The organism is Pseudoxanthomonas sp. (assembly GCF_051953815.1).
Taxonomy (GTDB): domain Bacteria; phylum Pseudomonadota; class Gammaproteobacteria; order Xanthomonadales; family Xanthomonadaceae; genus Pseudoxanthomonas_A.
In genome coordinates this window covers 1-54625 of the sequence record NZ_JBQCIJ010000002.1, presented here as the reverse complement: position 1 = coordinate 54625, position 54625 = coordinate 1, and the positions used below count along the sequence as shown (strand labels likewise).

At 67.7% G+C, this 54625-nt stretch carries 56 protein-coding genes, 10 tRNA genes, 2 other RNA genes and 1 pseudogene (1 of these 69 cut by a window edge); 46 read left to right on the top strand and 23 right to left on the bottom strand.

The genetic code is table 11. The annotated features are described in order from the left end of the window. The 3 genes from phoR to ACTHN1_RS00600 form a co-directional block, all read right to left on the bottom strand. Positions 1–1202, bottom strand: partial view of a phosphate regulon sensor histidine kinase PhoR gene (gene phoR, locus ACTHN1_RS00610; protein ID WP_440469033.1) — the 5' portion only. It extends 139 nt beyond the left edge of the window; 1202 of the gene's 1341 nt are visible here — the first part of the coding sequence; its start codon is at positions 1200–1202; its stop codon lies beyond the left edge, outside the window. Positions 1203–1291: 89 nt separating this feature from the next. Then, a complete protein-coding gene (gene phoB / locus ACTHN1_RS00605; RefSeq protein WP_141456251.1) occupies positions 1292–1981 on the bottom strand; it encodes a phosphate regulon transcriptional regulator PhoB in 690 nt (229 codons plus the stop codon). A gap of 115 nt (positions 1982–2096) precedes the next feature. Beyond that, positions 2097–3743 (bottom strand): M48 family metalloprotease, encoded by a 1647-nt coding sequence (locus ACTHN1_RS00600; protein WP_440469032.1) that lies wholly within the window; start codon positions 3741–3743, stop codon positions 2097–2099. 213 nt (positions 3744–3956) lie between these two features. Between ACTHN1_RS00600 and grxC the strand changes: the two genes are divergently transcribed. From grxC to ACTHN1_RS00580, 4 genes are all read left to right on the top strand, one after another. Next, on the top strand, positions 3957–4241 hold the full coding sequence (gene grxC / locus ACTHN1_RS00595) for a glutaredoxin 3 (RefSeq protein WP_440469031.1): 285 nt from the start codon (positions 3957–3959) through the stop codon (positions 4239–4241). Next, positions 4238–4633 (top strand): carboxymuconolactone decarboxylase family protein, encoded by a 396-nt coding sequence (locus tag ACTHN1_RS00590; RefSeq protein ID WP_440469030.1) that lies wholly within the window; start codon positions 4238–4240, stop codon positions 4631–4633. The genes grxC and ACTHN1_RS00590 overlap by 4 nt, the downstream gene beginning before the upstream one ends. Positions 4634–4829: 196 nt before the next feature. Beyond that, positions 4830–5837 (top strand): isocitrate dehydrogenase, encoded by a 1008-nt coding sequence (locus ACTHN1_RS00585; RefSeq protein ID WP_440469029.1) that lies wholly within the window; start codon positions 4830–4832, stop codon positions 5835–5837. Between the two features lie 154 nt (positions 5838–5991). After that, a complete protein-coding gene (locus ACTHN1_RS00580) occupies positions 5992–7317 on the top strand; it encodes a Na+/H+ antiporter NhaC family protein (protein WP_440469028.1) in 1326 nt (441 codons plus the stop codon). A gap of 45 nt (positions 7318–7362) precedes the next feature. On the opposite strand, the gene ACTHN1_RS00575 is transcribed toward ACTHN1_RS00580, so the two are convergent. After that, complete coding sequence (locus tag ACTHN1_RS00575) at positions 7363–8127, bottom strand: Bax inhibitor-1/YccA family protein (RefSeq protein WP_440469027.1); 765 nt, start codon at positions 8125–8127, stop codon at positions 7363–7365. Positions 8128–8276: 149 nt separating this feature from the next. Here ACTHN1_RS00575 and ACTHN1_RS00570 point away from each other — a divergent pair. From ACTHN1_RS00570 to ACTHN1_RS00510, 13 genes are all read left to right on the top strand, one after another. Further along, positions 8277–8353, top strand: a tRNA-Pro gene (locus tag ACTHN1_RS00570). Between the two features lie 43 nt (positions 8354–8396). Beyond that, positions 8397–8473: transfer RNA gene (locus tag ACTHN1_RS00565), tRNA-Arg, on the top strand. Between the two features lie 43 nt (positions 8474–8516). After that, a tRNA-His gene (locus ACTHN1_RS00560) sits at positions 8517–8593 on the top strand. Between the two features lie 74 nt (positions 8594–8667). After that, positions 8668–8743 (top strand) — tRNA-Lys (locus ACTHN1_RS00555). Positions 8744–8944: 201 nt separating this feature from the next. Continuing rightward, positions 8945–9319, top strand: a complete 375-nt coding sequence (locus ACTHN1_RS00550) for a hypothetical protein (RefSeq protein ID WP_440469026.1) — start codon at positions 8945–8947, stop codon at positions 9317–9319. 98 nt (positions 9320–9417) lie between these two features. Then, positions 9418–9503 (top strand) — tRNA-Leu (locus ACTHN1_RS00545). Positions 9504–9732: 229 nt separating this feature from the next. After that, a complete protein-coding gene (tig, locus tag ACTHN1_RS00540) occupies positions 9733–11025 on the top strand; it encodes a trigger factor (protein ID WP_440469025.1) in 1293 nt (430 codons plus the stop codon). A 95-nt stretch (positions 11026–11120) separates the two neighbouring features. Further along, positions 11121–11747, top strand: coding sequence for an ATP-dependent Clp endopeptidase proteolytic subunit ClpP (clpP, locus tag ACTHN1_RS00535; protein ID WP_440469024.1), 627 nt, complete (start codon positions 11121–11123; stop codon positions 11745–11747). A gap of 126 nt (positions 11748–11873) precedes the next feature. Then, positions 11874–13157, top strand: coding sequence for an ATP-dependent Clp protease ATP-binding subunit ClpX (clpX, locus tag ACTHN1_RS00530; protein WP_295374589.1), 1284 nt, complete (start codon positions 11874–11876; stop codon positions 13155–13157). A 138-nt stretch (positions 13158–13295) separates the two neighbouring features. Next, the gene (gene lon, locus ACTHN1_RS00525; protein WP_440469023.1) at positions 13296–15740 is read left to right on the top strand and encodes an endopeptidase La; all 2445 of its coding nucleotides are present in this window, start codon (positions 13296–13298) and stop codon (positions 15738–15740) included. 219 nt (positions 15741–15959) lie between these two features. After that, positions 15960–16232, top strand: a complete 273-nt coding sequence (locus tag ACTHN1_RS00520) for an HU family DNA-binding protein (protein ID WP_141456262.1) — start codon at positions 15960–15962, stop codon at positions 16230–16232. Positions 16233–16270: 38 nt separating this feature from the next. Further along, a tRNA-Val gene (locus ACTHN1_RS00515) sits at positions 16271–16345 on the top strand. 27 nt (positions 16346–16372) lie between these two features. Further along, positions 16373–16449: transfer RNA gene (locus ACTHN1_RS00510), tRNA-Asp, on the top strand. Positions 16450–16620: 171 nt separating this feature from the next. Here the strand turns inward: ACTHN1_RS00510 and ACTHN1_RS00505 are convergent. Continuing rightward, entirely contained in the window at positions 16621–17670 is a 1050-nt protein-coding gene (locus ACTHN1_RS00505; protein WP_440469022.1) for a WG repeat-containing protein, read from the bottom strand. 400 nt (positions 17671–18070) lie between these two features. Here ACTHN1_RS00505 and ACTHN1_RS00500 point away from each other — a divergent pair. Next, positions 18071–18147: transfer RNA gene (locus tag ACTHN1_RS00500), tRNA-Asp, on the top strand. Positions 18148–18301: 154 nt separating this feature from the next. Further along, complete coding sequence (locus ACTHN1_RS00495; RefSeq protein ID WP_440469021.1) at positions 18302–20278, top strand: peptidyl-prolyl cis-trans isomerase; 1977 nt, start codon at positions 18302–18304, stop codon at positions 20276–20278. A gap of 53 nt (positions 20279–20331) precedes the next feature. Here ACTHN1_RS00495 and ACTHN1_RS00490 read toward each other — a convergent pair whose 3' ends face one another. Genes ACTHN1_RS00490 through gloB form a run of 3 tightly spaced genes read right to left on the bottom strand, consistent with a single transcriptional unit; the run spans position 20332 to position 22894 of the window. Beyond that, positions 20332–20862 carry a GNAT family N-acetyltransferase gene (locus ACTHN1_RS00490; RefSeq protein ID WP_440469020.1) on the bottom strand — a complete coding sequence of 177 codons (531 nt, stop codon included), beginning with the start codon at positions 20860–20862 and terminating at the stop codon, positions 20332–20334. A gap of 11 nt (positions 20863–20873) precedes the next feature. Then, positions 20874–22121 carry a transglycosylase SLT domain-containing protein gene (locus ACTHN1_RS00485; RefSeq protein ID WP_440469019.1) on the bottom strand — a complete coding sequence of 416 codons (1248 nt, stop codon included), beginning with the start codon at positions 22119–22121 and terminating at the stop codon, positions 20874–20876. After that, on the bottom strand, positions 22118–22894 hold the full coding sequence (gene gloB, locus ACTHN1_RS00480) for a hydroxyacylglutathione hydrolase (protein WP_440469018.1): 777 nt from the start codon (positions 22892–22894) through the stop codon (positions 22118–22120). The genes ACTHN1_RS00485 and gloB overlap by 4 nt, the downstream gene beginning before the upstream one ends. 54 nt (positions 22895–22948) lie before the next feature. Here gloB and ACTHN1_RS00475 point away from each other — a divergent pair, with 54 nt between their 5' ends. The 4 genes from ACTHN1_RS00475 to dnaQ are packed head-to-tail and all read left to right on the top strand — an operon-like array spanning position 22949 to position 25372. After that, entirely contained in the window at positions 22949–23611 is a 663-nt protein-coding gene (locus ACTHN1_RS00475; RefSeq protein WP_440469017.1) for a hypothetical protein, read from the top strand. 17 nt (positions 23612–23628) lie between these two features. After that, positions 23629–24081 carry a ribonuclease HI gene (rnhA, locus tag ACTHN1_RS00470; RefSeq protein WP_440469016.1) on the top strand — a complete coding sequence of 151 codons (453 nt, stop codon included), beginning with the start codon at positions 23629–23631 and terminating at the stop codon, positions 24079–24081. Between the two features lie 4 nt (positions 24082–24085). After that, on the top strand, positions 24086–24619 hold the full coding sequence (locus ACTHN1_RS00465; RefSeq protein ID WP_440469015.1) for a GNAT family N-acetyltransferase: 534 nt from the start codon (positions 24086–24088) through the stop codon (positions 24617–24619). Positions 24620–24631: 12 nt separating this feature from the next. Beyond that, complete coding sequence (gene dnaQ, locus ACTHN1_RS00460; protein WP_440469014.1) at positions 24632–25372, top strand: DNA polymerase III subunit epsilon; 741 nt, start codon at positions 24632–24634, stop codon at positions 25370–25372. A gap of 112 nt (positions 25373–25484) precedes the next feature. Here dnaQ and ACTHN1_RS00455 read toward each other — a convergent pair whose 3' ends face one another. Beyond that, positions 25485–26189, bottom strand: coding sequence for a PP2C family protein-serine/threonine phosphatase (locus ACTHN1_RS00455; RefSeq protein WP_440469013.1), 705 nt, complete (start codon positions 26187–26189; stop codon positions 25485–25487). Between the two features lie 210 nt (positions 26190–26399). Between ACTHN1_RS00455 and ACTHN1_RS00450 the strand changes: the two genes are divergently transcribed. Beyond that, positions 26400–26490 (top strand) — tRNA-Ser (locus tag ACTHN1_RS00450). Between the two features lie 218 nt (positions 26491–26708). Here ACTHN1_RS00450 and ACTHN1_RS00445 read toward each other — a convergent pair. Next, positions 26709–27398, bottom strand: coding sequence for an SDR family NAD(P)-dependent oxidoreductase (locus ACTHN1_RS00445; protein ID WP_440469012.1), 690 nt, complete (start codon positions 27396–27398; stop codon positions 26709–26711). A gap of 102 nt (positions 27399–27500) precedes the next feature. On the opposite strand from ACTHN1_RS00445, the gene ACTHN1_RS00440 reads away from it, so the two are divergent. Further along, entirely contained in the window at positions 27501–27908 is a 408-nt protein-coding gene (locus tag ACTHN1_RS00440) for a DUF6165 family protein (protein ID WP_440469011.1), read from the top strand. Between the two features lie 49 nt (positions 27909–27957). Here ACTHN1_RS00440 and ACTHN1_RS00435 read toward each other — a convergent pair whose 3' ends face one another. The 3 genes from ACTHN1_RS00435 to ACTHN1_RS00425 all read right to left on the bottom strand — a co-directional run bounded on the left by ACTHN1_RS00435 (position 27958) and on the right by ACTHN1_RS00425 (position 30571). Then, entirely contained in the window at positions 27958–28233 is a 276-nt protein-coding gene (locus ACTHN1_RS00435) for a DUF2798 domain-containing protein (RefSeq protein WP_440469010.1), read from the bottom strand. Between the two features lie 184 nt (positions 28234–28417). Then, positions 28418–29482 carry an NAD(P)H-dependent flavin oxidoreductase gene (locus ACTHN1_RS00430; protein WP_440469009.1) on the bottom strand — a complete coding sequence of 355 codons (1065 nt, stop codon included), beginning with the start codon at positions 29480–29482 and terminating at the stop codon, positions 28418–28420. Between the two features lie 51 nt (positions 29483–29533). Beyond that, entirely contained in the window at positions 29534–30571 is a 1038-nt protein-coding gene (locus ACTHN1_RS00425; RefSeq protein ID WP_440469090.1) for a glycosyltransferase family 9 protein, read from the bottom strand. A gap of 28 nt (positions 30572–30599) precedes the next feature. Here ACTHN1_RS00425 and ACTHN1_RS00420 point away from each other — a divergent pair, with 28 nt between their 5' ends. The 7 genes from ACTHN1_RS00420 to ACTHN1_RS00390 all read left to right on the top strand — a co-directional run bounded on the left by ACTHN1_RS00420 (position 30600) and on the right by ACTHN1_RS00390 (position 35372). Beyond that, positions 30600–31343, top strand: coding sequence for a 3-deoxy-D-manno-octulosonic acid kinase (locus tag ACTHN1_RS00420; RefSeq protein WP_440469008.1), 744 nt, complete (start codon positions 30600–30602; stop codon positions 31341–31343). A 1-nt stretch (position 31344) separates the two neighbouring features. Next, entirely contained in the window at positions 31345–32103 is a 759-nt protein-coding gene (locus tag ACTHN1_RS00415) for an MBL fold metallo-hydrolase (protein WP_440469007.1), read from the top strand. Next, positions 32100–33125 carry a GTP 3',8-cyclase MoaA gene (gene moaA / locus ACTHN1_RS00410; RefSeq protein ID WP_440469006.1) on the top strand — a complete coding sequence of 342 codons (1026 nt, stop codon included), beginning with the start codon at positions 32100–32102 and terminating at the stop codon, positions 33123–33125. The genes ACTHN1_RS00415 and moaA overlap by 4 nt, the downstream gene beginning before the upstream one ends. Before the next feature lie 63 nt (positions 33126–33188). After that, positions 33189–33680 carry a cyclic pyranopterin monophosphate synthase MoaC gene (moaC, locus tag ACTHN1_RS00405; RefSeq protein ID WP_440469005.1) on the top strand — a complete coding sequence of 164 codons (492 nt, stop codon included), beginning with the start codon at positions 33189–33191 and terminating at the stop codon, positions 33678–33680. Beyond that, positions 33677–33919 (top strand): MoaD/ThiS family protein, encoded by a 243-nt coding sequence (locus tag ACTHN1_RS00400; RefSeq protein ID WP_440469004.1) that lies wholly within the window; start codon positions 33677–33679, stop codon positions 33917–33919. The genes moaC and ACTHN1_RS00400 overlap by 4 nt, the downstream gene beginning before the upstream one ends. 3 nt (positions 33920–33922) lie before the next feature. Beyond that, positions 33923–34351: a molybdenum cofactor biosynthesis protein MoaE gene (locus ACTHN1_RS00395; RefSeq protein WP_440469003.1), complete on the top strand. Its 429-nt coding sequence runs from the start codon at positions 33923–33925 to the stop codon at positions 34349–34351. A 22-nt stretch (positions 34352–34373) separates the two neighbouring features. Then, entirely contained in the window at positions 34374–35372 is a 999-nt protein-coding gene (locus ACTHN1_RS00390; RefSeq protein ID WP_440469002.1) for a YncE family protein, read from the top strand. A gap of 119 nt (positions 35373–35491) precedes the next feature. Here ACTHN1_RS00390 and ffs read toward each other — a convergent pair. The 4 genes from ffs to ACTHN1_RS00370 all read right to left on the bottom strand — a co-directional run bounded on the left by ffs (position 35492) and on the right by ACTHN1_RS00370 (position 36717). Further along, positions 35492–35588: signal recognition particle sRNA small type (gene ffs, locus ACTHN1_RS00385), an RNA gene on the bottom strand. 53 nt (positions 35589–35641) lie between these two features. Continuing rightward, a non-coding RNA gene (locus ACTHN1_RS00380) (RtT sRNA) lies at positions 35642–35762 on the bottom strand. 40 nt (positions 35763–35802) lie between these two features. Further along, positions 35803–35895: transfer RNA gene (locus ACTHN1_RS00375), tRNA-Ser, on the bottom strand. Between the two features lie 81 nt (positions 35896–35976). Further along, complete coding sequence (locus tag ACTHN1_RS00370; RefSeq protein WP_440469001.1) at positions 35977–36717, bottom strand: hypothetical protein; 741 nt, start codon at positions 36715–36717, stop codon at positions 35977–35979. Positions 36718–36924: 207 nt separating this feature from the next. Between ACTHN1_RS00370 and dnaX the strand changes: the two genes are divergently transcribed. The 5 genes from dnaX (at position 36925) to ACTHN1_RS00345 (ending at position 40755) form a co-directional block, all read left to right on the top strand. Next, entirely contained in the window at positions 36925–38721 is a 1797-nt protein-coding gene (gene dnaX / locus ACTHN1_RS00365) for a DNA polymerase III subunit gamma/tau (RefSeq protein WP_440469000.1), read from the top strand. A gap of 6 nt (positions 38722–38727) precedes the next feature. After that, positions 38728–39048, top strand: coding sequence for a YbaB/EbfC family nucleoid-associated protein (locus ACTHN1_RS00360; protein WP_440468999.1), 321 nt, complete (start codon positions 38728–38730; stop codon positions 39046–39048). Positions 39049–39073: 25 nt separating this feature from the next. Beyond that, the gene (locus tag ACTHN1_RS00355; RefSeq protein WP_440468998.1) at positions 39074–39646 is read left to right on the top strand and encodes a hypothetical protein; all 573 of its coding nucleotides are present in this window, start codon (positions 39074–39076) and stop codon (positions 39644–39646) included. Continuing rightward, entirely contained in the window at positions 39643–40239 is a 597-nt protein-coding gene (gene recR, locus ACTHN1_RS00350; RefSeq protein WP_440468997.1) for a recombination mediator RecR, read from the top strand. The genes ACTHN1_RS00355 and recR overlap by 4 nt, the downstream gene beginning before the upstream one ends. A 153-nt stretch (positions 40240–40392) precedes the next feature. After that, positions 40393–40755 (top strand): histidine triad nucleotide-binding protein, encoded by a 363-nt coding sequence (locus ACTHN1_RS00345; protein ID WP_440468996.1) that lies wholly within the window; start codon positions 40393–40395, stop codon positions 40753–40755. Positions 40756–41027: 272 nt separating this feature from the next. Here the strand turns inward: ACTHN1_RS00345 and ACTHN1_RS00340 are convergent, their stop codons facing one another. The 4 genes from ACTHN1_RS00340 to ACTHN1_RS00325 are packed head-to-tail and all read right to left on the bottom strand — an operon-like array spanning position 41028 to position 45402. After that, a complete protein-coding gene (locus tag ACTHN1_RS00340; protein WP_440468995.1) occupies positions 41028–41549 on the bottom strand; it encodes a Slp family lipoprotein in 522 nt (173 codons plus the stop codon). A gap of 11 nt (positions 41550–41560) precedes the next feature. Beyond that, positions 41561–43507 (bottom strand): transglutaminase TgpA family protein, encoded by a 1947-nt coding sequence (locus tag ACTHN1_RS00335; RefSeq protein WP_440469089.1) that lies wholly within the window; start codon positions 43505–43507, stop codon positions 41561–41563. A gap of 4 nt (positions 43508–43511) precedes the next feature. Beyond that, positions 43512–44471 carry a DUF58 domain-containing protein gene (locus ACTHN1_RS00330; protein WP_440468994.1) on the bottom strand — a complete coding sequence of 320 codons (960 nt, stop codon included), beginning with the start codon at positions 44469–44471 and terminating at the stop codon, positions 43512–43514. 4 nt (positions 44472–44475) lie between these two features. Then, positions 44476–45402, bottom strand: a complete 927-nt coding sequence (locus ACTHN1_RS00325; RefSeq protein WP_440468993.1) for an AAA family ATPase — start codon at positions 45400–45402, stop codon at positions 44476–44478. A 71-nt stretch (positions 45403–45473) separates the two neighbouring features. Between ACTHN1_RS00325 and ACTHN1_RS00320 the strand changes: the two genes are divergently transcribed. Continuing rightward, positions 45474–47315 carry an ArnT family glycosyltransferase gene (locus tag ACTHN1_RS00320; RefSeq protein ID WP_440468992.1) on the top strand — a complete coding sequence of 614 codons (1842 nt, stop codon included), beginning with the start codon at positions 45474–45476 and terminating at the stop codon, positions 47313–47315. Positions 47316–47348: 33 nt separating this feature from the next. Here ACTHN1_RS00320 and ACTHN1_RS00315 read toward each other — a convergent pair whose 3' ends face one another. Beyond that, positions 47349–47948 (bottom strand): Maf family protein, encoded by a 600-nt coding sequence (locus ACTHN1_RS00315; protein WP_440468991.1) that lies wholly within the window; start codon positions 47946–47948, stop codon positions 47349–47351. Positions 47949–48072: 124 nt separating this feature from the next. On the opposite strand from ACTHN1_RS00315, the gene ACTHN1_RS00310 reads away from it, so the two are divergent. From ACTHN1_RS00310 to ACTHN1_RS00300, 3 genes are all read left to right on the top strand, one after another. Then, positions 48073–48579: a YceD family protein gene (locus tag ACTHN1_RS00310; RefSeq protein ID WP_440468990.1), complete on the top strand. Its 507-nt coding sequence runs from the start codon at positions 48073–48075 to the stop codon at positions 48577–48579. Positions 48580–48644: 65 nt separating this feature from the next. Further along, positions 48645–48839, top strand: a complete 195-nt coding sequence (gene rpmF / locus ACTHN1_RS00305; RefSeq protein WP_141456298.1) for a 50S ribosomal protein L32 — start codon at positions 48645–48647, stop codon at positions 48837–48839. Between the two features lie 93 nt (positions 48840–48932). Further along, positions 48933–49925 carry a beta-ketoacyl-ACP synthase III gene (locus tag ACTHN1_RS00300; RefSeq protein ID WP_440468989.1) on the top strand — a complete coding sequence of 331 codons (993 nt, stop codon included), beginning with the start codon at positions 48933–48935 and terminating at the stop codon, positions 49923–49925. On the opposite strand, the gene ACTHN1_RS00295 is transcribed toward ACTHN1_RS00300, so the two are convergent. Further along, a complete protein-coding gene (locus ACTHN1_RS00295; RefSeq protein ID WP_440468988.1) occupies positions 49919–50107 on the bottom strand; it encodes a hypothetical protein in 189 nt (62 codons plus the stop codon). The genes ACTHN1_RS00300 and ACTHN1_RS00295 overlap by 7 nt on opposite strands. Before the next feature lie 186 nt (positions 50108–50293). Between ACTHN1_RS00295 and fabD the strand changes: the two genes are divergently transcribed. The 5 genes and pseudogenes from fabD to ACTHN1_RS00270 all read left to right on the top strand — a co-directional run. Then, positions 50294–51235, top strand: a complete 942-nt coding sequence (fabD, locus tag ACTHN1_RS00290; RefSeq protein ID WP_440468987.1) for an ACP S-malonyltransferase — start codon at positions 50294–50296, stop codon at positions 51233–51235. A 69-nt stretch (positions 51236–51304) separates the two neighbouring features. Next, the gene (gene fabG / locus ACTHN1_RS00285) at positions 51305–52048 is read left to right on the top strand and encodes a 3-oxoacyl-ACP reductase FabG (RefSeq protein ID WP_440468986.1); all 744 of its coding nucleotides are present in this window, start codon (positions 51305–51307) and stop codon (positions 52046–52048) included. 147 nt (positions 52049–52195) lie between these two features. Next, entirely contained in the window at positions 52196–52435 is a 240-nt protein-coding gene (gene acpP, locus ACTHN1_RS00280) for an acyl carrier protein (RefSeq protein WP_093297108.1), read from the top strand. A gap of 119 nt (positions 52436–52554) precedes the next feature. Next, positions 52555–53793: a beta-ketoacyl-ACP synthase II gene (gene fabF / locus ACTHN1_RS00275; RefSeq protein ID WP_440468985.1), complete on the top strand. Its 1239-nt coding sequence runs from the start codon at positions 52555–52557 to the stop codon at positions 53791–53793. 266 nt (positions 53794–54059) lie between these two features. After that, positions 54060–54625, top strand: a pseudogene (locus ACTHN1_RS00270) (aminodeoxychorismate synthase component I); the annotation flags it as partial.

Sequence of the window (54625 nt, the reverse complement as noted above, 5' to 3'; positions counted from 1 at the left end):
AGCACGTGTTTGACGATCGACAGGCCCAGGCCGGTGCCGCCGCTTTCGCGCGAACGGCTGGTGGACACGCGATAGAAACGCTCGGTGATGCGCGGCAGGTGCGCCGCGGGAATGCCGTAGCCGGTATCGCGCACGCTCAGCACCGCGCCGTCGCCTTCGCGGGCGAAGCGCACGGTGATCGTGCCGCCGGCCGGGGTATAGCGGACCGCGTTGCTGACCAGGTTGGAGAACGCGCTGTGCAGTTCCTTGTTGGAACCCCACAGATCCACGCCGGCGTCGTCTTCCACCACCACGATGTGGCGCTTCTGGCTCAGCGCCTCGGCTTCCCGGCGCAGGGTGGCCAGCATCGGCGCCATCGCCACGCTTTCATCCGGCAGGCTGTCCTGCGCCTCCAGCCGCGACAGGGTCAGCAGATCCTCGACCAGCTGGGTCATGCGCTGGGACTGCTTCTGCATCTCCGCCAGCATCGGCGTCCATTCCGGAAAGTCCTGCGGATCCAGCATGTCCAGGTAGCCGTGCACCACGGTCAGCGGCGTGCGCAGTTCGTGCGAGACGTTGGCGACGAAATCGCGACGCATCTGTTCCAGCCGCAGCATCTTGCTGACGTCGCGCGCGACCAGCAGCCAGTACTGATCGGAGTAGGGAATCAGGCGCAGGTTCAGGCGCAGCTGCGGGTCGACCGGCGAGGCGGCGTCCAGCATCGGCTCGGCGTTGCGACCGGCGGCGAGCCAGTGCGACATCGGCAGCGGTTGCAGGCGATCGCCGACCGCCGCGCCGATGTCGGTGGGATACTGCAGGCCGAGCAGGCTGGTCGCGGCCTTGTTGAACCACTGCACGCGCTGGCTGTTGCGTTCGACCACCACCACCGCGTCCGGCAGCGCGGCGGCGGCGGCGCGGTAGGCGCGGAGCATGTCCAGCAGGCGACGCTTGCGCGCACGCATCTCGGCGTGGCCGCGGAACAACAGCCGGTCCAGTTCATTCCATACGCCGTTGCCGCGTGCCGGCTCCAGGCGCTGGCGCGCGGTCAGGCGCACCAGCACCTTGCGCAGCCGCCAGTAGTGCCAGGCCACCACGCCGAGCGCGGCCAGGGTGACCACCGGCCAGACCTGGCCGATCAGCAGGCCGATCACCACCGCGATGGCCAGCACGCCGGCCAGTTCGCCGAGCGTCTTGAACCAGGCGGAGCGTATGTATTGGGGCATGGACCGATTGTAGGCAGTTATTTGTGACAGTCAGCAGGACCGGCGGGACGGGATCCCGAATGCCGGATCCCCGCTGCCGGATGCCGAGCTCAGACCGATGCCGAGAACCGGTAACCCGAGCCGCGCACGGTCTGCACCATGTTCTCCAGGCCGTGCGGTTCCAGGGTCTTGCGCAGGCGGCGGATGTGCACGTCCACCGTGCGTTCCTCCACGTAGACGCTGCCGCCCCAGACATGATCGAGCAGCTGCGTGCGCGAATAGACCCGTTCGGGGTGGGTCATAAAGAAATGCAGCAGGCGATACTCGGTCGGGCCGATCGGCACCGGCGTGTCGCCGGCGAACACCCGGTGGGCGGCGCCGTCGATGCGCAGCGGGCCGATGCCGACGCTGCCGTCCTCGTCGTCCTCGCGCGAGCGGCGCATGACCGCGCGGATCCGCGCCAGCAGCTCGCGGGCCGAGAACGGCTTGACCACGTAGTCGTCGACGCCGGCTTCCAGCCCGCCGACCCGATCGTTCTCCTCGCCGCGGGCGGTGAGCATGATGATCGGGACGTCCCGGGTCATGGCGTCCTTGCGCCAGCGGCGCGCCAGTTCCAGTCCGCTGGTGCCCGGCAGCATCCAGTCCAGCAGGATGAGGTCCGGAACCCGATCGGCGATGGCGTTCTGGGCCTCGCGGGCGTCGCCGGCGTGCACCGGCTCGTAATCACCCTTGCGCAGGGCGAAGGCGACCATGTCGCGGATGGCCGGCTCGTCGTCAACGATCAGGATGTGCTTCTGCACGCGGTTACCGTCGTCTGTGGGGTACGGCTCCAGTAGACGACAATTTTATGACGGAAACGTGACATGCCGCGCTCCCGTCATATGACAGCCGGGGCCGCTGTCGGCGCGGCGCCGGTCAGCGCCGCTCGATATCCGGGTCGCGCACGCCCTGGCGGCGCAGTTCCAGCACCTGCGGGGTGATGGCGGCGATGCGGGCGTCGATGCGCGCGCGGGCGTAATAATCCAGGTCGCCGCGCTTCTTGAGATTCTGCAGTTGGATCAGGGCCTGTTCCGGCCGCCCGTTCAGGAAGGCGGCTTCGGCGAACGCCTCGCCGGCGCGCGCCGGGTCGCCCGCCAGTTCGTTGGCCCGGCCGAACTCCTGCTGGAACACCGGGTCGTTGCCGGCCCGCGCCAGCAGCGGCCGCAGGACGGCCTGGGCGTGCCGGCCAGCCTCCGCGCCGCCCTGCTCGTTGAGAACCCGGGCAAAGGTCAGGGCGATGGGGCGATTGTTCGGCATCTGCTGGAGCAGGCGCGCCAGCCGCTGGTTGGCGGCGGCGGTCCGGCCACCGCGCGACTCGGCTTCGGCGGTTGCCAGTTCCAGCCACAGGTTGCCGGGATTGTCGGCCAGCAGCGGGGCCAGCTCCGACAGGGCCACGTCCGGGCGTCCGGCGCCCAGGTGGGCCAGCGCCAGGCCGTAGCGCTGGGCGTCGGTCAGCGGCTTGCCGGATTCGCGGCGGATGGTCTCGTAGTCGCGGGCGGCGCTGTCGGCGGTGGTCGCGCTGAGTACCCGCAGGCGTTCGCGGGCCCAGTCGAAATCGCCGGTCGGTCCCCGGCTGAACAGATCGCCGGGCAGGCGCACCGACAACGGCAGCAACGGGTTGTCGCTGTCCTTTTCCCCCGGCATCACCCGCTTGGGATCCATGTGCTCGACCCGTTCGCCGCCTCCCGGCACCCGGGTGATCAGGGTCAGGTTGTCCTTGCGCATCTGCTCGGCCCGCTGCTTGGCCTCGCTGATGCGGGTGGTGGTGACCGGGTGGGTCATCAGGTAGTCCGGATAGGCCTCGCGGCCGCTGCCGCGGTTGGCCCGGGTGGCCTGGGCCATGCGGGCGAAAAACCCGGCCATGGCGTCCACGTCGTAGCCGGCGCGGGACAGGGTGCGGATGCCCAGGCGGTCGGCTTCGGATTCGTTGGAGCGGGTGTAGTCGATCTGGCGCTGCTGCATCAGGCCCATGCCGCTGGCGACCGCGGCCATCGAGGCGTCGCCGCTGGAATTGCCGCCGGCGCTCTGCGCCAGCACGATCGCGCCGAGCATGCCCAGCAGGATCGGAATCTGGTCGCGCTGGGCCCGTTCCACGCCGCGCAGCACGTGCTGCTGGGTGACGTGGGCGATTTCGTGCGACAGCACCGCCGCCACTTCATCCTCGCGCTCGGCGGTGAGGATCAGGCCCGCGTTGGTGCCGATATAGCCGCCCAGGGTCGCGAACGCATTGATCTGCCGATCCTTCATCAGGAAGAAGGTGTAGCTCTGGCGCGGCGAATCGCTTTCCGCGCCCAGCCGGGTGCCGACTTTCTGCAGCCAGTCGTCGAGCAGCGGGTCCTCCAGCAGATAGCCGTAGTTGCGCAGCTCGCGCAACATCATCCCGCCGTACTCCGCCTGGCGTGCCGGGCTGAGCACTTCGCCGGCGGAGGATCCGATATCCGGCAGGCGCACGTCCTGTCCCTGCGCGTGAGGGACGGCCAGGAGCAGGGTCAACACGGCGGTTGAGAGCAGCGAAAGGCGCAAACGGAACTCCGTTGTCGGACAATGGCGGGAGGCTTGCGAGCGGCAGGATGACGCTTTGCCGGCGGCAGCGAGTGAACATGCGGTTAACCGGACCACGGGCCGCACTGTTCCATGCGTCCGGCTGGAAAGCATCCGGACCGCGACCCATATTGCCCCCGGCACCCGCCTTGAATGACCTGATTTCGACAACTTGGTTCCATCCCGGAGGATTCCTTGAGCGACACTGCGACCGGTGGCCCGGCCATCACTCTCTACACCACCGCGATCTGCCCGTACTGCGTGGCCGCGAAGAACTTCCTGAAGAGCAAGGGGCAGAGCTGGAGCGAAGTCCGCATCGATCTGGATCCCGAGGAACGGGATCGGATGATCGCGCGGGCGCGCCGGACCAGCGTGCCGCAGATCTTCATCGGCGATGTCCACGTCGGCGGCTACGACGACATGATGGCGCTGCACCGCGCCGGCAAGCTGGAGCCGCTGCTGGCCGGAGAAGGCGCGTGAGCGGCGGCACCGACGGCAAGGACCGGGTGCGCGAATTCACCGAGTTCCGCCAGCGGATGAACGAGCGCATCCTGGCCGAACCCAACCAGGTCGTGCGCCGCTTCTTCGCCCTGGATACCCAGACCTACCAGCCGGGCGCGCTGGATCTGAAGACCAAGGAACTGCTGGGGCTGGTGGCGTCGATGGTGCTGCGCTGCGACGACTGCATCAGCTATCACGTGGCCCAATGCAAGGACGCCGGCGTCACCCGCGACGAGTTCTTCGAGGCGTTCTCGGTGGGCCTGGTGGTCGGCGGTTCCATCGTGATCCCGCACCTGCGCCGGGCGGTCGATTTCCTTGATCAGCTGGAGAGTGGCGGGACCGGCGTTCCGCAGGCGCACGACCACGGCTGAGACAGCCGCTTCGGGGCCGAAGGGGCCCCGGCATGCCTTGCGCGGCAGGCCGGCCCGGCTCCTTGCAGGGCCCTCCGACCGTGGTCGATTTGGGACCATACGGGGGGTTCAGGCATAATTGGCGGACTTGAACCCCCCTCGCGCCTGCATCCCGGTTCCCGGCCCGCACGGCGCCCCTGTTCGGAATCCCAAGCAAATGACCCAGACGATTACGGTCATCCGCGGCGACGGTATCGGCCCGGAGATCATGGATGCGACCCTGCACGTGCTCGAAGCCCTCAAGGTGGGGCTGAGCTACGAGGAAGCCGACGCCGGCATGGTCGCGTTGGAAAAGCACGGCGACCTGCTGCCGCAGGCGACCCTGGACTCGATCCGCAGGAACGGCGTGGCCCTGAAGAGCCCGCTGACCACGCCGGTGGGCGAGGGCTTCAGCTCGATCAACGTGGCCCTGCGCCGTCACTTCGATCTGTACGCGAACGTCCGTCCGGCCAAGTCGTTCCCCAACACCAAGTCGCGCTTTCCCTCCGGCGTGGATCTGATCACCGTCCGCGAGAACACCGAAGGCGCCTACATCGGTGAAGGCCAGTCCATTTCCGAGGACGGCGAAACCGCGCTGCTGACCCAGAAGATCACCCGCAAGGGGTCCGAGCGCATCGTCCGCTACGCCTTCGAACTGGCCCGCAAGACCGGGCGCAAGAAGGTCACGGTGGTGCACAAGGCCAACATCCTGAAGACCACCTCGGGCCTGTTCCTGAAGGTCGCCCGCGAAGTGGCCGCGCAGTACCCGGACATCCAGTGCAACGAGATGATCGTGGACAACACCTGCATGCAGCTGGTGATGCGTCCGGAACAGTTCGACATCATCGTCACCACCAACCTGTTCGGCGACATCATCTCCGACCTGTGCGCCGGCCTGGTCGGCGGCCTGGGCCTGGCCCCGGGCGCCAACATCGGCGCCGACGCGGCCATCTTCGAAGCGGTCCACGGATCGGCGCCGGACATCGCCGGCAAGGGCATCGCCAACCCGTGCGCGCTGCTGCTTGGCGCGGCGCAGATGCTCGACCACCTGGGCCAGCCGGACAAGGCCGAGCGCCTGCGCGCGGCGATCATCGCGACCCTGGAAGCCAAGGATTCGCTGACCCCGGATCTGGGCGGCGAGGGCACCACGATGTCGTTCGCCAAGGCGATCGCCAGCCGGGTCTGATTCCGCCCACCGACGGAATTCCCGCGGCCGGAAACACGAAAACGGGACGCTCAGCGTCCCGTTTTTGTTTGCGTTCGTCCCACCCGCGGGGCTTGGACCGGGGCGGGGCAGGCCGGACAATCGCCGGTTTCCGCACGACGGCTCCCCACCCACGATGACCGCCCGCCCCAGCGCGCTCGCGCTGACCCCGCTGCTGCTGTTCCTGGCCCTGTTCTTCGGCGCCGGCCTCTATTACACCTCCCAGGGCGACGCCATGGGGTTCTACCAGTTGCATGCGCCGGTCGCGATCCTGCCGGCCATCGCGCTGGGATTGTGGATCGCCCATCGCGCCGGCGTCCCGGCGATGGACACGCTGCTGCGCGGCATCGGCGATTCCAACATCATCCTGATGTGCCTGATCTTTCTGCTGGCCGGCGCTTTCGCCATGGTGACCAAGCAGATCGGCGCGGTCGACGCGGTGGTGGCGCTGGGCGTGGGAGCTTTGCCGGCGGCGCTGATCCTGCCGGGCCTGTTCCTGGTGGCCGGGTTCCTGTCGCTGGCGGTGGGCACGTCGATGGGCACCATCGCCGCGGTCACCCCGATCGCGCTCGGCGTCTCCGACGCGGCGGGCATCGACCGCGCGCTGGTCATCGGCGCGGTGATTGGCGGCGCCACCTTCGGTGACAACCTGTCGGTGATTTCCGATACCGCGATCGCCGCAGCCCGCACCCAGGGTTGCAGCGTGCGCGACAAGTTCCGCGAGAACGCCCGGATCGCGCTGCCGGCCGCGGTGCTGACCCTGGGCGTGCTGGCGTTCGTCGGCGATGCCTCGCCGGTCGCCGCCAGCGAAGGCGCCTCGCCCTGGCTGGTGTTGCCCTACGTGCTGGTGCTGGCACTGGCGGTGATCGGGCTCGACGTGCTGGTGGTGCTGAGCATCGGCCTCATCGTCGCGGGCCTGTTCGGCTTCTTCCTGGGCGATCAGGACTACACCCTGGCGGCTTTCACCGGAGACATCTACGCCGGCTTTGAAAGCGTGGTCGAAATCACCCTGCTGGCCTTGTTCATCGGCGGCCTGGGCGCCTTGATCAAGGCCTGCGGAGGACTGGACTGGCTGGCTGCGCGGATTGCCCGCATCGCCCGCGGCAACACCGGGCGGCGGACCGGCGAATGGAGCATCGCGGCGCTGGCGACGGTGACCGACATCTTCACCGCCAACAACACCGTGGCGATCCTGATCAGCGGCGGCGTGGCCCGTGACATCGCCGAGCGCCATGACGTGCCCGCCGCACGCGCGGCGAGCCTGCTGGACATCTTCGTGTGCAGCGTGCAGAGCCTGTTGCCCTACGGCGCGCAGATCCTGCTGGCCGCGTCGTTGGCGAGCCTGTCGCCGCTGGCGCTGATCGGCAAGGCGCACTACTGCTGGATGCTGGTCGGCATGACCATTCTCTTCATGATCTGGCCCTCGCGGCGGCATCGCGAGGAGCCGGTCCGGCAGGCATGAAAAAAGGGCGCCGGGGCGCCCTTTTTTCTGTCCGGCAACGGTGAATCAGTTGCGCGACTGCAGCTTGGACAGCAGTCGCAGGAACTCGATGTACAGCCAGACCAGGGTGACCATCAGGCCGAAGGCCGCGTACCACTCCATGTACTTCGGTGCGTTCTGCTCGACGCCGGTCTCGATGAAATCGAAATCCAGCACCAGATTCAGTGCCGCCACCACCACCACGAACAGGCTGAACGCGATGCCGATCAGGCCTGACTCATGGATGTACGGAATGTTGATGTTGAAGAAGCCCAGCACGATGGTCGCCAGATAGATCAGGGCGATGCCGCCGGTGGCCGCGACCACGCCCAGCTTGAAATTCTCGGTGGCCTTGATCCAGCCGGAGCGATAGGCCATCAGCAGGGCGAACAGGGTGCCGAAGGTCAGCAGCACGGCCTGCAGCACGATGCCGTTGAACTTGACCTCGTACATCGCCGAGATGGCGCCCAGGAACAGGCCCTCGGCCAGCGCGTACAGCGGCGCCGTGACCGGTGCCCAGGTCTTCTTGAAGATGGTGACCATCGCCAGGATGAAGCCGCCGATGGCGCCACCCAGGATGTACAGCAGGGCGCCCGGGGCCAACTCGCCGGTCGGGGTGAGCGCGGTGTTCCAGGTGTAGGTCGCGGTCAGCACGCAGAGCAACAGCAGGATGCCGGTCCGGTTGACCGTCCCGTTCAGCGTCATCGCGCCGGCATTGCGCGAAACGACCGCGCCGGTGCCGAGATCGAGGAAGGTGGACTCCTTTAGAGCCGGATTGCCGCTGCGTATCATGGTTCCCTCATGGTTGATTCGGACTTCTGTCCCCAGCCCCGGAGCATAGCCGATGCCGATGGCGCTACGCGGCGTTTGACAGAAAGCCGGCGGATTCCGACAATAGACGGCCTTGTCGACGCTGCCTGGCGCCGACGCCGGGCCCTCGTCGGGGTATAGCGCAGTCTGGTAGCGCATCTGCTTTGGGAGCAGAGGGTCGGGGGTTCGAATCCCTCTACCCCGACCAGTCTGGTTCGTCCCGACGTCAGGGATGCGACAATCCGGTCCGGGCGCCCGTAGCTCAACCGGATAGAGCACCGGCCTTCTAAGCCGGCGGTTACAGGTTCGAGTCCTGTCGGGCGCGCCATCCGGCGCAAGCGACGGACGCAGCGGTAGAAGAAGTTTCAGTGGTGGCTGTAGCTCAGTTGGTTAGAGTACTGGATTGTGATTCCAGATGTCGGGGGTTCGAGTCCCCTCAGCCACCCCACCAAGCAGGACCTTCGTGCAAACGGGGGTTTGTAAGAAAATAAGGATGCGGTTACACTACGCGTCCAGTTTTTGGGGCCGTTAGCTCAGTTGGTAGAGCAGTTGACTCTTAATCAATAGGTCCAAGGTTCGAATCCTTGACGGCCCACCAAACAAGAAGGGGCTACGCCGGAAAGCGTAGCCCCTTTTTCTTTGCCGCTTGCCGGCGTCCGCCGCCGAATCCCGCGCCAACGGCCGCGTTTTCTTAAGCAATCCCCAAGTTTCACGCCCTAGCATCGAGCTGCTTCTGCGGCGACCGGCATTTCGCTGGTCGGCGGGGCGCCGCCCGTGATGGCGAGTCAATGGAGGACCTATGAGGAAATGGTGGCTGTGCGGCGTGCTGCTGATGGCGGGATGCGCCACCCAGGTGATGCAGGGTTACGTGGGCAGGGACATCCGCGATGTGATGGTCCGATACGGGCCTCCGGACAATGCCTTCGACATGGCGGACGGCCGCAAGGCGTACCAGTGGCGCATGGAGAGCAGTTCGGTCACGCCGACCTATTCGACCACCGAGGGCAGGACCCGTGAACGGCACGACGGCGATCGCTACCAGAGCACCACCATCACCACGGGGGGCGACGTCAGCACCACGACCTGCTTCTACACCTTGTATGCGACCTGGAACGAAGCCGCACGCGGATGGACCGTGGTGGCGTACGAAAAACCCGGTTTCGAATGCCTGTAGGGGCGAGGGCGGGCCCATCTCTCTGAACAACAAGCCGCGGAATCGCGCCGAGGCCGGTGCCGCCGGCAGCCGGTGAGCGGTTAGAATGCCGCCCACCTGCGAAAGTGGCGGAATTGGTAGACGCACTGGATTTAGGTTCCAGCGGGTAACCCCCGTGAGGGTTCGAGTCCCTCCTTTCGCACCAGCCCTTCCAGACCCGGGAAGGGCTTCCCGGGCTCCCGGCGGCCAGGCAGGCGCCCGCGCCGCCCGAAACCCGTTTCCCGCTCCCATCCCGCTCCGCGCGGTTGGCAGGCGTGCCCCGAATAGGCGAAACTATCCCGTTCCGCCGGTCGGCACGCCGCGTGTCCGCGGGCGACCCGAATTCATCAACGTCATGCCCGGGCATGGGACCCGGGCAGCAGGAGTCAGTGAGTATGCAAGTTTCGGTCGAATCGGTCGGCAACCTCGAACGCCGCATGACCTTCAGCCTGCCGGCTGAGCGTCTGGATACCCATATCGGTGGTCGCCTGCGCGAGATTGCGCGCACCGCCCGCATCAAGGGTTTCCGTCCCGGCAAGGTGCCCACCAAGGTGATCGAGCAGCGTTTCGGCCAGCAGGTCCGCGCCGAGGCCCTGGACGGCCTGCTGCGCGAAACCTTCAACAACGCCGTGCGTGAAAACGAGCTGCAGCTGGCCGGCAATCCCCGCATCGAGAAGAACGGCGAGGGTGAACTGGACTTCGTCGCCACCTTCGAAGTGGTGCCGGACTTCGGCGACATCGACGTCGCCAAGCTCAACGTCATCCGCCACACCGCCGAAGTGACCGACGCCGACATCGATCAGATGGTCGAGAACCTGCGCCTGCAGCGCCGCACCTTCGAAATCGTGCAGCGCGGCGCGAAGGAAGGCGATCGCGTCGAACTGGAAACGTGGTCGCAGGCCGGCGACGAGCGCCTGCCCGCCGAGGGCGCCGAGAAGGGCGCGACCCTGATTGGCTCCGGGGTGATGTTCGCCGATATCGAAAAGGGCCTGATCGGCCTGGCCGCGGGCGAGGAAAAGACCATCCAGGTGCAGTTCCCGGCCGACTGGCGCGTGCCGCAGCTGGCGGGCCGCCAGGTGGATGTGTACGTGAAGGTCACCGAAGTGGCCGAGTCCGTGATGCCGGCGGTGGACAAGGACTTCATCCGCAGCTTCGGCGTGAAGGGCGGTGACGTCGAGCAGTTCCGCCGCGACATCCGCAGCAACCTGGAGCGCGAGCTCAAGGGCGCCCTGATGGCCCGCCTGCGCCGGGAAGTCGGCGAGCAGCTGATTGCCGCCTGGGCGCACGTCGAGATGCCGCCGCGCCTGGTCGAGAACGAGGCCCACGCCATGGTCCAGCAGACCGCCGAGCAGGCGGCCCGCAATGGCCAGCAGCTGCAGATTCCGCCGAATGCCCATGAGGGTTTCATGGATGCGGCCCGCAAGCGCGTCCTGGTCGGGCTGCTGGTGGGCGAGGTCGCCCGCCGCAACCAGCTCCGCTTGGACCCCAAGCGCCTGAACGAGACCCTGCGCCTGATCGCCTCGACCTACGAAGAGCCGGAGCAGGTCATTGAGTTGTACCGCAACGATCCCCAATTGATGGGGGGACTGCAGTCCCGGGTGATGGAAGAGCAGGTGATCGACTGGATCGCCGAGCGCGCCCAGCACACGGAGCAGTCGCTGAGCTTCCAGGAAGCCATCCGGAACTAACGGCGGTTCGCCGGGGTCGATGAGGCCCCAGCCCGTCCCGGTCCGGCTATCCTTAGGCCGGACCCCTCCACGACAAATAGGGCGCGAAGCAGCCGATGAGCATTGAAACCAAAGCCTTGAACCTGGTGCCGATGGTGGTCGAACAGACCAGCCGCGGCGAGCGCGCCTACGACATCTATTCGCGCCTGCTCAAGGAACGCATGATCTTCCTGGTCGGCGGCGTGGACGACCAGGTGGCGAACGTGATCGTGGCGCAGATGCTGTTCCTCGAGGCCGAGAACCCCGAGAAGGACATCAGCCTGTACATCAACTCGCCCGGCGGCGTGGTCACCGCCGGCATGGCGATCTACGACACCATGCAGTACATCAAGCCCGACGTCAGCACCGTCTGCATCGGCCAGGCCGCCAGCATGGGCGCGCTGCTGCTGGCCGCCGGCGCCAAGGGCAAGCGTTACGCCCTGCCCAACTCGCGGGTCATGATCCACCAGCCCCTGGGTGGCTTCCAGGGCCAGGCCACGGACATCGACATCCATGCCCGTGAAATCCTGACCCTGCGTTCGCGCCTCAACCAGATCCTGGCCAAGCACACCGGCCAGGCGCTGGAGACCATCGAGCGCGATACCGAGCGCGACAACTTCAAGAGCGCCACCGACGCGCAGGCCTATGGCCTGGTCGACCAGGTGCTGGAACGCCGTCCTGAAGAGACCATCCAGCCGGCGTGAACCCCGGGCGCGGGGCCTGTTTCCCGCGTCCCAAACCCCCTCCGCGGACCCGGCTGCAAGGCCGGGGCCGTGTGCTATTCTCCGACCGAGTCCGCCTAGCGGGCAGGGTGACCGAGTAATCGAAGCATGAGCGAAGACCGTCAGGGCCGTACCGGCGACAGCAGCAAGATCCTGTATTGCTCGTTCTGCGGCAAAAGCCAGCATGAAGTCCGCAAGTTGATCGCGGGTCCCAGCGTATTCATCTGCGATGAATGCGTGGAGCTGTGCAACGACATCATCCGCGAGGAACTCGAGGAAAAGGCGCAGTCCGCCCGCAGCCATCTGCCCAAGCCGCGCGAGATCCTGGAAGTCCTGGATCAGTACGTGATCGGCCAGCAGCGCGCCAAGCGCACCCTGGCGGTGGCGGTGTACAACCACTACAAGCGCATCGAGAGCCGGCAGAAGAACGACGAGGTCGAACTGGCCAAGTCGAACATCCTGCTGGCCGGTCCGACCGGTTCCGGCAAGACCCTGCTGGCCGAAACCCTGGCGCGCCTGCTCAATGTGCCGTTCACCATCGCCGACGCCACCACGCTGACCGAAGCCGGTTACGTGGGCGAGGACGTGGAGAACATCATTCAGAAGCTGCTGCAGAAGTGCGACTACGATGTCGAGAAGGCGCAGCAGGGCATCGTCTACATCGATGAAATCGACAAGATCTCGCGCAAGAGCGAGAACCCGTCGATCACGCGCGACGTGTCCGGCGAAGGCGTGCAGCAGGCCCTGCTGAAGCTGATCGAGGGCACCGTTGCCAGCGTGCCGCCGCAAGGCGGGCGCAAGCATCCGCAGCAGGAATTCCTGCAGGTCGACACCAAGAACATCCTGTTCATCTGCGGCGGTGCGTTCGCCGGCCTGGACAAGATCATCCAGCAGCGCTCCACCGAAGCCAGCGGCATCGGCTTCGGCGCCAAGGTCCGCAGCGCCGAGCGCAAGACCGAGACCGGCAAGCTGCTGTCGGAAGTCGAACCCGAGGATCTGATCAAGTTCGGTCTGATTCCCGAGTTCGTCGGCCGTCTGCCGGTGGTCGCGACCCTGGAAGAGCTGGACGAAGTCGCCCTGGTCAAGATCCTGACCGAGCCCAAGAACGCTATCACCAAGCAGTTCAAGAAACTGTTCGACATGGAAGGGGTGGAACTGGAATTCCGCCCGGATGCGCTGTCGGCGATTGCGCGCAAGGCGCTCAAGCGCAAGACCGGCGCCCGTGGCCTGCGCACCATCGTCGAATCGGTCCTGCTGGACACCATGTACGACCTCCCGTCGCTGGAGAACGTCAGCAAGGTGGTGGTGGACGAATCGGTCATCGAGCACAAATCCGAGCCGTATCTCATCTACCAGAATCCGCCTGCCCAGAAGGTCGCCGCCGCGGAGTGAAGCGGGGGCGGCCATTCGGTCCAAGTGACTGATTCAAATCACATTTAAAGGCTGCACTTGCATCCTCCTGCCAATGGCCCCATAACGGGGCCATTGGCTTTTTTAGCCCCCGTAATTCCGCATTCCGCTGGAGCCCCCATGCCCCGCCGTACCCCCACCGAAGTCCTCGACCTGCCGGTCCTGCCGCTGCGCGACGTAGTGGTGTTCCCGCATATGGTCATCCCCCTGTTCGTCGGCCGCGACAAGTCCATGCGCGCGCTGGAACAGGCCATGGAAGCGGACAAGCGCATCCTCCTGCTCGCCCAGAAGTCGGCCGAAACCGACGACCCGGTCGCCGCCGATCTCTACAGCATCGGCACCCTGGCCCAGGTCCTGCAGCTCCTGAAGCTCCCTGACGGCACCATCAAGGTGCTGGTCGAGGGCGTCTCGCGCGTGAAGGTTTCCAACGTCGTCGAGCGCGACGGATCGCTGTATGGCGAGGGCGAGGAGATCGAGCCCACCGAAGGCCGCGAACCGCGTGAGATCGAGGCCGTGGCGCGTTCGTTGATGGGCCTGTTCGAACAGTACGTCAAGACCAATCGCAAGCTGCCGCCGGAACTGCTGCAGACCCTGGCGGGCATCGACGAGCCCGGTCGCCTGGCCGACACCATCGCCGCCCACCTGGGCGTGCGCCTGAGCGACAAGCAGCGCCTGCTGGAAACCATCGGCATCGGCGAGCGGCTGGAACTGCTGGTCGGTTTCGTCGATGGCGAGATCGACGTGCAGCAGCTGGAAAAGCGCATCCGCGGCCGGGTCAAGTCGCAGATGGAGAAGAGCCAGCGCGAGTACTACCTCAACGAGCAGATGAAGGCCATCCAGAAGGAACTGGGTGACCTGGACGACGCGCCGAACGAGCAGGAAGAGCTGGCCCGCAAGATTGCCGAGGCCGGCATGCCCAAGGCCGTCGAGACCAAGGCCAAGAACGAACTCAACAAGCTCAAGCAGATGTCGCCGATGTCGGCCGAAGCGGCAGTCGTGCGCAACTATCTGGACTGGCTGCTGGGCGTGCCCTGGAAGAAGCGCAGCAAGGTCCGCAAGGATCTGAAGGTCGCGCAGGAAACCCTGGACGCCGATCACTACGGGCTGGAGAAGGTGAAGGAACGCATCCTCGAATACCTCGCCGTGCAGTCGCGCGTGCAGAAGATGCGTGGACCGATCCTGTGCCTGGTCGGACCGCCGGGCGTGGGCAAGACCTCGCTGGGCCAGTCGATTGCCAAGGCGACCAACCGCAAGTTCGTGCGCATGTCGCTGGGCGGCGTGCGCGACGAGGCGGAGATCCGTGGCCATCGTCGTACCTATGTCGGTTCCATGCCCGGCCGCATCGTGCAGAACCTCAACAAGACCGGCAGCAAGAACCCGCTGTTCGTGCTGGATGAAATCGACAAGATGTCGATGGACTTCCGTGGCGATCCCTCGTCAGCGCTGCTGGAAGTGCTGGATCCGGAACAGAACAGCGCGTTCAACGATCACTACCTGGAAGTGGATCTGGACCTGTCCGAAGTGATGTTCGTGGCGACCTCCAATTCGCTCAACATCCCCGGTCCGCTGCTGGATCGCATGGAAGTCATCCGTATCCCGGGCTACACCGAGGACGAGAAACTCAACATCGCCCTGCGCTACCTGCTGCCCAAGCAGATCAAGGCCAATGGCCTGAAGCCGGAGGAGCTGACGATCGCCGAGGATGCCATCCGCGACCTGGTGCGCTACTACACGCGCGAATCCGGCGTGCGTAACCTGGAGCGCGAGATCGCCAAGATCTGCCGCAAGGTGGTCAAGGAGATCGCGCTGGCCGGTCCCCAGCCGGCCAAGAAGAAGAAGAAGGGCGCGCTGGTGCAGGTCAGCTCGAAGAACCTGGACAAGTACTCCGGCGTGCGCCGGTTCGACTTCGGTCGTGCCGAGGAGCAGAACGAGATCGGTCTGGTCACCGGACTGGCCTGGACCGAGGTCGGCGGCGATCTGCTGCAGATCGAAGTCGCGCTGGTGCCGGGCAAGGGCCTGCTGACCCTGACCGGCCAGCTGGGCGACGTGATGAAGGAATCCGCCGCGGCGGCGATGTCGGTGGTGCGTGCGCGTGCCGTTGCATTGGGCATCGATGCCGAGTATCTGCAGAAGCATGATGTCCATCTGCACGTGCCGGACGGCGCGACGCCGAAGGATGGCCCGAGCGCGGGTGCGGCGATGGTGACGGCGCTGGTGTCCACGTTGACCCGCACGCCGGTGCGTGCCGATGTCGCGATGACCGGCGAGATCACTTTGCGTGGACGCGTGTCGGCCATCGGTGGCCTGAAGGAAAAACTGCTGGCGGCGCTGCGTGGCGGCATCACCACGGTGATCATTCCGGAAGAGAACCGCAAGGATCTCGCCGATATTCCCGCCAACGTCACCCAGGGCATGAAGATCGTACCGGTGCGCTGGATCGACGAGGTGCTGGATCTGGCGCTGGAACGGCCACTGGCGCCTGCCGCCGCACCGACGGAGGGGGGCAAGGCGCGACGGGTGCCGGCTCGCCGGAAGACGCCTGCACAGCCCGACGTCAAGCACTGAAACGCAGCTGACGCGCAAGTTAAAAAAGCCGCAAAACCCGCGTCATTATTGGGTTTTCGGCTTGCGTGCCTGTATACCCACTGGTATAACGGCGTCACCCGTGAGCGTGGCGGGCAACGGGCTCCCACGTTCGTGGAAGACGACCGGAAGCATCGAGACGACAGATCCGGTGCATTCTGGTTACACATTCCGCGGTTGTTCCGCAAAAGGAGTTTTTACATGAACAAAACCGAATTGGTTGATGCCGTCGCCGACGAAGCCGAAATGTCCAAGGCTGAAGCTGGACGCGCCGTCGACGCCGTGATTTCCAGCATCACCAAGGCCCTGAAGAAGGGCGACAGCGTGACCCTCGTGGGCTTCGGCACCTTCCAGGTGCGCAAGCGTGCCGCCCGTACCGGCCGCAACCCGAAGACCGGCGACACCATCAAGATCAAGGCTTCCAAGAACCCGGCCTTCAAGGCTGGCAAAGCCCTGAAGGATGCCGTAAACTAATCGACTCGCTGCTGCCGAGTGAGTCCCACCGGTCTAACGGGTGCTTAGCTCAGCGGTAGAGCGTCGCCCTTACAAGGCGAGGGTCGGGGGTTCGAAACCCTCAGCACCCACCAAACCGGATCAATGGTTTCAGTTTCCGCGGAGTGGTAGTTCAGTCGGTTAGAATGCTGGCCTGTCACGCCGGAGGTCGCGGGTTCGAGTCCCGTCCACTCCGCCACGAACATGAAAAACCCCTGAGAAATCAGGGGTTTTTTGTTGTCCGGTGATCGCGGGGAAGCGGGGCGATGCGCCTGTTTCCAGCCATTGTATCAATGCGGCGATGCGGAGCGAGTGCAGCGGTCGAACGCCGTTTCATCTGCGCGGATATCGCATCTTTTCAGAGCTCCCGTCAGTCCGGCGTGGATGACGCGCGGTACTCGCGCCCCTGCGCGTCGATGTAGAACTCGCTGCCTGCGCTACGCACACGCGCGAGCCCGTCGCGAAACCTGAACTCGCCCTCGTACCGGAACGGGATGATCAGTTGTCCATGCATATCGAGGGCTCCCCATCGCTTTTGCCCATTGCTGGCCGCGATCAGGGTCTCTCCCCAAGGCGAAACCTCGCTCAGGCCGCAATGGAGCTCAAGCCCCGCGTGATCGAGGATGCAGCAGGTGTCGTCGTCCCGTCGCACGACCAGCAGGCGGAGCGGCAAGTCGGGAGAGGTATATTTCAGGTACTCGAAGCTTGGCCGATCCGCGGTCACGACTTCCACGTTGCGCGCCGCATCCAGGATGCCCCAGCCGCCGACGCGGTGAACCACGAAAAAATTGTCGTATTGATATCGGAGATCGTCATAGATGCCGAACGGGACGATTTGCCGGCCATCGGTACCGAGCACACCGACGCTCTTGCGGTCCGGAGCGCGTACCACGCGAAGCTCCCGCGAATCCGACGACGTTTCCCGGATGCGGCGGGATGCCACGTCATGGCGGTCCGGATAGTCGCCGCCACAGGATCGTGTATGGCCATCGGGAGAGATGAGATAGCACTTCCGGCTCCCCGCGGAATGAAACGGATTCAGATCGACGAATCCGCTTCGGGTCGATGGTTTGACGATGGCGGCCCGGGCTTCGCCGTCGCGGAATGGCGTGGCTTCGGTGAACCGCGGGCGCACGATCCACCGGCCCTGGAGATCGATATAGCCCCACTTTCCACCCAATTGCACCGCCGCCCGGCCTTCGGAAAATGGCTGCGCGTCCTCGAAGGTTTTCGCGAACGGCGCCTGCCCGTCAGGACCGACAAAGCCGAACCGGCCATCGGCGTGGAGATAGGGGATGAAGGAAGTCGCGCCCACCGCATGCCCGATTCCTGCGGTGCCTTCGGCGGCGTGACCGAAGACCGCCATGGAGATGGGCAGAAACAGCCAGGCGAGGAGCCGAAGTGCGTGGGAAGGTCGCATGGTACGGACGAATTTTCAGTGCGCTCGGGGGATTCTATCGAGATGATTCCCGGAGGCTTTTGCGTTGCTCGCGCTGAGGAGGACGGATGAGCGTTGGCTCGATCCCGGACCAGGCGAGGGATGCAGACGGCGGCCCGCAGGACAGTCAAGCGAGGCAATCTGTCGCAATGGCCGAATCCGCGGGACACAGGCGACAACCGAAATCCCGGGAGGGAAAGAATGTTGGATGGGCCGTCAATGAGGCGACGGGACCTGCCACGCTCTCATGCATGCTGGGAGCCGCCCCCGAACGGGGCGGCGTTTCGCCGGCCAGGCCCGTCATGGTCCGCCCAGCCTGAAAAATCTGTTCAGCCGATCTAGCGCAATGCCGACAAGCCCCGTACAATGGCTGTCTCAGCGCGGAGTGGTAGTTCAGTCGGTTAGAATGCTGGCCTGTCACGCCGGAGGTCGCGGGTTCGAGTCCCGTCCACTCCGCCATTTATCCCGGAAGCCCGCGAAAGCGGGCTTTCTGCTTTTCCGGGCCCGGTCCGCGCGGGCCGATGAACGGGCCGGACGGGATCCGGGCGGTTTGAGGCGAACCTCCCCGAAGCACGGTAAACTGCTTGGCTAACCGAAATCGAGCCACGCATCGATGCTGCAAAAACTCCGCGATAAGACGTCCGGGTGGATTGCCACCCTCATCCTGGGCCTGCTGATCATCCCGTTCGCCTTCGTCGGCGTGAACGAGTACATGACCGGCGGCACGGCCAATGATGTCGCGACCGTCGAGGCCCCGCCGACCTGGTGGCAGTCCGCGCCGCACTGGTGGCCGGTGTCCAAGCTGTGGCAGCGCAAGGAAATCACCATCGACGAGTTCCGCACCACCTTCGAGACGGCGCGGCAGCAGCAGCGCCAGATGCTGGGTGAGAACTTCGATGCGCGCGAGTTCGAGACCAAGGAGAACAAGCTCAAGATCCTTGAGCAGCTGATCAACCAGCGCGTGCTGGCGCTGGCCTCCGAGCGCGCCGGCGTGGTGATCGGCGATGCGGCGGTCAACCAGGCGATCGCCGCCGAGCCGGCGTTCCAGGTGGATGGCAAGTTCAACGCCGAGCGCTACCAGCTGGTGCTGGCCTCGCAGGTGCCCGCCATCCAGCCGCTGAAGTTCCAGGAACAGGAACGCGAGCGCCTGAAGATGATGGTGATGCCCGAAGGCATCGGCACTTCCGATTTCGTCACTCCGGGTGAGCTGGACCGCCTGTTCAAGCTGCTCGCCCAGACCCGCGACGTGGGCCTGGCGCTGGTGCCGCCGGCGGCGCCGGACACCGCACCGGTGTCCGATGCCGACATCCAGAAGTGGTATGACGGCCACAAGGCCAGCTACCGCCAGCCCGAGACGGTGTCGCTGGAGTATGTCGAGGTCAACGGCGCCAACCTGCCGGGCGCCACGGCGCCGGACGAGGCGACCCTGCGCAAGCGCTATGAAGCCGAGAAGAACCGGTTCGTGTCGCCGGAGCAGCGCGTGGTATCCCACATCCTGGTTTCCGCGCCGGCCGGCGCCGATGCCGCCACCCTGAAGAAGGCCGAGGACAAGGCGACCGCCCTGGCCGCGCAGGCGAAGCAGGGCGCGGACTTCGGCGCGCTGGCCAAGGCCAATTCCGAGGACCCGGGTTCCAAGGACGCCGGCGGCTTGCTGCCGGCGTTCGCGCGTGACGGCTCGATGGTCAAGCCGTTCGAGGATGCCGCGTTCGCCATGCAGGCCGGCGAGATCCGCGGTCCGGTAAAGACCGACTTCGGCTATCACGTGCTCAAGCTGGACGAGATCAAGCCGGGCCATGGCAAGGCATTCGAGGAAGTGCGCGATGAGCTGGCCCGTGAACAGGCGTCCGCCGACTCCGAGCGCGCCTACAACGAACTGGCCGGCAAGCTGGTCAACGAAGTGCTGAAGAACCCGACCGCGCTGGAACCGGCCGCGAAGGCGGTTGGCCTGACGGTGCAGAAGGTCGGACCTTTCTCCCGCGCGACCGCCAGCGGTGTCGTCGCGAATCCGGCGGTTCTGCGCAGCGCGTTCTCCGACACGCTGGTGCAGGACGGCACGGTCAGCGATCCCATCGAGATCGCCCCCGGCCACAGCGTGCTGATTCGCGTCGTCGGGCACACGCCCGAGCAGCCGCAGCCGCTGGCGCAGGTGCGCGACGCGGTGATCGCGGCGATCCGCGCCGACCGTCAGGAGAAGGCGACCGCGGCGACCGCGGACGCGATCCTGGCGCGCATCGGCAAGGGCGAGACGCTGCAGGCCATCGCCACCGCCGACAAGCTGCAGTTCAACGAAATGCCGGGCATGCCGCGCGGCATGCCGGTCCCCACCGCCGAAGGCAATGAAGCGATCTTCGCGGTTCCGCGCCCGGCTGCCGGCAAGGCGTCCGCGGGTAAGGTGGCGCTGGGCGGCGGTGCGTTTGCCGTGTTCGCGGTGACCAAGGTCACCGACGGTGAAGCCAGCAAGATGCCGGCCGAACAGCGCGACGGCATGAAGCAGCAGTTGATGCAACTGGGCGGCGGCGTCGCTACCCAGGCGTTCATCGAGTCCATGCGCAAGCAGTACAAGGTCACGGTGATGGAAGATCGCCTGTAAGGCCTTCGATCCGCATCGTTCCGAAAGAGCCCGGCTTTGGCCGGGCTTTTTTCTTATGGAGGCAGCGCACGCCGCATCGTGTTGGCGCGCGCCGGCATGCCGGCCAGCGCCAGAATCTGCGCGGGAAGCAGGTGTTCAAAGCCCATCTGCCGGTAGACCGGCACCAGCGCGTCGGCGCATTCCAGGTACAGGTGGCCGGACAGGCCCGGGACCACGGGCAGGGCGGGCAGCGCGGCGAGCGTGGCGTTTATCAGGCGATATCCGATTCCCTGGCGCTGGTGGCTGGGTTTGACTGCCAGGCAGCCGACATAGGGCCGGGGAAGCCGCTGCCACAGCGCACGCCCGCGTGGGTCCGGCGGGGACACCAGGACCGTGATGTATCCGACGAGCCGACCCTCAGACAGGGCCACATGGTTCAGGACGAAGCTTTCGTCCCAAGCCAGATTGTCCGCGTAGCGGTACGGCTCGTTGGGCAGGGCCTCGTCGAGCAGCCGGGCAACGTCGGGGTGATCCTGCAGCCCCGCGCGACGCACGATGAGCGGGTTGGGCGGTGCGTTCGCTACGTCGGGTGCGTGCGCATCCATGCGGTGCGCGCTCAGGGACGGTTCTCGTCCACGGCGAGGACCATGCCCGGTCGCAGAACCGCGTCGGGCTTCAGGCCGTTGCGCGACAGCAACTGCTGTGGCTTCACGCCATAACGGCGGGCGATGGTCCAGGCGGATTCACCGCTGCGGACGGTATGCGAACGGCGCGCGGCCGCGACCGTCTTCGATGCGGAGTCCGGGCGAGGCGGAGGCGTGGTGGCCGCCGTCGCGCCGATGCCGCTGTCCGCGGCGCCTTGCGCGCCGTCGTCGGCGGGAACCGCGGCCGACACTACCTGCAGGGACATCGCGGGCGTGGCGAGCGCGTCCATCGGCTTGGGAGCGAGTATCCGGACGGGCTTGTCCAGGCGCGGAATGCCCTGGCCGAGGGCGGGATTCAGACGCTTGAGCAGCATGCTGTCGTGTCCGTTGGCAGTCGCCCAGCGCTCCAGGCTGGCGGCGTCGCGCGGAAGGGCGTGCACGGTCAGGCGCGGCACCGGGCGGTCCAGTCGCTTCAGCCAATCGCCCCGGTCATCGGCCTGTTCGAAGATGCAGGCCAGCGCATGCAGTTTTTCCACGTAGGCGTAGGTGATGCTGGACAGGCCAGGCAGCTCGGCGGGCCGGGCATTCTGCGCGTTCATGCCGGCGCGGCGCATGGACTGCAGCACGCGGTACTCGCCGGCGTTGTAGGCCATCACCGCCAGGCGCCAGTCGCCGCCGAACATGCCGTGCAGGGTCTTGAGATAGCGCACCGCCGCCTGGGTCGAATCCACCGGCGAAAGACGGCCGTCATAGCCTTCGCGCACGGGCACGCCATGATTGCGCGCGGTCACTCCGATGAACTGCCACAGGCCGGCCGGGCCACTGGCGTTGCGGGCGCCGGGCTTGTAGCCGCTTTCGACGAAGGGAATGAGCGCGAATTCGGTGGGCAGGTGCGCCTCGCGCAACGCGTCCACGACATAGCCGAACAGCGGCAGCAGGTCGTCGGACTTGACCAGTTGGCCGGGGGCATGCGCGAACTGTTTCTTCCAGCGCGGACCGGTGGCGGCGGCATCGCATTGCGGCTCGGCGAGTCCGGCGCGGAAGCGCTGGTAAATCTCCAGTCCGCTTTCGTGTTCGCTGGGCGGCACGGTGACCAACTCGATGGGCGGCTGCGCCGGTGGACGCGCGTCGGCGGGGGCCAACACCCGTCCCAGCGCCAGGCAGCAGGCCAGCGCCAGCAGCCCGGTACGCCGGCCGCGATGCGGGCCTCGCCGGTTCATGCGCGGAACTGGTCCTTCCAGCGCCGGAGTTCGGCGAAGGTCTCGACCCGATCGGTGGGCGCGCGGCCTAGGCGGTGCGCCACGGCGGCGCGCACGGCATCACTGTCCACCCGCAGGAACGGATTGGTCGCGATTTCCTGGGCCAGGGTCGACGGCAGGGTCGGGCGGCCGGCTTGGCGCATGGCGCGGGCATCCTCGGTACGGCGACGCAGGGCGTCGTTGGCGGGGTCCACTGTACCGGCGAAGACGGCATTGGCCAGCGTGTACTCGTGGCCGCAGCAGACCGCGGTGGGACCGGGCAGGGCGGCCAGGCGGTCCAGCGAGGCCAGCATCTGGGACGGCGTACCTTCGAACATCCGCCCACAGCCCAGGCTGAACAAGGTGTCGCCGCAGAACAGGTGGGCCTGATCCTGGCCGCCGCCCAGATAGGCGATATGGCTGCGGGTATGGCCGGGAACCGCCAGCACCTCCAGGTTCCAGTTCTTCAGCGCCAGCCGGGCGCCGTCGCCCACGCGCTCGCAGGCGAAGGGGATGCGTTCGTCCTCCGGCGCGTACACCGGCAGGGTGGGCCAGCGGGCGCGCAGGGCGGCCACGCCGCCGATGTGGTCGTTGTGGTGGTGGGTCAGCAGTACCGCGGCCGGCCACAGCCCTTGCCCGGCGGCCGCCAGGACGGGAGCGGCGTCGCCCGGATCCACGATGAGTGCATCGCCGTCGTCGTCGGCCAGCGCCCAGATGTAGTTGTCGTCGAAGGCGGTCAGGGCGGTCAGGCGCATGGGCGATGGCGGGTTGGGAGGGACGCTGGCGGGGTCGTCCACTACAATTTGAACATGCCTGCCTTCGCATTCCGCCGTCAACCCGACGCCCTGGCGTGGTTCGGCGCCGGCCGTGGCCAGGCGCTGCTGGCCGCCGAGCTGGCCACGGCCGGATTGTGGCTGGCCCGCAGGCCCACCCAGCCGGCGCTCTGGTTGACCCCGGCGTCCGCGCCCCAGCCACCGGTCGTGCTGCATGGCTTCAGCCGCCAACTGTGGCTCTGGCGGCATCCGCGCGGCTTCAGCGGCGATCTGCGCTGCGAGTTGCCGCTGCCGTTGCCGAGCGAAGTCTTCGGCAGCATCGTCATCCAGCATGCCGTCGAGGGCCCGGCCGCCCCGGACCTGCTGGGCGAATGCGCCCGCACGCTCGCCCCCGGCGGACGCCTGCGCCTGTACGTGTTGAACCCGGTGAGTCCGTACCGGCTGCGCTGGCGGGGTACCGCCGTGCAGGTGCGCGACATCGCGGGATGGCAGGCCGCGCTCCGTCGGGCCGGCCTGCATCCGATTGCCGCGGAGGCGACCTATCTGGGCCCGGTCCTCCGGGGGACCGCTTCCGCATCCCCACCTTCTTCCAACCGGCTCCGCGCGGTCTGCGTGCTGGAAGCCGAAAAACGCGTCGCCGCCCTGATTCCGCCCGCGCCCGCCCGGCGCCACTGGAACACCGGCGCGGCCCCCGCCTGAACAACCAACAGGATTCAATGAAAGAGATCACCATACATACCGACGGCTCCTGCCTGGGCAATCCCGGCCCGGGCGGCTGGGCCGCGCTGCTGCGCTACCAGGACAAGGAGCGCGCGCTGTCCGGCGGCGAAGCGCAGACCACCAACAACCGCATGGAGCTGATGGCGGCCATCGTGGCGCTGGAGACGCTGACCGAGAGCTGCCAGGTCGCGCTGTACATCGATTCCCAGTACGTGCGCCAGGGCATCACCGAATGGATGCCCAACTGGGTGCGGCGCAACTGGAAGACCGCCGCGGGCGATCCGGTCAAGAACCGCGATCTGTGGGAACGCCTGCACGAGGCGACCCGCAGCCACCGCATCGCGTGGCACTGGGTGAAGGGCCATAACGGCGATCCCGACAACGAGCGCGTGGACCAGCTGGCGCGCGCGCAGGCGCTCAGGTTCCGAGATCCGGCCACGGTAAGGTAGCGGCATGAACCTGTCTCCCGTGCTCGAAACCGCGCGCCTGCGGCTGTACGAACTGTCCGAGCACGCGCCCGGCGACACCGCCTTCGTGCTGGAACTGCTCAACGATCCGGATTTCCTGCGCTACATCGGCGATCGCGGCGTGCATGACCTGGTGCAGGCGGCCGACTACCTGCGTGACGGCCCGGTCGCGAGCTACCAGCTCAACGGCTTCGGACTGTATCGCGTGGAGCGGCGCGAGGACGGCGTGGCGGTGGGGCTGTGCGGTCTGATCAAGCGACCGCCATTGGCCCATGCCGATCTGGGCTACGCCCTGCTGCCGGGGTTCCGCGGCCGGGGCTACATCGCCGAAGCGGCGCAGGCGGTGCTCGCCTCGGCGCGTGCGCGGGACATGACCACCGTGCTGGCGGTGGTGGATCCGGACAACGCGGCCTCGATCCGGACCCTGCGGGGGCTGGGTTTCGAGTACCGTGACATGGTCCGGCTGGCGGCGGACGACATCGACCTGAAGTTGTTCGCCTGGCAATCCGACAAGCAATAGGCAAGAAATCGAATGCGACAAATCATCCTCGACACCGAAACCACCGGCCTGGAATGGAAGAAGGGCAACCGCATCGTGGAAATCGGCTGTGTCGAACTGCTCGAACGCCGGCCCACCGGCCGCACCTACCACCAGTACATCCATCCGCAGCGCGAGTTCGAGCAGGGCGCGGCGGAAGTCACCGGCCTGAGCCTGGATTTCCTGTCCGACAAGCCGCTGTTCGCGCAGATCGCCGATGAATTCCTCGCCTTCATCGACGGCGCGGAACTGATCATCCACAACGCCGCGTTCGACGTCGGCTTCCTGGACTACGAACTGTCGCTGCTGGGCGAAGGCTATGGCCGCCTCCTGGACCGGGTTACGGTCGAGGATTCGCTGTTGTTGGCGCGCCAGCGCTTCCCTGGCCAGCGCAATTCGCTGGACGCCCTCTGCAAGCGCCTGGGCGTGGACAACACCCATCGCCAGTTGCACGGCGCGCTGCTCGACGCCCAACTGCTATGCGATGTCTATCTCGCGCTGACCGCCGGCCAGCGCGAAATCGGATTCGCCGGACTGGATGAACCGGCCTCCGGCGCGGTGGTCGTGGCCGCCGATTTCAGCAACCTGGCCAGCGGACCGCGCCCGCGCGTGCGGATCGGCGAAACCGAGCAGGCCGCGCACGAAGCGCGCCTGGAAAAACTGCGCAAGAAGGCCGGCAAGGCGTTGTGGGATGAACTGGAAACGCCGGCGATCGCCGAATCCGCCATCGCCTGAGCGATTGCGGCAACGGGCCTGTGTCCGGCCTCTGGATGCCAGCGTTCAGGCCGGTGATGCGGGTTTCGCTGGTTGAAAACGGAGCCGGGCACGGCCGGCTCCGCGCATCCGCTCAGTGGCAGCGGACGAGGATGGCGGTGACGTTGTCCGAACCACCGCCATCCAGGGCGGCGGCGATCAGGCAGTCCACGCATTCCTGCGCGCTGCATTCGGTCAGGCGAAGGGTTTCGGCGATGCTGCGGTCGTCCACTTCCTCGGTCAGGCCGTCGCTGCACAGCAGCAACTGCATGCCCGGACGCAGTTCGCCGGTCAGGGTTTCCACGTTGAGGTGGGTCGGATCGGTCACGCCCAGCGCCTGGGTCACCACATTGCGGTGTGGATGGATGCGCGCCTGTTCGCTGGTGAGCGAACCCTGGGCAATCAACTCCTGCACATAGCTGTGGTCCTGGCTGAGCTGGGCCAGTTGGCCGTCGCGCCACAGGTAGGCGCGGCTGTCGCCGACCCACGCCACCTCGAACCGGTTGCCCTGAACCCGCGCGGCGACCACGGTGGTGCCCATCGGCAGGGTGTCGTTGCGGCGCCGGGAGGTGCGGATGATCTCCTCGTCGGCGATGCGGATGGCCTGGTGCAGCGGCGTGCCGTCGCGGATTTCGCGCACGATGGTCTCGCGCGCGAGCGCGCTGGCCACCTCGCCGCAGGCGTGCCCCCCCATGCCATCGGCCACCAGCCACAGTCCCAGCTCGCTGTCGCCGTAGTAGGTGTCCTCGTTCAGCTCCCTTCTGAGGCCTACGTGGGTGATGTGCCCGAATTCGATCATTGATGTCCTGATGGTGGGAGCGAGGGAGTTTCCCTGCTGGTTGATACGGAATGATCCGGACGAAACGGACAGCGGGCAAGCAAAAGCGAGCCCGGGAGAGTTTTCGTTCAGTGGAAGGGCACGAATCCTGCCGGAATCTTCAGCTTCGGCTTGTCGGCGGAGGGCCCGACCCGTATCATTCACGCCCCCGGCCAAGCGCCGGGGACCACCGGAGAGGTGGCAGAGTGGTTGAATGTACCTGACTCGAAATCAGGCATACGTTAATAGCGTATCGGGGGTTCGAATCCCCCCCTCTCCGCCAGATACGCATGGGCCCCCGCAAGGGGGCTTTTGCGTATCTGACGGAGTGTGGGGATCTGGAGAGAACCCCAACGGGTTCGACAGAACGGCGCAGCCGTTCTGCACGGCGTAGCCGCCCGCAGGGCGAGGCACGCAGTGCCGAGTGAATCCCCCCTCTCCGCCAGATACGCAAGGGCCCCCGCAAGGGGGCTTTTGCGTTGAAGGGTTCCGGGCGTCCTCTCAGACCCGACCGGTCACCGGAATCAGGGCGCCGGTGATGGCGGCGGCCGGTTCGGACAGCAGGAACCGGACCACCCCGGCCAACTGTTCCGGCGTCACCCAGCGCGAGGCGTCCGCGTCCGGCATGTCGGCGCGGTTGGCGGGCGTGTCGATGATGCTGGGCAGCAGCGCGTTGACCGTGATGCCGCGATCCTTGAATTCCTCGGCCAGGGCTTCGGTCAGGCGCGCCACGCCGGCCTTGGACGCCGCGTAGGCGCCCATCCCGATGCCGGCCTTGGCCGCGCCGGCCGCGCCGATGTTGACGATGCGGCCGCCGCCACCGGCCAGCAGGAACGGCAGCGCCGCCTGGCTGGCGGCCACGGCGGTACGCAGGTTCAGCCGGTAGAGCTGGTCCCAGGTCTCCAAGTGACCGTCCGCCAGGGTTTCCCAGCGGAAACCGCCGGCGATGTTCACCAGTGCGTCGATGCCGCCCAGCGCCTGGCTGGCCCGATCCACGGCGTCCCGCGCCGCGGCGCCATCGGCCAGATCGATGCCGCCGAAGGCATGCACGCCGGCGGGCAGGTCGGTCGGGGCCGGCGCGTGGTCCAGCGCCGCGATCGCGGCGCCCGAGGCGGCCAGCGATCGCACCACCACGCGTCCGAGCGCGCCGAAGGCGCCGGTGACGACAATCCGTTGGGCCGATGAATTCATGGAAAACGTCCTGCTGCGGAAAACCGCCATGTTAGCGCCGCGCGACAGGGCGTGTATCCGCCATCCGGTACACTGGCGGCCCCGTTTCCGCGGTATCGCACCATGTCCGAAATCCTCGTCCCCGTCTCCTTTGGCGAACTGCTCGACAAGATCGCCATCCTGCAGATCAAGTCCGAGCGGATGAGCGATCCGGCCAAGCTGGCCAATGTGCGCAACGAACTGAGCGCCCTGGAAAAGACCTGGATGGCGCATCCGGCCGCAGGGAACAACATCAGCGAGCTGCGCGCCCAGCTCAAGGCCGTCAACGAGCGCCTGTGGGTGATCGAGGACGACATCCGCATCAAGGAAAAGGCGCAGGCGTTCGACGACGAATTCGTCCGCCTGGCGCGCAGTGTCTACTTCGAGAACGACGAACGCGCGCGCATCAAGAAAGACATCAACCTGGCGCTGGGTTCCAGCTACGTGGAAGAGAAGTCCTACCAGGACTACCGGACCGGCGCGGCGCCGTAAGCCCGACGGCGCACCGGGACGCGGTGGCGTCCCGGTGGCCTTGCTCACCTCACGGACGTGGGCTTTCGACCATCCACGCGGTCAGGCGCCGCACCAGCGGCAGCATCACCAGCAGCGTCGGGAAGGCGATCAGCCAGGACAGGCCCCAGGCACTGAGCCACAGCCATCCCAGATGGGGATGCAGGCCGGCGCTGCGCAGGGTGCTGATCATCGAGACCACGCAGGTCATCAGCACGGACAGCAGCAACGGCATCAGCCATTGCGCGCAGCGGGCGGGGAGTTTGCGCGGGAGGCCGCGCCTGAAGGGGGGTGCGTCGGGTTTCATGACATCTCCGTAAGCCGGTCGATCAAAGGCGCCACCCGGCATGCACCGGGAAACAGCCCCGGACGCATCCGGCGGCTATGGCGCGTTGATTGACGTGAACGCTTACGGCGGGGCCCGACATGGACAACGCGGGCGGAATGATAGCGATCTCCTCGCGGCCTGTCGCCTGCCGGCAAGGCGTCGCTCAGACCAGGCAGGGTGGTTCCTGCGGTTCGAATCCGCGCGCCAGATCCCAGACCCGTTCCGCCGCCGGCACCGGACGCGTGCCCGAGACGTTCTGGCCCGCCCACAGCGGCGAGTAGTCATCGCTCCCACGCGCTTCGGCGGCCTGCCGCAGGGGCGCCATCGCGGCGGAAGCCAGTGGAAACGCCGGCGCGTCGTCGGCCATGGGGCCCAGTGCGCGCATCGCATGGTTGACGATGCCGCGCGCGGGGCGGCCGGTGAAAACGTTGGTCAATGCGGTGTGCGCCGCCTGCGGGCGCTGCAGGGCCGCGCGATGAAGAAGGCTCGTATCGGCTTCCGGGCACAGCAGGAAAGCGGTGCCGATCTGCACGCCCGCCGCGCCCAGCGCCATCGCCGCCGCGACCCCGGCCGCATCGGCGATGCCGCCGGCGGCGATCACCGGGCGGCGCACCGCCGCGACCACCTGCGGCAGCAACGCGAAGGTACCGGCCTGGGTGCTGAGATCGTCGGTCAGGAACAGGCCGCGGTGCCCGCCGGCTTCCAGGCCCTGCGCGATGATCGCATCGACGCCGCGCGCTTCCAGCCAGCGGGCCTCGTCCACCGTGGTCGCCGAAGACAGGATCCTGCAGCCCCATTCGCGCAGGGGCGCCAGCAGGGCGTCGTCCGGGAGGCCGAAGTGGAAACTGACCACGGCGGGCCGCAATTCGCGGACCAGCGCCAGCATGTCCGCATCGAACGGGCGACGTCCGGCACCGGCCGGAATGCTCGTGGGGTCCAGGCCGAAACGGGCGTAGTCGCCGGCCAGTTTCCGCCGCCACGCTTCCTCGCGCGCCGGATCCGGCGATGGCGGTTGGTGGCAGAAGAAATTGAGATTGAACGGGTGGGCGCCGTGCGCGCGGATGGCCGCGACTTCCGCGCGTATCGCATCCGGCGCCAGCATCGCGCAGGGCAGGGCGCCAAGGCCGCCGGCCAGGTTCACCGCGATGGCCAGGCGACTGCCCTGCACGCCGGCCATCGGCGCCTGCAACAGCGGCAGTTCGGTTCCGAGCAGGGTGGCCAGGGACATGGGCGCGGCGATGGCAGACACGATGACCGGAATTATGCGCCCGCGATTCCGTCAGCGAGCGGTATCGGCCCGGTAGCGCTCGAACGCCGCAATCGCGTCCTCGACGGTGACCAGATCCATCACCCCGTCGAACTCGATCTTGCTGCCCCACTTCAACGCGTCGGCGGGCTTGCCCAGGTACTTGCGCGCGGCATCGTCGTAGCGGTCCACGCAGTAGCGGATGTCGGAATAGGGGCCGCTGCGGCGTGGATTGCTGGCCGCGTGCAGGCCAAGCACCCTGGTGCCGACCGCGTTGGCGATGTGCATCGGACCGGAATCCGGCGTCACCAGCAGGTCCGCGCGTTCCAGCAGGGCGGGCAATTGCTTCAGGGTGTCCTTGCCGACCAGATCCAGGGCGGGGGCGCGCATCGCCGCGAGGATCGCATCGGTGGTGCTGCGCTCCAGATCGCTGCGGCCGCCGCACAGCACGATGCGCCAGCCGTGCGCGGCGGCGTGATCGGCCAGCGCGGCGTAGCGCTCCGCGTGCCAGTTGCGGCGCGCGTGGCTGGAGCACGGGGAAATCATCAGCACCGGCGCGCCGTCGTCCGGCCACTGCGCCATGGCCCAGTCGCGCGCCTCCTGCGGGTAGGGCAGGTTCCAGACGACCTGGTCCTGGATCAGTCCCAGCGGTTCGCAGAAGCTGCCCATCGCGTCCAGCACGTGGATGCCGGGCCGGTCCGGAATGCGCTCGTTGATGAAAAGGCCATGCAGATCCTTGGAGCGTGCGCGGTCGTAGCCGATGCGCCGCCGCGCCGGGATGAAGGCCGACAGCACGTTGGCGCGCAGGGCGACCTGCATCTGCAGCAGCACGTCGAACCCTTCGGCCGGCAGTTCGCGGCGCAGGGCGCGCATGCCGGCCAGTCCGCTGCGCTTGTCGTAGGTATGGAAGGTGACGCCTTCGAGCCCGTCCAGCAGCTTGTGGCCGGCCTTGTCGATGACCCAGTGCAGCCGGGTCTGCGGCCAGTGCCGCTGCAGGGTGCGGACCAGGGGGACTACGTGGGTCACGTCGCCCAGCGCCGACAGGCGCAGCAGGCAGATCGATTGGGGGATGGCGGACAAGAGTTGTTAGACTCGCTGGATGGTCAGTTTCGACGCCACGGAATCCCTGACGCCGTTCCGCGAAGGCCGCGGATACGGTGCGATTCTGTTCGACCGCCAGCACCTGCGGCAAGCCAATCCGGACTGGTTCGTGCCGGAAAAGTGGGGCGATCGCGCCCGGCCGGTCGGTGATGGCGGGCGCGGCGGGGCCTGGTTCATCGATGCGCCCTCCAGCCAGTGCGTGCTGCGGCGCTACCTGCGCGGTGGCCTGGCCGCGCGCGCCAGCCGGGATCGCTACCTGTGGCGGGGCCCGGACAAGACCCGCAGCTTCGCCGAATTCCGGCTGATGCGCGCCCTGCTGGCGCGTGGCCTGCCGGTGCCGCAGCCGGTGGCGGCCCAATACGTCCACGAGGGCATGTTCTACCGCGCGGCCCTGCTGATGGAGCGGTTGGCGGGCGTGACCTCGCTGGCCACGCTGGCGCAGGAACTGCGCGCGCCCTGGGAGGATGCCGGCCGCTTGATCGCGCGCTTCCATCGGGCAGGACTCCAGCACGCCGATCTCAATGCCCACAACATCCTGTTCGACGAGCACGGCAAGGGTTGGCTGATCGACTTCGATCGCGGCCGCCTGCGCATTCCGGCGACCGGCTGGCGCGAGCAGAACCTGGCGCGCCTGCTGCGCTCGCTGTTGAAACTGCGCGGTGCGCGTTCCGGTGAAGAGGTGCGTCACGATTTCGCGCGCCTGCGCCGGGCCTATGACCAGGCCTGGGCGCGGGGAGTCTGAGATGGACTGGCGACTGCGTTTCCATGGCGTGGGCAGCGCGAGCGCGGTGGCGCTGGGTTCGGCCATGGCCACGATCGAGCGCGCGGGCCGGCCCTGGCTGACCATCGACTGCGGCGGCGAGGGCCTGACCGCATTTCTCGAACACTATGGCAAGTGGCCGCAGGCGCTGTTCGTGACCCATGTGCATCTGGACCATGTGGCGGGTTTCGAACGGCTGTTCGTCGGTCACTATTTCGAGCCGGCGCGCCGTGGCCGCGTGCGCCTGTACGTGCCCGCGCCGGTGGTGCCGCTGCTGCACCAGCGGGTGGCCGAGTATCCCAACGTGCTGGCCGAGGGCGGCGCCAATTTCTGGGATGCGTTCCAGTTGATCCCGGTGGGCGGCGCGTTCTGGCACGAGGGCGTGCGGTTGGAAGTGTTTCCGGTGCGCCATCACTGGCCGGAAACGGCATTCGGCCTGCGCGTGCCCGGCAGCGTGGTGTGGACCGGCGACACCCGGCCGGTTCCCGAAATGCTGGCGCGCTTCGCCGATGCCGACGAATTGATTGCCCATGATTGCGCCCTGCATGGCAATCCCTCGCACAGCGGGGTGGAGGATCTCGAACGCGAGTACCCGCCCGCGCTGCTGGCGCGCTGCGTGCTGTACCACTACGCCAGCGCCGCCGATGGCGCGGCGATGCGCGAACGCGGGCACCGGGTGGCCGAGCCCGGGCAGGCGCTGACGCTGAAGCCGCCGCTGGAACTCGCGGAGACATCGCGGTGAACGCCGTGCCCGGACTGGCGCCATTGCCGGTGGATCGCCTGGGACGTCCGTTGCGCGACCTGCGCCTGTCGGTGATCGAGGCCTGCAATTTCCGCTGCGGCTACTGCATGCCGGCCGAGCGGGTGCCGGATGACTATGGTCTGGATGCCGCCTCGCGGCTGTCCTTCGATCAGATGGAAACGCTGGTGCGCGCGTTCGTCGGGCTAGGCGTTTCCAAGTTGCGCCTGACCGGCGGCGAGCCGCTGCTGCGCAAGGGCCTGCCCGACCTGATTGCGCGACTGACGGTGCTGCCGGGTCTGGACGACGTGGCGCTGACCACCAATGGCGCGCTGCTGCGCGCGCAGGCGGCGGCGCTGCGCCAGGCCGGCCTGCGCCGGCTGACGGTGAGCCTGGATGCGCTGGACGCGGACGTGTTCGCCGCGATGTCCGGCGGGCGCGGCCATGTGCGGGACGTGCTGGCCGGGATCGACGCCGCGGTCGCGGCCGGTTTCGAACGGCTCAAGATCAACTGCGTGGTCCAGCGCGGCGTCAACGAGCGGCAGGTGCTGCCGCTGCTGGAGCATTTCCGTGGCAGCGGTCACGTGGTGCGCTTCATCGAGTACATGGACGTGGGCACCCGCAACGGCTGGCGGCGCGACCAGATGGTCGCGTCGGCGGAACTGCGCGCGCGCATCGCCGCGCGCTGGCCGCTGCATCCGGTACAGGCCAACTACCGGGGCGAGGTGGCCGAACGCTACGCTTTCGACGACGGGCAGGGTGAAATCGGCTTCGTCAGTTCGGTCAGCGCGCCGTTCTGCGGCGACTGCCATCGCGCCCGGGTTTCGGCGGACGGCCACCTGTACACCTGCCTGTTCGCCAGCGAGGGCGCGGACCTGCGGCCGGCGCTGGCGCGCGGCGGCCAGGAGCTGGCGGCGCACCTGGCCACGCTATGGCGCCAGCGCGAGGACCGCTACAGCGAACAGCGCGACGAAGCCGGCGTGCGCCACGGGCGGCCGGTCGAGATGTACCTGATTGGCGGATAGCCCCCGATGGGCGCGGCGCGCGCGGGACGCTACCATGTGCGGCCTGCAAACCCCGCCGGTCCGATGAAGAAACCGCCCCCCGCGCTGACGCATATCGACGCCGACGGACGTCCGGCGATGGTGGACGTGTCCGCCAAGCCGAGCGCCGCGCGCGAGGCCAGCGCGGAGTGCCGGGTGAAGTTTCCCGCCGCCGTCGCCGCGCAGCTGCGGGCCAGCGGCCTGCGCAGCGCCAAGGGCGGCATCGTCGATACCGCGATCATCGCCGGCACGATGGCGGTCAAGCGCACCCACGAACTGATTCCGTTCTGCCACCCGCTGCCCATCGACGGCTGCCGTTTCGCCATCGACTGGCGCGACGAACGCAGCCTGGACATCCGCTGCACGGTGCGCACCACCCATCGCACCGGGGTGGAGATGGAAGCCTTGACCGGCGCGACCGTGGCCGCGCTGACCGTCTATGACATGTGCAAGGCGCTGTCCCACGCCATCGTGCTGGGGCCGGCGCGACTGCTCGGCAAGCGCGGCGGCAGGCGGGACGTGGGGACATTGGCATGACCCGGTTGACCGTGCGCTATTTCGCCAGCCTGCGCGATGCCGCCGGCGTCGGCGAGGAATCGCTGCTCACCGGCGCGCCGGATCTGCGGGGGCTCTACGCCGAGTTGCAGGCACGGCACGGCTTCGGCCTGCCGATCGCGCATCTGCGCGTCGCCGTCGACGGCGATTTCGCGCGCTGGGACGACGCGCCGCGCGAGGACAGCGAAGTGGCGTTCATCCCGCCGGTGAGCGGAGGCTGAGCGATGCCGCGTTTTGCCCTGAGCGAAAGCCCGTTCGACCCGGCACCCCTGCGCGCCACGCTGCTGGATGAGCGCGCCGGCGCTTTCGCCGCGTTCGAGGGCTGGGTGCGCAACCACAACGATGGCCGTGCCGTGGGTGGTTTGCGTTATGAAGCCTATGTGGAACTGGCGGAGAAGGAAGGCGAGCGGATCCTGGCCGAGGCCTGCGGACGCTTCGCCATCCACGAGGCGCGCTGCGTGCACCGGATCGGCGAACTGGCCATCGGCGAACTCGCGGTCTGGGTCGGGGTCAGCGCGGGTCACCGCGATGCCGCCTTCGCGGCGTGCCGCTGGATCATCGATGAAGTGAAATCACGCGTTCCGATCTGGAAGCACGAACGCTATGTCGCCGGCGACGCCGGCTGGCTGCACCCGTCACCACCGACGGATTGAGGAAAGGATGCACGAGCGGAACATGGGAAAGGGACGTCTGTTGTTCTGGTTGGCGCTGTGCGCGCCATTGCCCGGATGGTGCGCCGACCTGCTGGTCAGCAACCAGGCCGCCGACAGTGTCTGGCGGCTGTCCGCCCAGGACGGTCGCAAGCGCGGCGAGTACCGCACCGGCGATTCCCCGCACGAGATTGCGGTTTCGCCGGACGGACGCACCGCGGTGGTCAGCAACTACGGCAGCGAAGTGGCCGGCAGCAGTCTGTCGGTGCTGGATCTGCAGCGCGGGCGTCCGACCCGCACCATCGACCTGGGCACCCATGGCGCTCCCCACGGCCTGCACTTCCTGGACGGCGGGCGCGTGGTGGTGACCGCCGAGGGCAGCGCCAGCGTGCTGCTGGTGGATCTGGACGCGGGCAAGGTCGAACGGGCCATCGACATCGGCGACGGCATCGGGCACATGCTCGCGGTCAGCGCGGATCGCCGCGTCGGTTACGTCAGCAAGCTGGGCCGGGGCACGATCAGCCGCATCGATCTGGTCACCGGCAGGATGCTGCTGGAACGGCCGGCGGGCAAGGGAGCGGAGGGCATCGCCCTGCGTCCGGACGGACTGGAACTGTGGATCGCCAACCGCGACGAAGGCACCGTGACCGTCCACGATCCCAACACCCTGGCGGTGCGGCGACGGATGTCCAGCCGTGGATTCCCGCTGCGGGTGGCGTTCACCCCCGACGGCCGGCACGCCTGCGTGGTGAACGCCCGCAGCGCCGAACTGCAGGTCTTCGACGCGCGCACCAAACTGGCGGTGACCCGCATCCCGCTGGCGCGCGAGGGCATGGACATCCGCGACACCGCCCTGGGACGCGGCGCGCTGCCGATCGGCATCACCATCGATCCCGTGAAGCCCCGCGCCTATGTGGCGCTCAGCGGTGGCGATCGCGTGGCGGTGGTGGACACGCAGAAATGGCAGATCGTGGACTACTGGGTCACCGGCCGCGAACCCGGTGCGGTGGTGCTGTTCCCGTAGTTCGGCGCCGCGCCGCGCCCCACGATGGTTCCTCGCCATGGGCAACGAGGCCGTCGCAACGGCGGAAAGCAATGAATGGCCGGGAACACGCTTTTTTGCGAACCCCCAAAAGGGTGATGACCCCGCCGGTTGACCTCGGCGCCCGCATCAGTCGATACCGTTGCTGCCTTCCGGCCCTGGCGGGGTTTTCAACCTAGCGTCGCGAGGGACCGACGGGGTCACCATAGACGAGGGCCGCGCTGCGCGCGGCCCGTGAACTGCTCGAAATCTGGCGGAGAGAGGGGGATTCACTCGGCGCTGCGCGCCTCGCCCTGCGGGCGGCTTCGCCGTGCAAACCGCTACGCGGTTTGTCGAACCCGGGGGTTCTCACCCCCTCTCCACGTCCCGGCGAAACATCACGGACATGAAGCCTTCACTACGTCATTCAATCTGGCGGAGAGAGGGGGATTCGAACCCCCGAAGCGCGGTTTAGACGCTTACACACTTTCCAGGCGTGCTCCTTCAACCACTCGGACACCTCTCCGGGTCCCCAGGGACCGGCCGGTCCGCGGGGAGTCGGGCATTCTACGGAATTTCCCCGGGCAGGGCAAAAGCTCCGGGTGGCTCATCGGGCCGTGCACTGGACGTCGTAGGCGGAGACCGTGGGCGGTTCGTCGCCCACCGTGGTCACGTGCAGCTGCGCGCCGCCGGCATGCGCATAGTTCAGCGCGCAGAAGCCGTATCCGGTGCCCGAACAGGTCTCGAATTCCGGCATTCCCTCGGCGCGATAGCCTTTGGCGGCGTCGTATCCGGCTTCCTCGGGAGCTTTCGGTGGATCCGGACGCCAGCCTTCCCGGGCCAGGAGCTTGCGGACTTCGGGAATCTCCTTGCCACGGAGATTGGGTATCTCCAGACGGCCGCAGAACGTTTCCCGTTCAGCCACCGGCACCACCGTGATGCTGTCGGCGCCGAACCGGAGATCGGCGTGGGCGATGTCCGGCGGCGTGCGGTCCGTGATCCGGACCCGGTCGGGCAGGGTTGTCCCGGTGACACCGCCGATCAGGCCGCCGCCGTACTCGTCTTCCGGTGGATCGCCGTAGACGATGGCGGCCAGCGCCTGGCCGTGGAACACGAAAATATTGCCGTCGGCGATGAAGCAGGTGCCGCTGGTGCCCTCTCCGCCGCGACTGAAAGCGCCGACGCTGGTGTACCCGCCAGCCCGGACCTCGCTGGTGACGTACCAGCCCCGCGCCGCGACGGCGCGGCCGGCGGCGGTCTTCGGCGCGATCACCTGCATCCGGCAGAAATGGCCTTCCTCCAGCACTTGAGGGTCGCGAGGCGCGGGCAGCATGTCGCGCGCGGCCACGTGAAAGTCCTTGACCTGGCTGGCGACCGTCGGACTGGCCGCGTTCGCGGCAGGCAGGGCGAGCAGCAGGCAAAGGATGGCCGGAGTGGCCCCGAAACGATGGAACATGCGGATCCCTGTCATGGACGCGTCCGGCGTCCGTCCTGCCGTTCAGTGTAGCGTCCGGGCGACGGCCTTGGCCGCGACCGGGTGTGGCAAAATCCACCGATGAGCTATCTCGTCCTCGCCCGCAAGTGGCGTCCGAAGCGCTTCGCCGAACTGGTGGGGCAGGAACACGTGGTCCGCGCGCTGAGCAATGCGCTCGATACCGGCCGCGTCCACCATGCCTTCCTGTTCACCGGCACCCGCGGGGTCGGCAAGACCACCATCGCGCGCATCTTCGCCAAGTCGCTGAACTGCGAGAAGGGCACCAGCGCCGATCCCTGCGGTCAATGCGCGGCCTGCCTGGACATCGACGCCGGCCGCTACATCGACCTGCTGGAAATCGACGCCGCGTCCAACACCGGCGTGGACGATGTCCGCGAGGTGATCGAGAACGCGCAGTACATGCCCTCGCGCGGCAACTTCAAGGTCTACCTGATCGACGAAGTGCACATGCTGTCGAAAGCGGCGTTCAATGCGCTGCTCAAGACCCTGGAAGAGCCGCCGGAGCACGTCAAGTTCCTGCTCGCCACCACCGATCCGCAGAAACTGCCAGTGACGGTGCTGTCGCGCTGCCTGCAGTTCAACCTCAAGCGGCTGGAAGAACCGCAGATCGCCGGCCAGATCACCAAGATCCTGGGCGCCGAGGGCATCGAGGCCGACGAAGGCGCAATCCGCCAGATTGCCCGCGCGGCCGATGGCAGCCTGCGCGACGGCCTGTCGCTGCTGGATCAGGCCATCGCCTACGCCGGCGGCGCGCTGCGCGACGAGGGTGTGCGCACCATGCTCGGCACCGTCGATCGCACCCAGGTCGGCGAGATGCTCGAAGCGTTGGCCGACGGCGACGGCGAACGCCTGTTGCAGGTGGTCGCCGCATTGGCCGATTTCTCGCCCGACTGGGACGGCGTGCTGGAAGCGCTGGCCGAAGCCCTGCATCGCATCCAGGTGCGCCAGTTGGTGCCCGGGGCGGGCGCGGATGGCGAAGGCGTGGATGCGGAGCGGTTCGCGTCGCGGCTGCGTCCGGAAGTGGTGCAGCTGTGGTACCAGATGGCCCTGGGCGGACGCCGAGACCTGCCGCTCGCGCCGAGCGCTCGCGCCGGCTTCGAGATGAGCGTGCTGCGCATGCTGGCATTCCGTCCCGCCTCCGCGGGCGAGGGCAGGAGCGAGCCCGTTCCGATCACGCAGTCGGCACCCGCGCCTGCCGCGACCACCGCGGCGCCGCGCGAAGCCGCGCCCGCGCGCCCGCCGACGCCTGTCGCCGCACCGAAACCGGTACCGGCACCGGCGCCCGCGCAGGCGCAGGCATCCGACAACGACACCCCGCCGTGGCCGGTTGAACCGCGGCGCGCCGTCGCGCCGGCTGCCATCGCGCCTTCCCAGGCGATGACCCCGCCGCCTCCGGCGCCCGCGCCCGCGCCGGCGTCGGAAGCCCGTCCTGCCGAGCGCGACTTCGCGTTCTCCTCCGACATCGGCATCACCAACGCCGATGTGTGGATGCATTTCGCCGGCAGCAGCGAGCTGAAGGGAGCGACCCGGCAGCTGGTCGAAAACGCCGGCTTTGTCGGCTACGACAGCGGCGTGCTGCAACTGTCGCTGGACCCCGGCTTCGACTACCTGCGTTCGGAACGTACGATCCGGGATCTGGGCGAGGCCATCGCCCAGCGCTACGGAACGGCGCCGAAGATCGTATTCCAGTCCGCGCCGGCCGCGTCGGAGACGCTGCGCCAGCGCACCGATCGCGAGCGCGGCGAACAGCAGGTCGCCGCCGAGCAGGATTTCCTGAACCACCCGGACGTGCAGCGCCTGATCGAGCAACACGGCGCGAAGGTCGTACCGGATTCCATCCGTCCATTCGAAGAGTAAGCCAACATGCGTGGAAACATCGCCCAACTCATGCAGCAGGCGCAGAAGATGCAGGAAAACCTGCAACGCGCCCAGGAAGAGATCGCCAAGCTGGAAATCACCGGCAACGCCGGCGGCGGCATGGTCAGCGTGACCCTGACCGGTGGCAAGGAATGCCGCAAGGTGCGCATCGATCCGTCGGTGCTCGGTGATCAGGAAATGCTGGAGGACCTGGTGGCCGCGGCCTTCAACGACGCGTCCAACAAGATCGACGCCGAATCCAAGTCGCGCATGGGTGCGCTGACCGCCGGCATGCCGATGCCGCCGGGCATGAAGCTGCCGTTCTGAACCGCTGAATCAATCGTCGATTCACATGCCCATGTCGCAGCCGGCAACTTTCGTCTATGCCCGCCTCAACGCACGCCTCCGCCCCCTCGATCGGGCGGAGCTCTATGGGGATCCCCTGCAGGAAGCCCTCGAGAAGTCCGGTGTGGGCGAAGTGACCGGCGGCGGCACGATGCAGGCGCAGAGCGGCGAAATCCAATACTGCGGCATCGATGTGGATGCGTACGACCTGGACAGGGCCGTTCCCCTGATCTGCGGACTGCTGGAACAGATGGGCGCGCCACGGGGATCCCGGCTGGAGTTCGAGCAGGACGGCGTGCAGAGGGAAGTGGCTTTCGGCAAGCTCGAAGGACTGGCGATTTACCTGAATGGCACGGAGCTTAAACCCGAGGTCTATGCCGAGTCCGACGTCAATCATGTCTGGTCGGAAATCGAGCGGTTGATGGAAGGTGTCGGCAGCATCCAGAGCTATTGGGAAGGTTCCGCCGAAACGGCGCTCTATCTGTACGGTGATTCGGTCAACGCGATGCGGGAGCGCATCGCGGGATTCATGGACACCTATCCGCTCTGCGAACGCGCCCGCTACGAAGTCATCGCGTGAGCACTTCACTGCTTGAACAACTGATCGAATCCCTGCGCGTGTTGCCGGGCGTGGGCCAGAAGACCGCCCAGCGCATGGCCTATCACCTGCTGGAGCGCGAGCGCGACGGTGGCAGGCATCTGGCCGAGACCCTGGCGGTGGCGCTGGAACGGATTGGCCATTGCGGCCAATGCCGCGATTTCACCGAGGGCGAGATCTGCGCGATCTGCGCCAGCGGCAGCCGGGATCGGCACCTGCTCTGCGTGGTCGAATCCCCCGCGGATCGCCTCGCCATCGAACAGGCCACCGGCTATCGCGGCGTCTATTTCATCCTGCAGGGCCGGCTGTCGCCGCTGGATGGCATCGGCCCGCGCGAACTGGGCCTGGACCAGTTGGGCGATCGCCTGCGACTGGGCGAGGTCAGCGAACTGATCATCGCCACCAATCCCACCGTGGAAGGCGAGGCCACCGCGCACTATCTGGCGCAACTGGCCCGCCAGCACAACGTCAAGCCGAGCCGGCTGGCCCATGGCGTACCGCTGGGTGGCGAACTGGAGTACGTCGACCGCGGTACGCTCTCGCACGCGTTCGGATCGCGCAGCGAGATGCCCTGACGGGTCACTTTCGCTTCGATGCGGGAGCGATGCAGATCGCGACCGCGCCTGCCGTCATCGTCCGCTCCGTGGGCGCGGCCTGCGTCGCTTCTGTCGCGTGTCGACACCGCCTCAAGGCACTATGCTTGCACCCACCCCATTCCGGACCGCGCCATGACCCAGAACGACACCTTGTTCGGCAAGATTCTCCGCCGCGAGATTCCCGCCACCATCGTCTACGAAGACGACGACGTGCTCGGTTTCAAGGACATCGCGCCGCAGGCGCCGGTGCACGTGTTGTTCATTCCCAAGCATGTGCTGGTTCCGACCATGGACGACCTGCTGCCGGAACAGGCCGCGCTGGTCGGCAAGCTGGTGCTGGCGGCGGCTGAATACGCGCGCCGCGAAGGCTTTGCCCAGGACGGCTATCGGGTGGTGATCAACTGTCGCGAACACGCCGGGCAGACCGTGTTCCACCTGCATCTGCACCTGCTGGCCGGCGCCCCGCTGGGTCATTTCGGTGTGCCGGGTCGCTGAGTTACGGTGGTGTGGTTCCCCGGTTTCCGCCCACCTTGCCGATGTCCGAATTCGTCATTCCAGCGCAGGCTGGAATCCATGTCCGTGTGGAGTCCGGTGCGTCCGCGGCGATTCGCTGTTCCGTAAAAATGGATTCCGGCTTGCGCCGGAATGACGACGGAAAGCATCCTGATGACCGCAGCGCTTTCTGGACGCGGGACCACGCGCAAAAAAAACGCCGCTCATCGAGCGGCGTTTTTCGCATCCGGTGACCGGTCAGGTCACAGGGCGGCTCACCACCAGCCCCAATAACCCCAGCGCGGTCCCCAGTAGGGACCCCAGAACGGGTCGTAGAAGGGCGATGGCCGGACCTCCACTTCGCGTACTTCCGGCCACAGGTAGACCACGTCGGCGTCCATCTTCGGCAGGCGGTAGTCGTACTCGCCGATGCGGGTGTTCTCGTAGCTGTTGATGCGGCCGACGAAGGTCACTTCGCGGCCCGGCGCGAACACCGCCGGATCATAGAAACCCGAACGGCAGGCGATGAAACGTCCATCGGTCGCGTCCGGCGCCGATTCCATCGGACGGCCGGTGGCGTTGAGCGGGCGCGAGACCAGCTGGAAGCAGGTGCTGTCCTGGCCGGGCTTGGTTTCGATGATGCGGCCGCCCCAGCGGACCTGCGAACCGACCTGCGCGCCGGCGACGGCGTCTCGCGGGGTGACCGGGGTGAACGTGCCCTGCAACGGTTGCGGGGCGGTGGCGCAGGCGGCGAGGGTGGCCACCGCGCCGGCGAGCAAGAGGTGACGAAGCTTCATGGAAATCTCCTTCAGGGCCGATGGCGGCGCAGGTCGCGGACCAGCGCGGGAATGTCGCTCACGGCGGCAGCGTAGCGCGCCTCGGCGAAACGTTGGCTGAGCGGGACCAGGGTTTGGCCGGCGGCCGGATGCCGCGCCGCCACCCGCTGCGCCCAGGCCAGCGCCGGCTCGTGCGGCTGGCGGGCGAGGCCGAGTTTCGCGTAACGCGCCCCCAGCGCATGCCAGGCCCGCAGCAGCGGATCCCGCTCGCGCTCGCCCCGGGCCAGCAGCCAGGCCATGCCGCCCAGCGCCAGCAGCGCGGCCAACGCGAACGCCGCGCCCAGCCCGGCGGTGTCCAGGCGCGGCAGGCCGACCTTGCGCAGCAGGTCCTGTTGCCGGCGCGCATCGAATCCCAGCACGAATTCGTTCCAGCCGCGCCGCAACCAGTCGCTGGCGTCGAACAATGGATTGCGCTGCAACACGCCGCCGCCGCCGGCCGCGTCCAGACGATCCTCCAGTGTTTCGAAGATGCGTTCGGGCGCGACCGCCGCCGTGGGATCCACGCGCACCCAGCCGCGCTGCGGCAGCCACACCTCGCTCCAGGCATGTGCGTCCATTTTGCGCACGACCCAGTAATCGCCGAACCGGTTGCGATAACCGCCGGCGTAGCCCACCACCACCCGCGCCGGGATGCCGGCCGCGCGCATCAGCGTGGTGAAGGCGGAACTGAAGTGTTCGCAATAACCCTGCCGCTGATCGAACAGGAATTCGTCGACCGCGTGGCGGCCCGGCAGGGGGGTGTCCAGGGTGTAGGCGAAGTCGCTGCGTATCCAGGTCAGGGCGCGGCGCACGATGGCCAGATCATCGGTGCCGGCTTCGCTTCGCCACTGCGCCGCCAGCGCCCGGGTGCGTGGATTCAGGCCCGCCGGAAGCGTCAATGCGCGCTGGCGCAGCAGCAACGGCAACTGCGCTTCGAACCGCGCCGGCGGCGAGGAGCGGACCCGCCAGCGGGTCACGCCGTTCATGCGCTGCGCGGTCACCAGGGTCCGGTCCCGATCCAGCCGGGCGTCGGCGGGCGCGGCCTGCGGCAGATCCAGTGCCACCAGCCAGCGCTGTTCGGTGGGCTCCACCATCATTTCGTAGTCCCAGCGCGGGACATTGCCCGGAGCCGGCGTGATCGGAGCCGGTGGCAGCGTGTCGGTCCAGGACGAGCGCGTCCATTCGCGGCCATTGAAATCCCACAGCACCAGTCCCCGCCAGTACATCTGCTCCGGTTCGGGCGGGGCGCTGAAGAACTGCACGCGCAACGCGGGGTTGTCGTCGGCCATCAGGTCCAGCCAGCCGCCGGGCGACATCCGATCCGACAGGCCCGGCTGCGCCAGCGCGCGTTCCGGCACGCCCCACAGCGGCGTTGGAAAACGCGGGAACAGCCAGAAGGTCGCCAGCATCAGCGGCAGGCCAAGCAACAGCAGGCGACCGACCCCCAGCAGATGCCGGCGCGCGGACAGCGGCGGCGCGGCGTCGGGTACTTCCGCGTCGGCCAGTCGCGACAGCGTCAGCAGGGCGGCGCCGACGCCCAGCGTGGACAGCAGCAGGGTCAGCGGTCCCTGATCCAGCAGGAACGCGGAGAACGGAGCGAACAACGCGAAACCCAGCAGGCTGCGCGCGTCGCGCAGGCTCACGGTTTCCGCGGGCTTGAGCGCGATCATCGCCGCCAGCAACGCGCAACCGGTGTCTCGCCCGAAACGCATGCCCATCACCGTCAGCACGCCGCCGATGATCGCCAGCGCCAGCAGCAGGCGCAGCGGACCGGGCATCGGCCGCCGCCAGGAGAGGAGGGTCGTGAGCACCGCAAGCACGCCCGTGCCCAGCGCCAATCCGACCGGCAATTGAATCAGCAGGACCAGCAGGCACAGGCCACTGGCCGCCAGCGCCCACAACCGGTTGCCGGCGTCCAATGGCGGTGCGTTGCGGGCCAGGGCGCTACGCATCGGGCAGCAACGCCAGCGCGCGCAGACAGGCGTGCCGATGCGCCGGTCCCTGCGAAGGGCCCAGCACGACGTCGCCGGGCAATCTCAGCCGATAGCGGCGGCCTTCGCGCTCGGCCAGATCCACCCAGTGCGCCAACCGCCGGATGCGCTGCTCGCCCGACAGGGCGGCGAGCGTGTTCCAGGCCAGGTCCACTTCCACGCCGACCGGCTGTTCGAATTCGCGCACCAGCAGATGGTCGCGGCGCGCGGAGGGTTTCCAGGCGATGGCGCGCAGCGGGTCGCCGCTGCGATAGGCGCGCAGGTGATGCACATCCTCGCCACTGGCCTGTTGCCTGGCGCGGGTGCCGCCGCCGCCGGCTTCGGGCAGGGGCGGTCCGTTCGTTTCAGGCGCCGGGTATACCAGCAGGGATTGCCGCGGCCAGAACCACGCCCAGGCCCGCGCCAGGCCCAGCGGCTGCGTGGTCCAGACCTGCACGCGGCCCGGATCCAGCCAGCCGCGGCGTTGGGTGGGCAGGCTCAGTTCGGCGACGATCGCGTCGGCGGTCATCGGCGGCACCAGGCCGCTCACGTCCTGGCACGCCAGGCGCAGGCCACGCCGCGCGCGGTGGTCCCGCGCCGACAACGCGAACTGCACGCGCAGCGGTTGTCCGGCCGCCACCGGATCGGCGGAGAGCGCATCCAGGCGCAGGCCGGACAACTGCAGGTGCGCGGCGATCAGGCTGGCCAGTCCCGCCGAGGCCAGCAGCAAGGCCAGCAAGAGAGCGGGGTTGTTGTTGTAGTTCAGCGCGCCGGCCAGCATGGTGCCGACCAGCAGCGCATAGAACAGGCCAAAGCCGGTGGGCAGCACGTAGACGCGACGACGATCCAGCCGGACCGGCAGCGATTCGGGCTGGCGTGGCCGCGCGAGCAGCCACAGCCGTCGGCTTGCGCGTTGCCTCAGTGCCGTCGCCACGGACTCAGTCCACCGCCACCGCGTGCAGGATCGCCTTGGCCAGCGCCGTGGTGGAATCGGCTTCCGCCTCGGCGACCAAGCGGTGCGCCGCCACCACCCCGAACAGCGCCTGGATGTCCTCCGGCAGCACATGCGGGCGACCGAGCAGCAGCGCGTGCGCACGCGCCGCGCGCAGCAGCGCGATGCCGGCGCGCGGCGACAGGCCCACGCGCACGCCCGGGTGATGGCGGCTGCGGGCGAGCAGCGCCTGCACGTAGACAATCAGGGCGTCGCTGGCGTGCACCTGGTTCACCGCCGCGCGCAATGCGATCACGTCGTCGGAACTCAGCAACGGCAGCGTCTGCGCGATCAGCGCGCGTCGATCCTCGCCGGCCAGCAGGGCGCGTTCGGCCTCCGCGCCCGGATAGCCCAGATTGAGCCGCAGCAGGAAACGGTCCAGCTGCGAGTCGGGCAGGGGATAGGTGCCGGACAGATCCACCGGGTTCTGGGTGGCGATCACGAAGAACGGATCGGGCAGGCCATGGGTGACGCCATCGAGCGTCACCTGGTGTTCGGCCATCGCCTCCAGCAGCGCGCTCTGGGTACGTGGCGGCGCGCGGTTGATCTCGTCGGCCAGCAACACCTGGGTGAACACCGGACCGGGATGGAACTGGAACTGCCGCGCCGCGCCGTCGTATACCGACACGCCCAGCACGTCGGCGGGCAGCAGATCCGAAGTGAACTGCACGCGCTGGAAACCCAATCCCAGGGTCGCCGCCAACGCGTGCGCCAGCGTCGTCTTGCCCAGCCCCGGCAGATCCTCGATCAGCAGATGCCCGTCGGACAGCAGCGCCACGAACGCCAGCCGCACCTCGTAGGCCTTGCCCAGCACCAGTGCATTGACTTGTTCCTGCGCGCGCTTCAGGGCGTCGCGAAGGGCATCGGATAGCATAGGCGGCGTGGAGGGGCTGGGCATCGCGTGCTCTGGACCTGACAGTCGGGATGAAGAGGAAGTGTAGCGGCATGCAGGACGTGGCAAGCGCAAGGAAAACCTTTCTGGCCGTGTGGCTGGTCGCATCCGTGATCAAGGTCGTGATCGCGGCCCGGCTGCCGCTGTTCGTCGACGAGGCCTTCTACTGGCAGGAAGGCCGCCACCTGGCCGCCGCCTATTCCGATCTGCCCGGACTCACCGCCTGGCTCACCCGCTTGGGCACCGAACTGGGCGGCCAGCATCGCCTCGCCCTGCGCGCGCCGTTCCTGATCATGGCCGCGCTGATTCCCTGGCTGATCGCGCACATCACCCGCCGCTGGTTCGACGAGGCCGCCGGCTGGCAGGCCGGCACCCTGACCGTGCTGATGCCGCTGTCCGGCACCCTGGGCCTGCTGGCGCTGCCGGATGTACCGATGGCGCTGGCGGCGGTGCTGTGCCTGGATGCCGGCGCGCGCCTGCTGCGCGAGATCGACGCCATCTCCGCCGCCGAACTCGCGCTCGGCCTGGCCATCGGCGCGCTCAGCCATTACCGCTTCCTCGGCGTGATCGGCGTGGGCTTCGTCGCCCTGCTGTGCCTGCCGGAGGGACGGCGCCTCCTGCGCGATCCGCGCATCTGGGTGGCGCTGGCGGTGGGCGTCGCCGCCTGGGCGCCGTTGCTGGCGTGGAACCTGGAATATGCCGACGCCGGATTGCGCTTCCAACTGGTCGATCGCCATCCCTGGTCGTTCCAGGCCACCGGTGCCTGGTTCGTGGTCATCCAGGCGTTGATGGTCACGCCGGTGCTGTTCGCGGCGCTGATGATTGCGGGCGTGCGCGCCTGCCGCGACGTCGCCGGCGGGCCGCCGCAGTGGCGCTACTTCGGCCTGCTGGGAATGGCGTCCACGCTGGGCTTCTTCGTGCTGGGTTTCTTCGCCGATGTCGAACGCGTGAGTTTCCACTGGCCGCTGCCGGGCTATCTGGCGCTGATCCTCGCGGTGCCCGCGTTGGCGGGAAACTGGTCGCGGCTCTGGCGGCGCGCGCTGTGGGGCCTGGCCGCGGTGGGCATGCTGGCGATGCTGGGCTATTACCTGATCGCCTCGGTGCCGTCATGGCGCGAACGTTTCGCCGCCGAGAAGTACTACCCCTACAACTTCGCCGGTTGGTCGGACCTGGCCCGCGCCGTGCGCGAGGAGCGGGGGCGCCTGCCGGCCGATACCACGCTGCTGGCGGGAAGCTTCAAGGTCGGCGCGGAACTGGGCTTCGCCCTCGACGAGCCGGACATCCGCGTGCTCGACCATCCGCTCAACCGCAAGCATGGGCGCGCACCGCAACTCAAGCTCTGGAACCTGCAGGACGACGGCACGCGCGCTGCGCCGGTGCTGCTGGTGATCGCGCATGGCGACGTGCAGTACAAGCACCTGCTGGACTACTACCACGCGTTGTGCCGGCAGGTGGGGCCCTTGCCGCCGCCGCGCGTGGTCAACATCGACCACGGCCACCAGCGGTTCCTGCTGTTCGCGTTGCCGAAGGAAAGGCGCGAGGGCGCGTGCGTGGCCCCGGCGATGGCCTGGATCGACGAACCGGTGTCGCGCGGGCGGGTGCCGCCGCGCTTCCATCTGCGCGGCTGGGCCTTCAAGGACGGGGTGGGCCTCAAGGCGGTGGACGTGTTGCTGGACGGCAAGCCGGTGGCGCAGGCGCAATACGGGCAGGAGGCCCCCGGCGTGGCCGCGTTCTGGCGCATCTCCAACGATCCGCAGCATCCCCGGGTGGGTTTCACCGCCGACGTGGATGCGTCCGCCCTGTCTTCCGGCCGCCACTGGCTGGGCCTGCGCCTGCACGGCAACGATGGCAGCGTCGAGGACTGGGAAGAGCAGCCGATCGATATCGAACGTTGATGGAAACAGGCGCGAAGAGGCGCCCGCCGCGCCTCAGGGCAGGTGGAAGCCCGCCTCGCGCAGCAGGCGCGACAGGGTGATCAGGGGCAGCCCGATCAGCGCGGTCGGGTCCTGCGATTCGATCGCCTCGAACAGGGTGATGCCCAGCCCTTCGCTCTTGAAGCTGCCGGCGCAGTCGAACGGCTGCTCCGTATCCACGTAGCGTTCGATTTCCTCGGCCGACAGGGCGCGGAACCGCACCGTGGTCACGTCGCCGGCCTCGTGGCGGATGCTGTCCCGGGGGGCTCCCTCCTGCGCGGTGCCCTCGCGCAGCAGGCACAACGCGGTATGGAAGCGGATGGCGCGGCCGGACATCGCGGTCAGCTGGGCGATGGCCGCGTCCCGGTGGCCGGGCTTGCCGATGGCCTGGCCATCGACCTCGGCCACCTGGTCGGCCCCGATCACCCAGGCGTCCGGGTGGTGGGCGGCGATCGCAGCGGCCTTGAGACCGGCCAACCGGGCCGCCAGGGGGGCGGGCGCCTCGCCCGGCAGGGCCGTCTCGTCCACGTCCGGGCGGGCCACGTGGAAGGGCAGGCGCAGCCTTTCCAGCAGTTCGCGGCGGTAACGGGAGGTCGAGGCGAGCAGCAGGGGCATCGGGGCGGGGCCTGGGAAAGGGGCGGGCAGTCTGCCGAGCGGGGCGGCGTCCGGCAATCCCTCATCCTGTGGCGATCGGCCAGGTTTGACAGCTCGGCGCGCAGTCCTTAACATTCAGCGGCTTATGTCCGCGAATACGCCCGAGATGTTGGATGCTTGGCGCATGGTCGCGGCACGGCGCAGTTTCGAAGGTCGCCTGCCGCTGTCGTCCATGACGCGCCTGCAGGGTCTGCTGAACGATACCGATGGCGAAGCACGCTACACGATCGAGTTCGATCGCGACGCGTTGCAGGTGCCGTACGTGGAGTTGAGGATCGATGCGCAGTTGCCGCTGGTCTGCCAGCGCAGCCTGCAGCGATTCCTGCTTCCGGTCAGTCTCGTGCAGCGGCTGGGCCTGGTGCGCGACGAGGCCGACGAGGCCGCGTTGCCGCCGGACTACGAAGCGCTGCTGGTGCCGGAAGATGGCATGTTGCATCCGGCGGATCTGGTGGAGGACGAACTGGTCCTCGCCGTTCCGGTGGTTCCGGTGAATCCGGAGTCGGACGCGGTCGCCCGCGACTGGCCGGCGCAGGAAGAAGAATTGGCAAAGGCCAACCCGTTCGCGGCGCTGGCCTCGCTGAAAAAGAACTAGCCGCTTCGGCGGTCTGGCAATACGAATCGCAGATTCATTTCAAGGTTTATAGCTGGAGCAATCCCATGGCTGTGCAGAAATCCCGAGTCACCCCGTCCCGCCGTGGTCAGCGCCGTTCGCACGACGCCCTGACCGCCAAGCAGCTGTCCACCGATCCGACTTCCGGTGAGACCCACCTGCGTCACCACGTGACCGCCGACGGCTACTACCGCGGCAAGAAGGTCATCGCGACCAAGACCTCGGTCGTCGAAGAAGATTGATGCGCGCCCGGCGCGTCCGTTTCACCGCGGACGCGCCCGCCATCATCGTCGTGGTATCCAGGGCCCCGTTGCGGGCCAGCAACGGGAGCAGGCATGAGCCAGCAATCCAACGGGCGTATTTACGCGCGTATCGCCGGAACCGGCAGCTACCTGCCTGAGAAGGTGCTGACCAACGACGACCTGGCCAAGCTGGTCGACACCAGCGACGAATGGATTCAAAGCCGCACCGGCATCCGCGAGCGCCACATCGCCGCGGAAGGCCAGACCGCGGGCGATCTCGGCTACCAGGCCGCCCTGCGCGCGCTGGAAGCCGCCGGCGTCGACGCCTCCGAAATCGACATGATCGTGGTGGGCACCACCACCCCCGATCTGATCTTCCCGTCCACCGCCTGCCTCATCCAGGCCCGCCTGGGTGCCGAAGGCTGCGCCGCGATGGACGTCAACGCCGCCTGCTCGGGCTTCCTGTATGCCCTGAGCGTGGCCGACAAGTTCATCCGTTCCGGTGACGTCAAGACCGCGCTGGTCATCGGCACCGAAACCCTCAGCCGCATCGTCGACTGGACCGAGCGCACCACCTGCGTGCTGTTCGGCGATGGCGCCGGCGCGGCCGTGCTCAAGGCCGACACCGAGACCGGCATCCTCAGCACCCACCTGCATGCCGACGGCAGCAAGAAGGAACTGCTGTGGAACCCGGTCGGCGTCTCCGCCGGCTTCGACAAGGATGCGCCGAACAACGGCATCCGCATCCACATGAAGGGCAACGACGTGTTCAAGTACGCCGTCAAGGCGCTGGACTCGGTCGTGGACGAAACCCTGGAAGCCAACGGCCTGGACAAGCACGATCTGGACTGGCTGATTCCGCACCAGGCCAACCTGCGCATCATCGAGGCGACCGCCAAGCGCCTGGACATGTCGATGGACAACGTCATCGTCACCGTCGACAGGCACGGCAACACCTCCTCCGGTTCGGTGCCGCTGGCGCTGGACGAGGCGATCCGCTCCGGCCGCGTGCAGCGTGGCCAGCTGGTGTTGCTGGAAGCCTTCGGTGGCGGCTTCACCTGGGGCTCGGCGCTGCTGCGTTACTGATCGCAGGCGACGTTCCATTCCGCGATATCGCAAAGGGCGCTCTTCGGAGCGCCTTTTGTTTTTGGAGTGCGATGAAGAAGTGAGCCGCACTGCGCGGGAAATTCCGTGCCATCGCGCCTTTTCGGTGCGCGTGACGCATCGGTGGATTCGCCATCGGACAGGAAGAGCGAAGTGACCGTCATGGCGCGGTTCCGCGGCGCGTGGATGATTCGCGCCGGGACTCGCGACCGACGGCGCGCCCACGGAAACGGCGCGCCGGTGGTGAGGGTTCCGGGGGCGCGGGGCAGGGCGCGCAATACGCCTGGGTACAGACAATCCGGCGCTTTCGCACGTATCATCCCCGCTCGATTTTTTCACCGGACCCCCGCGTGACTTCCACCTCGCTCGCATTCGTCTTTCCCGGCCAGGGCTCGCAGTCGCTCGGCATGCTGGCCGAACTGTCGGAACTGCATCCGATCGTGCGCGAAGCCTTCGCCGAAGCCTCCGACGGCGCCAGCGTGGATCTGTGGGCGCTCTCGCAGGGCGGTCCGGAAGAAATGCTCAACCGCACCGAATACACCCAGCCGGCCCTGCTGGCCGCGGGCGTGGCGGTGTGGCGCGCGTGGCAGCAGCAGGGCGGCGCCAAGCCGGCCGTGCTTGCCGGCCATAGCCTGGGTGAATACACCGCGCTGGTCGCCGCCGGCGCGTTGTCGCTGCGTGATGGCGCGCACCTGGTGCGCCTGCGCGGCCAGCTGATGCAGGAAGCCGCGCCCGAAGGCGTCGGCGCGATGGCCGCCGTGCTCGGCGCCGAGGATGCCGTGGTCGCCGAAGTCTGCGAGCAGGCCTCCAATTCGCGCGTGGTCGTGCCGGCCAACTACAACTCGCCGGGCCAGATCGTGATCGGCGGCGATACCGAGGCCGTGGATCGCGCCATCGCCCTGCTGGGCGAACGTGGCGTGCGCAAGGTGGTCAAGCTGGCCGTCAGCGTGCCCTCGCACACGCCGCTGATGCGCGAAGCCGCCAACCGCCTGGCCGAAGTGATGGCGGGCCTGAACTGGCACAACCCGGCGCTGCCGGTGGTGCAGAATGTCGACGCGCGGGTGCATGCGGATCTGGACGGCCTGCGCGACGCGCTGGTGCGCCAGCTGTACCTGCCGGTGCGCTGGACCGAATGCGTGCAGGCGCTGGCCGGGCAGGGCGTCACCCGGGTGGCCGAATGCGGCCCCGGCAAGGTCTTGACCGGCCTGGTCAAGCGCATCGACAAGGCGCTGGACGCGCGCGCCATCGGCGGTGTCGGTGATTTCCAGGCCGCGCTGTCCGACTGGGCCTGAAACCTCCGCCGATCGTTCCATGATGCCGGCGCGCGCACCGCGCCCGCCCCTGATTCCGAGGACCCCGCAATGAGCAAACCCCTGCAAGGCGAAATCGCCCTCGTCACCGGCGCCAGCCGTGGCATCGGCGCGGCCATCGCCGACGAACTGGCCGCCCAGGGCGCCACCGTCATCGGCACCGCCACCACCGCCGGCGGCGCGCAGGCCATCGGCGAGCGCCTGGCCGATCGTGGCGGCCACGGCCGTGAGCTCAACGTCACCGACGGCGCCGCCGTCGACGCGCTGATCGATGACATCGCCAAGCAGTTCGGTCCGGTTTCGATCCTGGTCAACAACGCCGGCATCACACGCGACAACCTGCTCATGCGCATGAAGGACGAGGACTGGCAGGCCATCCTCGACACCAACCTCACCAGCGTCTACCGCACCTCCAAGGCGGTGATGCGCGGCATGATGAAGGCGCGCAAGGGCCGCATCGTCAACATCGCCTCGGTCATCGGCGTCACCGGCAACGCGGGGCAGGCCAACTACGCCGCCGCCAAGGCCGGCATCATCGCCTTCTCCAAGTCGCTGGCCAAGGAAATCGGCAGCCGCGGCGTCACCGTCAATGTGGTCGCGCCCGGCTTCATCGACACCGACATGACCAAGTCGCTGCCGGAAGACGCCAAGAACGCCATGCTCGGCCAGATCGCGCTGGGACGCTTCGGCGAACCGGCCGACATCGCCCGCGCGGTCGCGTTCCTGGCCGGCCCTTGGGCCGGTTACATCACCGGCGAGACCTTGCACGTCAACGGCGGCATGTACATGCCGTAACAAAAAATAGCCGTAAGTGGTTGATTCGGTGGCGGTTCCCGGCATCTGCCCGCCGCCGCCGGTTTCCACTACACTATCCCCCGGTTTGCCATCGCCAAGCGTGGCAATATCAACTAGTCACCCAATCTCCGTCTGGAGCGATATCCAATGAGCAGCATCGAAGAACGCGTCAAGAAAATCGTCGTCGAACAACTCGGCGTGAAGGAAGAAGAAGTCACCAACAGCGCATCGTTCGTCGATGACCTGGGCGCCGACTCGCTGGACACCGTTGAACTGGTGATGGCGCTGGAAGAAGAGTTCGAGTGCGAGATTCCGGACGAGGAAGCCGAGAAGATCACTTCGGTGCAGCAGGCCATCGACTACGTCAAGGCCCACGTCAAGGCGTAAGCCCGGCGTTCTGAAGTCTTCGTGTCGGGGCCGCGCATGCGGCCCCGCGCGTGTCCGGGGTCGCACCGCCCGGCCAGCAAAACGGGCGTACCGAAACAAAAGCATTTGAGGAGCGTGTTATGAGCCGGCGTCGCGTCGTCGTTACGGGAATGGGTTTGGTGTCGCCGCTGGGCAACGACATGGCCACCAGCTGGGACGGCATCGTCAATGGACGGTCGGGCATCGGCCCGGTCACCTCGTTCGATGCTTCGGCCTACACCACCCAGATCGCGGGTGAAATCCGCAACTTCGATCCCACCACCTTCGTCTCCCCCAAGGACGCGAAGAAGATGGATCCGTTCATCCACTACGGCATCGCCGCCTCGTTCATGGCGCTGGACGATTCCGGACTGGAAATCACCGAAGCCAACGCCGAGCGCATCGGCGCCATCATCGGCTCCGGCATCGGCGGCATCCACGGCATCGAGGAACAGACCATCAAGCTGCACGAAGGCGGCCCGCGCAAGGTCTCGCCGTTCTACGTGCCCAGCACCATCATCAACATGCTGCCGGGCCAGCTGTCGATCCTGAAGAACATCAAGGGTCCGAGCTTCTCGGTCGTCTCGGCCTGCGCCACCTCCAACCACTCCATCGGCGTGGCCATGCGCACCATCCAGTACGGCGACGCCGACGTGATGGTGGCCGGCGGCGCCGAACTCGGCTCCTCGCCGACCTCCATGGCCGGCTTCTGCACCATGAAGGCCATGTCCACCCGCAACGACGATCCCGCCCGCGCCTCGCGTCCCTGGGACCGCGACCGCGACGGCTTCGTGCTGGGCGACGGCGCCGGCGTGCTGATCCTGGAAGAGTACGAACACGCCAAGGCGCGTGGCGCGCGCATCTACGCGGAACTGGCCGGCTTCGGCGCCAGCTCCGACGCCCACCACATGACCGCCCCCAGCGAAAACGGCGAAGGCCCGGCCCGCTGCCTGCTGGCCGCCATCAACGACGCCGGCATCACCGCCGAGCAGGTCGAGTACCTCAACGCGCACGGCACCTCCACCCCGCAGGGCGACCTGGCCGAAACCCTGGCCATCAAGCGCGCGCTGGGCGACCACGCGTACAAGATCATGGTCAGCTCCACCAAGTCGATGACCGGCCACCTGCTGGGCGCGGCCGGCGGCGCGGAAGCGATCTTCTCCGTGCTGGCGATCCACCACGGCATCATTCCGCCAACCATCAACCTCGACAATCCGAGCGAAGGCTGCGATCTGGACTACGTCCCGCACACCGCGCGCCAGAAGAAGATCGACATCGCCGTCTCCAACGGCTTCGGCTTCGGCGGCACCAACGGCACGCTGGTGTTCAGGCGCGTCTGAGGTTCGGCGACATCACGTACACGCAAAACCCCTCGCCGCAATGCGAGGGGTTTTTGTTTGCGCCGATGAACCCGGACATCGTCATTCCGGCGAACGCTGGGATCCATTCTCCGCACGATGCGCGTCGATCCCGGACAGCTGCGCCCTCCCGTGAAAACGGATTCCGGCGTTCGTCGGCATGACGGGGGAGGGGAGGAGCATGAAAAAGCGACGCCTGAACCCCCATCACATCCGGCACAATGCGCACTGCTCCCGCCGCGCTCCGCATGACGATGATCGAAACCCGCGCGTTGTCCCCCGACACCGATCTGCTGGCCCTGCATCGGCGCGATCCCGCGCGCTATCCGGTGCTGCTGGAATCGGTCGCCTCCGGCACCGTGCAGGGGCGCTGGGATCTGCTGCTGATGGCGGAAGCGGGCGAGGGCTTCGCCCTGCATCACGATGGCCGCGTGCGTGACCTGCGGGGTGCGCAACGGGACACCGGCTTCCTCGACACCCTTGACGCCCACTGGCAGGCCGCGCGCATCGATCGCGAAGAACCGCGCTGGCCGTTCCGCGGCGGCTGGGCGCTGTTGCTCTCGTACGAACTCGCGGGCCAGGTCGAACCCGTGCTGGCGCTGCCCGACGCGCCCGGCGCGCTGCCGCTGGCGCTGGCGCTGCGCTGCCCGGCCGCGGTGCTGCGCGACCGCGCCAGTGGCGAGTGCTGCATCGTCGCCGAGGCGGAGGCCGCGGACATGCTGGAACGCATCGAGGCCGACGTGGCCGCGGCGCTGCGCCTGCCACTGCCGGAATGGCAGGCACCGGACAGCATCGACGAAGACCCGCCCGCGCG

Coding starts and splice junctions, on each gene's coding strand:
- ACTHN1_RS00315 (WP_440468991.1), bottom strand. CDS start 47,948: ATGCCCCTGCTGCTCGCCTCGACCTCCCGTTACCGCCGCGAACTGCTG.
- dnaQ (WP_440469014.1), top strand. CDS start 24,632: ATGCGACAAATCATCCTCGACACCGAAACCACCGGCCTGGAATGGAAG.
- ACTHN1_RS00395 (WP_440469003.1), top strand. CDS start 33,923: ATGCCGCGTTTTGCCCTGAGCGAAAGCCCGTTCGACCCGGCACCCCTG.
- rpmF (WP_141456298.1), top strand. CDS start 48,645: ATGGCTGTGCAGAAATCCCGAGTCACCCCGTCCCGCCGTGGTCAGCGC.
- ACTHN1_RS00585 (WP_440469029.1), top strand. CDS start 4,830: ATGACCCAGACGATTACGGTCATCCGCGGCGACGGTATCGGCCCGGAG.
- ACTHN1_RS00345 (WP_440468996.1), top strand. CDS start 40,393: ATGACCCAGAACGACACCTTGTTCGGCAAGATTCTCCGCCGCGAGATT.
- ACTHN1_RS00575 (WP_440469027.1), bottom strand. CDS start 8,127: ATGATACGCAGCGGCAATCCGGCTCTAAAGGAGTCCACCTTCCTCGAT.
- ACTHN1_RS00310 (WP_440468990.1), top strand. CDS start 48,073: ATGTCCGCGAATACGCCCGAGATGTTGGATGCTTGGCGCATGGTCGCG.
- tig (WP_440469025.1), top strand. CDS start 9,733: ATGCAAGTTTCGGTCGAATCGGTCGGCAACCTCGAACGCCGCATGACC.
- moaC (WP_440469005.1), top strand. CDS start 33,189: ATGAAGAAACCGCCCCCCGCGCTGACGCATATCGACGCCGACGGACGT.
- ACTHN1_RS00390 (WP_440469002.1), top strand. CDS start 34,374: ATGGGAAAGGGACGTCTGTTGTTCTGGTTGGCGCTGTGCGCGCCATTG.
- acpP (WP_093297108.1), top strand. CDS start 52,196: ATGAGCAGCATCGAAGAACGCGTCAAGAAAATCGTCGTCGAACAACTC.
- ACTHN1_RS00485 (WP_440469019.1), bottom strand. CDS start 22,121: ATGAACCGGCGAGGCCCGCATCGCGGCCGGCGTACCGGGCTGCTGGCG.
- gloB (WP_440469018.1), bottom strand. CDS start 22,894: ATGCGCCTGACCGCCCTGACCGCCTTCGACGACAACTACATCTGGGCG.
- fabF (WP_440468985.1), top strand. CDS start 52,555: ATGAGCCGGCGTCGCGTCGTCGTTACGGGAATGGGTTTGGTGTCGCCG.
- rnhA (WP_440469016.1), top strand. CDS start 23,629: ATGAAAGAGATCACCATACATACCGACGGCTCCTGCCTGGGCAATCCC.
- ACTHN1_RS00490 (WP_440469020.1), bottom strand. CDS start 20,862: ATGGATGCGCACGCACCCGACGTAGCGAACGCACCGCCCAACCCGCTC.
- ACTHN1_RS00415 (WP_440469007.1), top strand. CDS start 31,345: ATGGACTGGCGACTGCGTTTCCATGGCGTGGGCAGCGCGAGCGCGGTG.
- ACTHN1_RS00360 (WP_440468999.1), top strand. CDS start 38,728: ATGCGTGGAAACATCGCCCAACTCATGCAGCAGGCGCAGAAGATGCAG.
- ACTHN1_RS00445 (WP_440469012.1), bottom strand. CDS start 27,398: ATGAATTCATCGGCCCAACGGATTGTCGTCACCGGCGCCTTCGGCGCG.
- lon (WP_440469023.1), top strand. CDS start 13,296: ATGCCCCGCCGTACCCCCACCGAAGTCCTCGACCTGCCGGTCCTGCCG.
- ACTHN1_RS00355 (WP_440468998.1), top strand. CDS start 39,074: ATGCCCATGTCGCAGCCGGCAACTTTCGTCTATGCCCGCCTCAACGCA.
- ACTHN1_RS00475 (WP_440469017.1), top strand. CDS start 22,949: ATGCCTGCCTTCGCATTCCGCCGTCAACCCGACGCCCTGGCGTGGTTC.
- ACTHN1_RS00435 (WP_440469010.1), bottom strand. CDS start 28,233: ATGAAACCCGACGCACCCCCCTTCAGGCGCGGCCTCCCGCGCAAACTC.
- ACTHN1_RS00455 (WP_440469013.1), bottom strand. CDS start 26,189: ATGATCGAATTCGGGCACATCACCCACGTAGGCCTCAGAAGGGAGCTG.
- ACTHN1_RS00340 (WP_440468995.1), bottom strand. CDS start 41,549: ATGAAGCTTCGTCACCTCTTGCTCGCCGGCGCGGTGGCCACCCTCGCC.
- ACTHN1_RS00325 (WP_440468993.1), bottom strand. CDS start 45,402: ATGCTATCCGATGCCCTTCGCGACGCCCTGAAGCGCGCGCAGGAACAA.
- ACTHN1_RS00550 (WP_440469026.1), top strand. CDS start 8,945: ATGAGGAAATGGTGGCTGTGCGGCGTGCTGCTGATGGCGGGATGCGCC.
- ACTHN1_RS00300 (WP_440468989.1), top strand. CDS start 48,933: ATGAGCCAGCAATCCAACGGGCGTATTTACGCGCGTATCGCCGGAACC.
- fabG (WP_440468986.1), top strand. CDS start 51,305: ATGAGCAAACCCCTGCAAGGCGAAATCGCCCTCGTCACCGGCGCCAGC.
- clpX (WP_295374589.1), top strand. CDS start 11,874: ATGAGCGAAGACCGTCAGGGCCGTACCGGCGACAGCAGCAAGATCCTG.
- ACTHN1_RS00505 (WP_440469022.1), bottom strand. CDS start 17,670: ATGCGACCTTCCCACGCACTTCGGCTCCTCGCCTGGCTGTTTCTGCCC.
- ACTHN1_RS00495 (WP_440469021.1), top strand. CDS start 18,302: ATGCTGCAAAAACTCCGCGATAAGACGTCCGGGTGGATTGCCACCCTC.
- ACTHN1_RS00580 (WP_440469028.1), top strand. CDS start 5,992: ATGACCGCCCGCCCCAGCGCGCTCGCGCTGACCCCGCTGCTGCTGTTC.
- ACTHN1_RS00420 (WP_440469008.1), top strand. CDS start 30,600: ATGGTCAGTTTCGACGCCACGGAATCCCTGACGCCGTTCCGCGAAGGC.
- ACTHN1_RS00520 (WP_141456262.1), top strand. CDS start 15,960: ATGAACAAAACCGAATTGGTTGATGCCGTCGCCGACGAAGCCGAAATG.
- ACTHN1_RS00320 (WP_440468992.1), top strand. CDS start 45,474: ATGCAGGACGTGGCAAGCGCAAGGAAAACCTTTCTGGCCGTGTGGCTG.
- ACTHN1_RS00295 (WP_440468988.1), bottom strand. CDS start 50,107: ATGACGGTCACTTCGCTCTTCCTGTCCGATGGCGAATCCACCGATGCG.
- ACTHN1_RS00430 (WP_440469009.1), bottom strand. CDS start 29,482: ATGTCCCTGGCCACCCTGCTCGGAACCGAACTGCCGCTGTTGCAGGCG.
- clpP (WP_440469024.1), top strand. CDS start 11,121: ATGAGCATTGAAACCAAAGCCTTGAACCTGGTGCCGATGGTGGTCGAA.
- ACTHN1_RS00400 (WP_440469004.1), top strand. CDS start 33,677: ATGACCCGGTTGACCGTGCGCTATTTCGCCAGCCTGCGCGATGCCGCC.
- ACTHN1_RS00440 (WP_440469011.1), top strand. CDS start 27,501: ATGTCCGAAATCCTCGTCCCCGTCTCCTTTGGCGAACTGCTCGACAAG.
- dnaX (WP_440469000.1), top strand. CDS start 36,925: ATGAGCTATCTCGTCCTCGCCCGCAAGTGGCGTCCGAAGCGCTTCGCC.
- ACTHN1_RS00465 (WP_440469015.1), top strand. CDS start 24,086: ATGAACCTGTCTCCCGTGCTCGAAACCGCGCGCCTGCGGCTGTACGAA.